This window comes from Streptomyces sp. NPDC058691 (assembly GCF_042714775.1).
Lineage (GTDB): Bacteria > Actinomycetota > Actinomycetes > Streptomycetales > Streptomycetaceae > Actinacidiphila.
This window is the reverse complement of the sequence record NZ_JBHXSO010000019.1, coordinates 71,384-127,160: the sequence shown is the minus strand read 5'-3', so window position 1 is coordinate 127,160 and position 55,777 is coordinate 71,384. Positions and strand designations below refer to the sequence as shown.

Below are 55,777 nucleotides of genomic sequence, written 5' to 3'. Positions count from 1 at the left end.
CGCGACTCGGCGAGCTATCGCCATTTCGGGACGAAACGCCTCCTCGCCGCCGCCGTCCAGGTCGCCGCCGACCTCCCGAAAGCCGCCTACCAGCAGGCCCGTCTGATCCAAGTGCGCTCCTGGGACGACATCTCGGTGGAGTTGGCGGGCGGACGCACCGTGGTGTGGGGGAGTGTGGAGCGGGGCGAGGAAAAGGCGTTCGCGCTCGCCGCGCTCATGAAAGTCGAAGAGGGTGCTGTCTTCTACGACGTGAGTGCCCCAACAGCCCCTGCGGCATCGGACGGTTGACGTCTCAGCCTTCAGTTCGACACCCTGGTTGGTCCGGCACCTGCGTGATCACATAGGGTCAAAAGAAAAACGGGAGGTTCGGCGTGTTCGTTGAACGCGAACCGCTTGTCGATTTAGTGTCCTGTCCCAAAGAACGTGCGGGACAGACATACTGGTAACCCTAAACCTGAGGGTTAGGGTTCGGGTCGGCCGGCACCTCCCGACCGTCCCACAGGTATACGTAACTCGAGGCGAGAGGCCTTCGACGTGGCAGCACCGCAGAACTACCTCGCAGTCATCAAGGTCGTCGGCATCGGCGGCGGTGGCGTCAACGCCATCAACCGGATGATCGAGGTCGGTCTCAAGGGCGTCGAGTTCATCGCGATCAACACCGATGCACAGGCCCTGCTGATGAGCGACGCCGACGTGAAACTCGACGTCGGCCGCGAACTCACGCGCGGCCTCGGTGCCGGCGCCAACCCGGATGTCGGCCGCAAGGCCGCCGAGGACCACCGCGAGGAGATCGAAGAGGTGCTCAAGGGCGCCGACATGGTCTTCGTCACCGCGGGTGAGGGCGGCGGCACCGGCACCGGTGGCGCGCCTGTGGTCGCCAACATCGCCCGCACGCTGGGCGCCCTCACGATCGGGGTGGTCACCCGCCCGTTCACCTTCGAGGGCCGCCGCCGCGCCAACCAGGCCGAGGACGGCATCGCCCAGCTGCGCGACGAGGTCGACACCCTCATCGTGATCCCCAACGACCGGCTGCTGTCCATCTCGGACCGCCAGGTGAGCGTGCTGGACGCCTTCCGGTCCGCGGACCAGGTGCTGCTCTCCGGTGTCCAGGGCATCACCGATCTGATCACCACACCGGGCCTTATCAACCTCGACTTCGCCGATGTGAAGTCCGTGATGTCCGAGGCGGGTTCCGCTCTCATGGGCATCGGCTCGGCCCGCGGCGACGACCGCGCGGTCGCCGCCGCGGAGATGGCGATCTCGTCCCCGCTGCTGGAGGCGTCCATCGACGGAGCGCGCGGCGTGCTGCTCTCCATCTCCGGCGGCTCCGACCTCGGCCTGTTCGAGATCAACGAGTCGGCCCAGCTGGTCAGCGAGGCCGCGCACCCCGAGGCCAACATCATCTTCGGTGCCGTCATCGACGACGCCCTGGGCGACGAGGTCCGGGTCACCGTCATCGCGGCCGGGTTCGACGGCGGCCAGCCCCCGACCCGCAGCAACCGGGACAAGGTGCTCGGCGCGTACGGCAGCTCGCGTGACGACAGCAGCACGACGGCGGCCTCCCCGGTCCGCCCGGCCACCCCGCCGGCCGAGCCCGCGCGTCCGGCCTTCGCGGGTCTGGGCAGTGTCACCCAGCGCGACGAGGAGCCGGCCCAGCCCGAGCCGGTGGCCGAGGTCCCGGCCCAGCCGGCCGCCCCGCAGGTTCCCCCGGCGCGTCCCTACCAGGACACCAGCGCCGAGGAACTCGACGTACCCGACTTCCTCAAGTAAGCACTCCCTCACGTGATAACGCACAACCACGCACGTCCGGGCGGCGCCCATTTCGCCTTCACCGACAGGTGGGGCGGGGTGAGCGCCGCTCCGTACGACAGCCTCAATCTCGGCGGTGCGGTCGGCGACGACCCCGCCGCCGTACTCTCCAACCGTGGCCTCGCCGCCGCTGAACTGGGCCTGGACCCGGCGCACGTGGTGTGGATGAAGCAGGTGCACGGCAACGACGTGGCCGTGGTCGCCGCCCCATGGGGTGAGCACCGGGTACCGGAGGTGGACGCGATCGTCACCACCCGGCCCGGTCTCGCGCTCGCGGTGCTGACCGCCGACTGCGTCCCCGTCCTGCTGGCCGACACCGAAGCCGGAGTCGTCGCCGCGGCCCACGCCGGCCGGCCGGGACTGGTCGCCGGAGTCGTCCCCGCGACGGTCGAGGCGATGGTCGGGCTCGGCGCCCGGCCGGAGCGGATCATCGCCGTCACCGGGCCCTCGGTCTGCGGCGCCTGCTACGAAGTGCCCGAGCAGATGCGGGCGGACGTCGCGTCGGCCGTCCCCGAGGCGCGGGCCACCACCAGCTGGGGCACCCCCTCCGTCGATGTCGCCGCCGGGGTCCACGCCCAACTGGCCCGTCTCGGCGTTCCCGCAGGTGAGAAATCACATATCTGCACCATGGAGTCGGGCGACCACTTCTCCTACCGCCGCGAGCGCACCACCGGACGGCTCGCCGGATATGTCTGGCTGGACGGCGACCAGTGAGCGACGCACGATGACCGGCCGAACGGACGAGCGGCGGGCCGAACTCGCGGCGAATCTGGCCCGCGTGGAGCAGCGCATCGCCGCGGCGTGCGAGGCCGCCGGCCGGGCCCGGGACGAGGTGACCCTGATCGTGGTCACCAAGACCTATCCCGCCAGTGACGTCCGGATCCTGTCGGAACTCGGCGTCCGCGAGGTCGCCGAGAACCGCGACCAGGATGCCGCGCCCAAGGCCGAGGCCTGTGCGGATCTGCTGCTCAGCTGGCACTTCGTCGGCCAGTTGCAGACCAACAAGGTGCGCTCGGTGGTGGGTTACGCCGACGTCGTGCACTCGGTGGACCGGGTCCGGCTGGTCGAGGCGCTGTCCGCCGCGGTCATGAAGTCGGACCGGGCCGGACGTGAACTGGGCTGCCTCGTCCAGGTGGCGCTGGACGCGGAGTCGGGGGCCCAGGGTGCCCGTGGCGGAATCGCACCCGATGCCGTCGAAGGGATCGCCGAAGCGGTGACTGCCGCTCCGGGCTTGCGACTTGACGGCCTCATGACGGTCGCGCCGCTGGCCGGCGCCTACGCGGGTCAATCCCGCGCCGCGTTCGGCCGGCTGGCGGAAATCTCATCCTGCCTGCGCGAGATGCATCCTGCTGCGAACATGGTCTCGGCAGGGATGAGCGCGGATCTCGAAGAGGCCGTTGCCGCAGGTGCGACACACGTACGCATCGGTAGCGCGGTACTCGGAGTCCGGACCGGGCTCCGGTAACGTCACCAACCAAGTCGGACCACACAAAAAATATGGTCTTTCCCCGCTGAGAGGACGCAGAGCATGGCCGGCGCGATGCGCAAGATGGCGGTCTACCTCGGCCTCGTGGAGGACGACGGGTACGACGGCCCGGGATTCGACCCGGACGACGAGTTCGAGCCCGAGCCGGAGCCGGAGCGTCCCCGCCGGTCGCACCAGCCGCACCAGCCGCACCCGTCCCACCAGCCGCCGCACCAGACGCAACCGGAAGAGCCGGCACGCCTCGTGCACCCGCCGGTCCCTCGGGAACCACGGATCGCCCCAGTGGCATCCATCACACAAGAACGCCATAGCCTGGAGAAGAACGCACCGGTGATCATGCCCAAGGTCGTGTCCGAACGAGAGCCGTACCGGATCACGACACTCCACCCCCGGACGTACAACGAAGCCCGTACCATCGGGGAACACTTCCGCGAGGGCACCCCGGTGATCATGAATCTGACGGAGATGGACGACACGGACGCAAAGCGACTTGTCGACTTCGCCGCCGGTCTGGTCTTCGGGCTGCACGGGAGCATCGAGCGGGTGACGCAGAAGGTGTTTCTGCTGTCGCCTGCTAACGTCGATGTCACGGCGGAGGACAAGGCCCGCATCGCCGAGGGCGGGTTCTTCAATCAGAGCTGAGATACGCAACCGTATGAAACCGGCCGCGAGGCCCACGAACAGGCAGAGGAGAGGGACGCGCGATGGACATCGCACTCCAGGTGCTGTGGATCGCGTTGATGTGCTTCCTGCTTGTCCTGATCTTCCGGTTGGTGATGGACTATGTCTTCCAGTTCGCCCGATCGTGGCAGCCTGGGAAGCCCATGGTGGTCGTCCTGGAGACCACCTACACTGTCACCGATCCGCCACTCAAGCTTCTGCGGCGGTTCATTCCGCCGCTGCGTCTCGGGGGCGTGGCGCTCGACCTGTCCTTCTTCGTATTGATGATCATCGTGTACATCCTGCTCACCGTCGTGGGGGGCTTGAGATGACCGATGCGGGCTCCCGATATGTCGACGATCACGTTGAGGTGAAGAGATGCCACTGACCCCCGAGGACGTGCGGAACAAGCAGTTCACTACCGTCCGCCTCCGAGAAGGCTATGACGAGGACGAGGTGGACGCCTTCCTCGACGAGGTCGAGGCGGAACTGACCAGGCTGCTGCGCGAGAACGAGGACCTGCGGGCGAAGCTGGCGGCGGCCACCCGCGCCGCCGCGCAGAACCAGCAGCAGGGTATGCGCAAGCCCGAGCCGCAGGACGGCCGCGGCGGCCCCGGGGCCCCCGTGCCCGCCGCCATATCCGGACCGCAGCCGGTGCCGCCGCAGCAGATGGGCGGCCCCCAGGGACCCGGCAGTGGCCTCGCCCTGCCCGCCGGGCCCAGCGCTCAGCAGGGCCACATGGGCCAGCACCCCATGCAGCAGCAGGGCCCCATGCAGGGCCAGCACCCGATGCAGCAGCAGGGTCCCGGTCCGATGGGTCAGCACCCGATGCAGCAGCAGGGTCCCGGCCACATGGGCCAGCACCCTATGCAGCAGCAGGGTCCCGGTCCGATGGGCCAGCACCCCATGCAGCAGCAGGGCCCCGGCGGCGACAGCGCCGCCCGTGTGCTCTCGCTCGCCCAGCAGACGGCCGACCAGGCGATCGCCGAGGCCCGCGCCGAGGCCAACAAGATCGTCGGCGAGGCCCGCAGCCGCGCCGAGGGTCTGGAGCGGGACGCCCGCGCCAAGGCGGACGCGCTTGAGCGGGACGCGCAGGAGAAGCACCGCGTTGCCATGGGCTCCCTGGAGTCCGCCCGCGCGACGCTGGAGCGCAAGGTCGAGGACCTGCGTGGCTTCGAGCGCGAGTACCGCACCCGTCTGAAGTCCTACCTGGAGAGCCAGCTGCGCCAGCTGGAGAACCAGGCCGACGACTCGCTCGCCCCGCCGCGGACCTCCGCGGCCCCCTCCCTCTCCTCCGGTTCCGGCGGTATGGGCGGTGGCATGGGTGGCGGCACCATGGGCGGTGGCATGGCCACGGCCGGTGCCGGCACCATGGGCGGCGGCCAGAGCTACGGCGGTCAGGGCATGGGCGGTCACGGCGGCCCCAACCCGACCTACGGCGGCCAGCAGCAGATGTCGCCGGCCATGACCCAGCCGATGGCACCGGTGCGGCCGCAGGGGCCGGCGCCGCTGCAGCAGGCGCCCACGCCGATGCGCGGGTTCCTGATCGACGAGGACGACAACTAAGTCGCTTCGGCCGCTCACGCGGCGCGCACCACGGCACCACACAGGGCCGGGCCCCCAGGGAATCGCTTCCCTCGGGGGCCCGGCCCTTTTGTGCTTCCCGGGTCCTGGCAGGGGGACGCCGGCCGCGCAAAAAGCCGCCCCCGTCCACGGTGATGTGGACGGGGGCGGCTTGGGCGCGCGTGCACCCGGATGGGCTAAGCGCGGCGTACTCCGTTCACCGCCCGCCGCTTGCCGTTCAGCGCTTGCGGAGGTGGAAGGTGAGGCCCAGGGCCTCGTCGGTGAAGGCGGGTCCGTAGCCCTCCTCGGGGCCGCCGGAGGCGAAGTCCGTCGCGAGGACCTCGTCCGCGACGAGCCCCGCGTGCTCCTCCAGGGCCGAGGCCAGCTCCGCGTCCGCGGCGGCCCAGCGCAGCGCGATGCGGTCGGCGACGTCCAGGCCGCTGTTCTTGCGGGCCTCCTGGACGAGCCGGATCACATCACGGGCCAGACCCGCCCGCCGCAGCTGCGGGGTGACCTCCAGGTCGAGCGCGACGGTCGCGCCCGAGTCGGAGGCGACGGACCAGCCTTCACGCGGGGTCTCGGTGATGATCACTTCCTCCGCCGAGAGGGCGACCGGCTCGCCGTCCACCACGACGGAGGCCGTGCCCTCGCGCAGGCCGAGCGAGAGCGCCGCCGCCTCGCACTCGGCGATGGCCTTGGCGACGGCCTGGACTCCCTTGCCGAAGCGCTTGCCCAGCGCGCGGAAGTTGGCCTTGGCCGTGGTGTCGACCAGGGAGCCGCCGACCTCGCTGAGCGACGCCAGGGAGGCGACGTTCAGTTCCTCCGCGATCTGCGCCCGCAGTTCCTCGCCCAGCGACTCGAAGCCCGCCGCGGCCACCAGCGCCCGCGAGAGGGGCTGTCGGGTCTTGACCCCGGATTCCGCCCGCGTGGCCCGGCCCAGCTCCACCAGACGCCGTACGAGGGCCATCTGCTCGGACAGGACGGGGTCGACGAGCGCCTCGTCCACCGCCGGCCAGCTCGTCAGGTGCACGGACTCCGGTGCGCCCGGGGTGACCGGGACGACCAGGTCCTGCCAGACGCGCTCGGTGATGAACGGCACCAGGGGCGCCATCAGCCGGGTCACGGTCTCCACGACGTCGTGCAGGGTGCGCAGCGCCGCCCGGTCGCCCTGCCAGAAGCGGCGCCGGGAGCGGCGGACGTACCAGTTGGACAGGTCGTCCACGAAGGAGGAGAGCAGCTTGCCGGCCCGCTGGGTGTCGTAGGACTCCAGCGCGCCGGTGACATCGCGCACCAGGGCGCCGAGTTCACCGAGCAGCCAGCGGTCCAGCAGCGGGCGGTCAGCGGGCGCCGGGTCGGCGTCGCCGGGGGCCCAGCCGGAGGTGCGCGCGTACAGGGCCTGGAAGGCGACCGTGTTCCAGTAGGTCAGCAGCGTCTTGCGGACGACCTCCTGGATCGTGCCGTGGCCGACCCGCCGCGCGGCCCAGGGCGAGCCGCCGGCCGCCATGAACCAGCGCACGGCGTCGGCGCCGTGCTGGTCCATGAGCGGGATGGGATCCAGGGTGTTGCCCAGGTGCTTGGACATCTTCCGGCCGTCCTCGGCGAGGATGTGGCCGAGGCAGACCACGTTCTCGTAGGAGTTCCGGTCGAAGACCAGGGTGCCGACCGCCATCAGCGTGTAGAACCAGCCGCGGGTCTGGTCGATCGCCTCGGAGATGAACTGCGCGGGGTAGCTGCGCTCGAACACTTCCTTGTTGCGGTACGGGTAGCCCCACTGCGCGAACGGCATGGAGCCGGAGTCGTACCAGGCGTCGATGACCTCGGGCACCCGCTCGGAGGGGGCCGAGCACTGCGGGCACGCGAAAGTGACGTCGTCGATGAACGGGCGGTGCGGGTCCAGGCCGGACTGGTCGGTGCCGGCCAGCTCCGACAGCTCCGCCAGGGAGCCGACGCACGTGAGATGGCCCTCCCCGCAGCGCCAGATGGGCAGCGGGGTGCCCCAGTAGCGGTTCCGGGACAGCGCCCAGTCGATGTTGTTGTTCAGCCAGTCGCCGAAGCGGCCGTGCTTGACCGTCTCGGGGAACCAGTTGGTGCGCTCGTTCTCGCGCAGCAGCGCGTCCTTGACCGCGGTCGTCCTGATGTACCAGGACGGCTGCGCGTAGTAGAGCAGCGCGGTGTGGCAGCGCCAGCAGTGCGGGTAGCTGTGCTCGTAGGGCAGGTGCCGGAAGAGCCGGCCGCGCTCCTGGAGGTCGGCCACCAGGGCCTCGTCCGCCTTCTTGAAGAACTGGCCGCCGACGAGCTCCAGTTCCTCCTCGAAGGTGCCGTCGGGGCGCACCGGGTTGACCACGGGCAGGCCGTAGCCGCGGCAGGTCTTGAGGTCGTCCTCACCGAAGGCGGGCGCCTGGTGGACCAGGCCCGTGCCGTCCTCGGTCGTGACGTACTCGGCGTTGACGACGAAGTGGGCGTCCTCCATCTCCACCAGCTCGAAGGGCCGGTCGTACGTCCAGCGCTCCATCTCGCGGCCGGTGAACGACTGCCCGGTGGCCTCCCAGCCTTCGCCGAGCGCCTTGCCGAGCAGCGGCTCGGCGACGACCAGCCGCTCCTTGCCGTCGGTCGCGACGACGTAGGTGACGTCGGGGTGCGCGGCGACGGCGGTGTTGGAGACCAGCGTCCAGGGCGTGGTCGTCCACACCAGGAGCGCGGCCTCGCCTGCCAGCGGGCCGGACGTGAGCGGGAAACGCACGAAGACCGAGGGGTCGACCACGGTCTCGTAGCCCTGGGCGAGTTCGTGGTCGGACAGGCCGGTGCCGCAGCGCGGGCACCAGGGCGCGACGCGGTGGTCCTGGACGAGCAGGTCCTTGTCGAAGATCTGCTTCAGCGACCACCAGACGGACTCGATGTACTCGGGGTCCATCGTGCGGTAGGCCTCGTCCAGGTCGACCCAGTAGCCCATACGGGTCGTCAACTCGGCGAAGGCGTCGGTGTGGCGGGTCACCGACTCCCGGCACTTCGCGTTGAACTCGGCGATGCCGTAGGCCTCGATGTCCTTCTTGCCGGAGAAGCCGAGCTCCTTCTCGACGGCGAGCTCCACCGGGAGGCCGTGGCAGTCCCAGCCGGCCTTGCGGGTCACATGGTGTCCCTGCATGGTCTTGAAGCGCGGGAAGACGTCCTTGAAGACGCGGGCCTCGATGTGGTGCGCGCCGGGCATGCCGTTGGCGGTCGGGGGGCCCTCGTAGAAGACCCACTCCGGCTTGCCCTGGGTCTGCTCCAGTGAACGGGCGAAGACCTTGTTCTCCTGCCAGAACGCGAGCACTTCGTGCTCCAGCGCGGGCAGGTCGACCTGAGCGGGGACCTGGCGGTACTGCGTCATCGGATTCTGCCTCCGGCGGACACGTCATTGGTGCGTGCGTATTCCGTCGGAGGGACGAGAGCCGGCTGCTGCGCCGGTCCCGCGGTACCACCCTCCTTGGCGGCGGGCGGGCCCCTTGCGGGGTCGTTCCGCAGCCCCCTCATTGGGGTCGCGCTACCGGGTCTACTCGCCCACGCGGGCTTTCTTCCGGCGGCTCCGGGGTGATCTTCACGTCGCGCACACCCCCGGGCTTCCACCGTCCCCGGGTCGCTATGGGCTGCGTGCGGCGCTACTCGTCCCCTTCCACGCCTTTCGCTCCGCCCAGTGTAAGGGGACGGGGGGCACCCCGTCGGCCGGGTTTCCCACGGGGTGGGAGTGACCCGAATGGCCCGGTGCGCACCTCGCTACCGGTTGGTACCGGAATACCTGGCGAAGAGCTGGGCACAACGGATGCAGACCCGCCTCCCGGCCGGGCAAGGCGGGCGAATCCGGCGGCGTGCCCCGTTGCCGCGGGTCCGGAGGCGATTTATCGTTCCGGCACGATTCGCGAGCAAGATCACAATATGTGAAGGGGTCGCGACCATGGTGGGGAAGAAGACCACCGCCACGAAGAAGGCGACGGCGAAGAAGGCGACGCCCATGGCCGCCTCCGCGGACCGCGGGAAAGCCGCGCCCAGGGCCGCGGCCAAACGCCCCGCCCCTTCCGCGCCCGCACGCAGGAAAGCCGCCGCGGGCGGCGCCAAGGCGGCGAAGGCGGGGAAATCGGTATCCCGTGTCAAGGAGCCGGACCCGGACCCTGTGGAGGCGCCCGCGAAGGCCCCAGCGAAGACCCGCGCGAAGACCCCTGCCAAGACCGTTTCCAAGACCCCCGCGAAGAAAGTGGCGTCCTCAGGAAAAGCGAAATCCGTCACAAAGGCGGCATCCTCGAAGAGGGCGGCGTCCGTGAAGCCGCCCGCCAAGAAGGCGGCGGGTGCCGTGAAGCAGACCGCGGAAAGCACGCGGAAGACCGCGGCTCAGGCCGCAGGGAAGAGAGCGGCCGTGGCGGAGGCTGACAAGACCACGACGAAGGCGCCCGCACGCAGCACGGGCCAGTCGGGCAAGGCCGGTACGACGGCGGGACGCGCGGCGCGCAAGACCGCGCCCCCGGCGAAGAAGACCGCCCCCGCGGCGGAGAAGGCGCCGGCGGCCAAGAAGGCCGCCCAGCCGGGAAAGTCCGCGAAGGCCGGCCGGACGGCCGAGCCCGCCAAGGCGTCCGGGCCGGCGAAGGCCGGCACGACCGCGAAGGCGACGAAAAAGGGAGCCCAGAAGGTGGTAGCGAAGAAGACCGCGGCCGGTACGGCCGCAGCAGGGGGACCCGCCTCCGCGGTGCCCACGGCCCGTATCGCCCGGCCGACCGGCGTCGTGGCCCCGGGGGACCTGGCGGTCCGGCCCGACGAGGAGCCCTGGTCCGCCGAGGAGGTGGACGCGGCGCGCGCCGAGCTGCTGGCCGAGATGGACCGGCTGCGGACGGAGATCACGACCTCGGAGGACGCCATCACCGGCCTGCTGCGCGACTCCGGTGACGGCGCCGGTGACGACCAGGCCGACACCGGCACCAAGAACATCACCCGCGAGCACGAGATGGCGCTCACCGCCAACGCCCGCGAGATGCTCGCCCAGACCGAGCACGCGCTGGAACGGCTCGACTCCGGTACGTACGGGCTGTGCGAGTCCTGCGGCAAGCCCATCGGCAAGGCGCGCATGCAGGCCTTCCCGAGGGCCACGCTCTGCGTCGACTGCAAGCAGCGACAGGAGCGCCGCACTTGAGTTCTCGCGGGGGCCGCGCCCGGCCGCCCCCGCTGTATCGGACGTGTGTGCCGTAACCTCGTCTGCGTCAGGATCAGGCCTGGCCGGGACATCGGGGCTGAAGGACTCACATGGCGAAGGCACAGGAGACGGCGACGGACACGGCGGAAGAGCCGACCGGCGGCACGGAGGCGACCGTCCCCAAGGGGCCGCGGCGCATCGCCGTGCTGCTCGGCGTGGCGGCGCTGGCATATGCCCTGGACCTGCTGTCCAAGATCTGGGTGGTCACCCGCCTGGAGGGGCATGAGCCGATCGACGTGATCGGCAGCTACCTGCGCCTGGAGGCGGTCCGCAACGCGGGTGCGGCCTTCGGCTTCGGGCAGGGCATGACGATCGTCTTCACCGTGATCGCGGTCACGGTGATCGTGGTGATCGCCCGCATCGCGCGGAAGCTGCACAGCGTGCCGTGGGCGATCGCGCTCGGGCTGCTGCTCGGCGGCGCCTTCGGCAACCTCACCGACCGGGTGTTCCGGGCACCGGGCTTCCTCCAGGGGCACGTCGTCGACTTCGTCGCCCCCGCCCACTTCGCCGTCTTCAACCTCGCCGATTCGGCGATCGTCTGCGGCGGCATCCTGATCGTCCTGCTCTCCTTCAGGGGCCTCGACCCGGACGGCACCGTCCACAAGGACTGACGCCGCCGCCCGTCGCCGGCCCGTCGCGGCCGGGGCCCGGAAGGCTCGGCCGGGGCAACGACGGGAAAGCACGGGTCGCCCATCCGGCATACTCGACCAGGTGAGTATGTCTGCCGAAGTTCGGTCCCTCCCTGTTCCCGACGGTCTCGAAGGCGAGCGTGTCGACGCCGCCATCGCCCGGATGTTCGGATTTTCCCGGACCAAGGCCGCCGAGCTGGCGGCGGCGGGGAAGGTGACGATCGACGGCAGCACCGCCGGGAAGTCCGACCGCGTCTCGGGCGGCGCCTGGCTGGAGGTCGAGTTGCCCGCCCCGCCGCGGCCCGTGGAGATCGTCGCGGAGCCGGTGCCGGGAATGCGCATCGTCCACGACGACGAGCACGTGGTCGTCATCGACAAGCCGGTCGGCGTCGCCGCGCACCCCAGCCCCGGCTGGACCGGCACCACCGTCATCGGCGGCCTGGCCGCGGCCGGCTACCGGATCTCCACCTCCGGCGCCGCCGAGCGCCAGGGCGTCGTGCACCGGCTGGACGTCGGCACCTCCGGACTCATGGCCGTGGCCAAGTCGGAGATCGCCTACAGCGACCTCAAGCAGCAGTTCCGCGAGCGGACCGTCGACAAGCGCTACCACGCCCTCGTCCAGGGCCACCCCGACCCGCTCAGCGGCACCATTGACGCGCCGATCGGCCGCCATCCCACCCACGACTACAAGTGGGCCGTGACCGCGGACGGCAAGCCCAGCGTCACGCACTACGACCTGGTCGAGGCGTTCCGCGCGGCCTCGCTGCTGGACATCAAGCTGGAGACCGGCCGCACCCACCAGATCCGCGTGCACATGGCCGCTCACCGTCACCCTTGTGTCGGCGACCTCACCTACGGTGCCGATCCGACGCTCGCCAAGCGGCTGGAGCTCGGGCGCCAGTGGCTGCACGCCGTACGCCTGGGCTTCACGCACCCGGGGGACGGCACCTGGGTCGAGTTCGAGAGCGACTACCCCGAGGACCTGCAGCACGCCCTCGACATAGTGCGGGGCGACAGTGCCTGAGTCCTACACGATCCGGGTGCCCGAGGGCCCCGACGACCTGAAGGCGTACTTCGCCGTACGGCACGAGGTCTTCGTGCTGGAGCAGAAGGTGCCCGCCGAGCTGGAGTACGACGAACTCGACGCGACCGCCGTCCATGTGATGGCGATCGGCCCCGACGGCGCGCTGGGCGCCGGCCGGCTGCTCCCCGGCGCGGACGGCACCGGCGTGCTCGGCCGTCTCGCGGTGCTCTCCGCGGCCCGCGGGCTGGGCGTGGGGGCGGCGCTGGTGCGGGCCGTGGAGGAGCAGGCCCGGCAGCTCGGACTGCGCGTCGTCGAACTGCACGCGCAGGTCCACGCCCTCGGTTTCTACGAGCGCCTGGGCTACGAGTCCTTCGGCGCGGAGTACGAGGAGGCGGGCATCGCCCACCGCTCCATGAGGCGCGCGCTGTGACCGGCTGACCGGGGTCGGCTCCGCGGACATGTCACGCTAGGGGCGTGGATCAACTCGCGCTGTTCTTCGCCCTGATGCTCGCGGCCATCATCATGGTGCCGCTGGGCGACCGGCTGGGGCTGCCGTCGCCCGTTCTCATGACACTGCTCGGGGTCGTCCTGGCCCTGCTGCCGTTCGTGCCCAATGTGCAGATCAACCCGGCGCTCATCCTGCCGCTCGTGCTGCCACCACTGCTCTACGCCTCGGTGCAGCGCACCTCGTGGCGGCAGTTCGCCGCCAACAAGAGGGCGATCTTCCTGCTCGCCGTCGCCTTGGTGCTCATCACCACCGCGGCCGTGGGTGGCATCGCCAGCGCCGTCGTCCCCGGCATCTCGCTGGCCGGCGCCGTGGCGCTCGGCGCTCTCGTCGCCCCTCCGGACCCCGTGGCGGCCACCGCGGTGGCGGGGCGGCTCGGCCTGCCCCGGCGCATGATCTCCACGCTGGAGGGCGAGGGGCTGTTCAACGACGTCACCGCGATCGTGGTCTACAACGTGGCAGTCGCCGCGGCCGTCACCGGCTCCTTCTCCTGGCCGGAGGCGCTCGGCGAGCTGCTGCTGTCGGCGGTCGTCGCGGTCGTGGTCGGTGTCGCCCTGGGCTGGATGGCCTCCAAGCTGATGGGCGTCGTGGGCGACCCGACCCTCCAGATCGGGCTGTCCCTGCTCGTCCCCTTCGCGGCGTACGCCATCGCGGACGAGGCCCACGGCTCCGGCGTCCTCGCCGTGCTCACCACGGCGCTCTTCCTGGCCGAGCACGCCGTGGACGCCGACGACGTGACGGGACGACTGGTCGGCGCCACCTTCTGGGAGGTCGTCGACACCCTGGTCACCGGCGTCGCCTTCGGTCTCATCGGCCTGGAGCTGCACAACGTCTTCGGCGTCGGGGCCGGCCGCTGGGGGACGATGGTCGGTCACGCGGCGCTCGTCGTCGGCGCCGTGATCGTCGTACGGCTCGTGTACCTGCTGCCCGCCTCCTATGCGGCCAGGAAGCTGCACAAACGGCGCGACCTGGACGAGGACATCCCGATGAGCGGGCGCGAGACCGTCGTCATGTGGTGGTCCGGCATGCGCGGCGTGGCGTCCGTCGCCCTGGCCCTGGCCATCCCGCACACCATCGACAACGGCGACGCCTTCCCGGCCCGCGCCGAGATCCTCTTCATCGCGTTCGCCGTCGTCCTGACCACCCTGGTGCTGCAGGGACTCACCCTGCCGTGGGTCGTCAGACGGCTCGGGGTCAGCAGCGACACCCAGATCGAGCACGACATGGAGATGCTGCTCGCGCTGCGCGCCATGGCGGCGGCCAAGCAGCGGCTGAAGGAGGTCGAGGCGACCGAGAGCTTCCCCGAGGACGTCTCCGAACTCCTGCACCGGCGCGCCTTCGACGTCGGGGCACGGATCTGCCCCGACATCGTCGACGACGACAAGCGCGACCGGCACACCGCACGCGTGAGCCGCATCAAGACCCTCGAACGCGTGCAGCGGGACATGCTCTCCGCCGCCCGGCACGAGATCCTCGCGGCGCGCAGCGAACCCGGCTACGACCCGGAGATCGTCGACCGGGTGCTGCGCCAGCTCGACGTGCGCAGCCTGCGGGTGTCCCGCTAGGTCCTGAGGGCGTTCTCTGTGCCCCAGGGGCCCGCTACCGGGCTCCTGGGCCCGGTCCGATGTCGCTGGCGTCCGGGGTCGCCTGCTCCCGGTCCGGGGCCTCGGCCAGGCCCGGGGCCTGGGCGGTGTTGATGCGGGGCAGGGCGTACGGGTGCTCACGGCGCAGCCAGTCGATCATCTGCTCGCGCACCACGCAGCGCACCGTCCAGATGTCGTCCGCGTCCTTCGCCGTGGCGAGCGCCCGCACCTGGATCGTGGACGGGGTGGCGTCCGTCACCACCAGGCCCCAGGCCCGGCCGTCCCACTGCTCGCACTCCTTGAGGACCTGGAGCAGCCGCCCGCGCATCAGGTCCACGGGCGTGGTGTGGTCCAGATGGAAGTAGACGGTGCCGGTCATCCGGGTGTTGCCGCGCGACCAGTTCTCGAACGGCTTGCTGGTGAAGTACGACACCGGCATGGTGATCCGCCGCTCGTCCCAGGTGCGGACCACGAGGTAGGTGAGGGTGATCTCCTCGACCGTCCCCCACTCGCCCTCCACCACCACGGCGTCGCCGATCCGCACCATGTCGCCGAAGGCGATCTGCAGCCCGGCGAACAGGTTCCCCAGCGTCGACTGGGCGGCGATGCCGGCGACGATGCCGATCAGTCCCGCGGAGGCCAGCATGGACGCCCCGAAGCCGCGCATCGCCGGAAAGGTCAGCAGCATCGCCGCCAGCGCGACGACCCCGACCACCGCCGACACCACCCGCTGGATCAGCGACACCTGCGTGCGCACCCGGCGCACCCGTGCCGCGTCCTGCGCCCCGGAGGCGTACCGCGAGTACGAGGCCTCCACGATGGCGGCCGCGACCCGGACCACCAGCCAGGCACAGGCCCCGATCAGCACCAGCGTCAGCACCTGGCCGACCGCCCGGCTGTGACCCCGGGCGAGGTGTGCCTGCTCGTACGAACCCCGCAGCAGCGAGCTGCAGATGACCAGTTGGAGCGGCAGCCTGGCGCGGCGCAGAAGCTGCCACAGGGGGGTCTCGGGATGGCGGGCGTCGGCGCGGCGCAGCGCGTGGTCGACGGCCCAGCCCACGGCAAGAGTCAGGATGAGGGAGCCGCCTACCACTCCCAGCGGCCGTACGACGGAATCCATGGCTTCGACGGTAACGGGCATGATGGAGCCCGTACCCCGATCGTGCGGCCCTCATGGGATGTGAAATTGTGACCTCCGGCATGACCATCGTGCTCTTCCACTCCGCCTACGGACTCCGTCCCGCCGTGCACGCCGCCGCCGACCGGCTGCGCGCCGCCGGGCACGAGGTGCACGTGCCCGACCTGTACGAGGGCCGCACCGCCGAGACCGTCGAAGAGGGCATGGCCATCAAGGACGAGATCGGCCGCGACGAACTGCTGATGCGCGCCGTCACCGTCTCGGGACCGCTCTCCGAACGCGGCCTGGTGTACGCGGGCTTCTCGCTCGGCGGCTCCATCGCGCAGAACCTCGCCCTTGCCGACGACAAGGCCCGTGGCCTCCTGCTGCTGCACGGCACCTCCGACATCGCCGACGACGCCGCGACCGACATGCCCGTCCAGCTGCACGTCGCCGAGCCGGACCCCTTCGAGCCCGACGACTGGCTGAACGCCTGGTACCTGCGGATGCGCAAGGCGGGCGCCGACGTCGAGGTCCATCGCTACCGCGGCGCGGGGCACCTCTTCACCGACCCCGGCCTCGACGACTACGACGCGGAGGCCGCCGAGCGCGCGTGGGCGATCGCCCTGGACTTCCTCGCCGACATCGCGGCGGACGCGGCGGACGCGGAGTAGCGGAGCAATCCCCCTGCGCGCGGGGGGTGTTGTCAGTGCCGGATGCGATCATCCGGCCATGGGTGTTCTCTACGGTTACTACTCCGCCGCCGACGACCGGGACGCGGTCCGCGCCGTGGTCGACGCCGTGGTCCGCGACGACGGCGCGGCCCTCGCCGCCGGCTACGACCAGCGGGTCGTCAAGGGCATCGACCCGGTGGTCGAACTCCTCCCGGCCGAGGTGCTGATCACCGGCCGCGCGGCCGAGGACGTCCAGACCGACCCCCGCCGCGGCGCCCTCGTCGGCATGGCGGGGGACGGCGAGGTCGTCGCCGTCTCCCTCTCCGACACCTTCCGCGACGCCCTCGCCGCCTTCGATCCCCGCCTCCTCGACGACGTCGCCGTCGGCTGGGCCCGCACCTCGCGCGCTCCGGCCGTCTCCGGCGCTTCCCGCACCGAACTGGACCCCGACGCACTCGGCCGCTTCCTCAAGGACCTCGCCGCGCTCGCCGCCCGCGCCTGCTCCACGGGCCGCCGCCTCTACTGCTGGATCTGCCCCTGACACGGCAGGCCGTCCACGGCTACCATCCGGATGAGGTGGCCATTGACTCGGGGGAGAGCTGCTGTGGTCGATTTGTTGGTTTTTCTGGGCCTGCTGGCGCTTTTCGCGGCCTTTCTGATCGTCAAGCTCCTGCGCCGCGGCACCTCTCGTACGGAGAACGCCGACGGCCTCCTCATCGAACAGGCCCGCCGGGACCAGGCCCACGTGGACCGCATGTCGTACAACTCGTCCACGCTCCACAACATCCCGTACCCGTGGGGGGACTCGCCCCGCGGGTAAGCGTGGCCCTGCGTGATCCGGCCGGGGGCGTGAGAGAGTCGCCGCGTGCTGCTGACTCGCGACAAGACCCACTTCGCCCTGGGCCCCGTCCCGTTCCTCCTGCTGGCCGGAGCGCCGATCCACAGCAGCCTGCCCGCGCTGCACGCGCCTGAGGGCCGGATGCCGTCGTGCCCCGAGTGGCGCATCATGCCGAGGCTCACCATGTCGGTGGTCGACGGCCCCGGCGACGCGGGATGCCTCGTCCAGGGCGCCCGGTCGCAGGAGGAGGCGGAAGACATGGCCCAATGGTGCGGCGCCGTGGAACAGGCGGGCGGAGCGGTCGTGGTCTCCCTCGACGCGCTGCCCGAGGACATCGACTGGGACGAGCTCCTCACCAACGGCCGGTCCCGGGGTGGCTTCGTCGCCATGGCGTGAACGCGCGCCGGGCATCAGCTCCCCGGACGCCCGCGCACGCGGCGGGCCGCCGCCGCTGCCTCGTCGCCATGCGCGTTGGGGACGCTGCGGGGCGCTGAACCGCCGCGCGGCCCGGCGGACATCACGGGGTATGCGCCGGTTCGACGCCCGGTGGGAGGCCGTGTATGCCGGGGAGGGTGACTGAGTCGTCCGGGATGTCGAGGGGGCAGATGCCCCAGCTCCGGGCGATGCGCATGACGTGGCCTTCGTTGGGCATGGCGGCGAACCAGGCGTCCCAATCGGACTCCTGCCAGTCGTGCCGCCCCTCTTCGAGCCCGCGCTCCCCGACGCCGAGTTCCCTTTCGATGTCCGTGGGTTCGCCGAGTCGCAGCGGGACATCGCCTCGTTGCCCGAAGTAGCAGTAGGCGCGGGTCAGCTCGCCGGCGTCGACCCTGGCCCAGGCGTGGAATTCGCCGATGCGGTCGGTGGTGAAGAACTGGAGGTCGCCGAGCCGCGTACTCAGCGACCGGAGCCAGGCGGGAAAGTGCGGCTGGGTCGCGTCGGTTTCGGGAAGAAGATGGATGCGGCTGTGGGCGATCGTCCATTCGGCGACGGGCCTGGCCACGAAGACCCCGTTCCGGTAGGCGACCTCGGTGCCGCCCTGCCAGTCCATGCTCCGGCGGTGCCGCAACCCGAGGGCGTCCGCCACTTCCTCCGGCCCGGCATCCCGGACCGCGAGCCATGACGTCTTGTAGCCGATGCCCATGATTCCTCCCGTCGCGACGACCTGGAAAGCATCGCAGGGGGCACTGACAGGGCTGCAGTTCTCCTGCCGAGGGCCGAAGGACGAGTCAGCGCATGCTTCGCGTACCGTCCCAACCCGTCGGCCATCGGGGCAGCGTCCGCTACGACGGGCCGAGCCGGAATGATTGCAGACGCTGTCCTATGCTGTGCGCCCAAGAGATGGGATGGACCAAGACGTTCAGTTCGTGCGGGACTTTGTGGCTGGTGTGCCCGGCTTCGAGGATCTATATGACGCACATGTCTTCAACGAGGACGGCACCCTGCCGATCGTGTTCTTCTGGGGCGTTGTTCAGGAGACCGTCCCGTCGTTCCTTGGAGGAGATACAGAGTCCGATTGGCGCGCCACACTGAGGTTCTTGGAGAATCGGCTACAACGCGACGTCCCCGAGGTGACGCGGACAATCGCCTTGTTCCTCTACTACTTGCCATGGCCAGATCAGCCTGGATGCGGCCTCGTGGACCATCTCGGTCCGACCATGAGCGCGAAATTCGCCGTCATGCGGCCGTCGGGCTAATGGCCCAGGTGGGGCGTGGTCCGTAGCTTGCCCCTCCCGAACCGGCTACGCGATCGAACGGACACCTCGTGGTGGAGGCGACACGGCTCGCCGACGGCGGCAGAGTAGAGCGGACACAACCAGGCGAGTCACGTGGCGATCGACATTGGACGGGTGACCGATGAGCGCTCTTGCGTTGGGCCCCCTCGAATTCATCGCAGGCGAGTGGATCGTCGGCGACCCGACTGCCCGCGAGAGCAGGTACCTGAAGCTTGAGCAGGGGGGCCTCGGTTACTGGGTCCAGGGGGTCGAGGCCCAGGTCATCCCTTGGTCGCGGCTTATGGACCTCCGCCTCTCGGCCCAACCCAGCCGACTGGGGAACTCGCGGACGGTTGCCGTCCTTACCGACCTCGCCCTGGCCCTCACGGGAATTTCCCGGCACGGGGGAGGAGAGGCCTATCTTGCGGCCACGTTGCGAAATCCCTACGAGGACTGGGTCGCGCATTTCTCCCATGCATCCAGGAACTACCGTAAGCGGGAAATTCGCCAGGCCGAAGAGCTCTTCAGGCAAACAATCGGATGCGGCCGGGCGGCAAAACTCGGAGATCTGCATTGGGTCGCCGAGACGGTTGAGAAGATCGCGAGTCTTGCGGCGGGATCTCGAGACGTGAAAGCCCACATCGGGGGGATCGTCAGGAGCTGAATCCGATGGTGACGGCCCGCAAGTTCTCCGGGTTGTCCTTGATCCCGGGTGAACCCGGTCGTGCAGCAGGCAAGTACAGCAAGTTCCGATGCGCCAAAGGCTCCGCTCCTGCAGACTATGGGCATGACCATGCTGAGTGGGCGCTTCGACAGCGTGCCCCTGGCGACGCTGTTCCCTCACGCTGAGGCCGCAGACCACCTACGCATGCGACAAGCGGCCGCAGCCCTCGATGCCGAACGGCCAACCGGGGATGAGCTGAGGTGGGAGTGGTTTCCCCAACACGTCATCTGCCCCGGAGAGGACGCCGGCGGTGTACCCGAGATCCTGCTCACGGAGATCTCCCTGTACGTCAAGGACGCCGACTGGCTGGAGCTTGTGCTCGACATCGGATGGACTACCGAAGGCCTCCTGAACGTCTGCGCCGCTGTGAGCGTGGCTTGCTGGTGCACTGAGAATCACAACACCCACTACATCAATGAGCGCGATCTGATCATTGACGACCGCACGTCGCTGGGTGCCGCGTTCGAAGCAGGGGTTGGCCAACTGATCGAGTGGCTCGCAGAATCAAGGGACCCGGAGACCTGGAGAATCAACGCAGGGCTCCCACTGCGCTCGGCCCCTTGATCGCGACTTGACTGGATGCCCGCTCGAGTGTCCCACTGCCTACGCGACGGGGCTCGTCCCTGTTCGCCGTGACTCCGGACGATGGACCGGCAATCTGTACCGCCCCAAAGGCTATAGCCGCCGCTTGCGCCGGGTGCTCTACCTGTCCGCGCAGACCAGCATTAACCGCGAAGGGCCGAACCGGGACTTATCTTAAGATGCGCGATGAAGGGCTCAAGCACGTGCAAAGCGATCATCGCGCTGGCTCACCGACGCACGAGCGTCGTATGCGCACTCCTGCGTGACACCGGCCTTCACGCCAGCCCCGCCGAGGAGCCTCGGGACACTGCCCGCCGCCGGCCTGTGCGCGCGTGGGGGATAGGCTCCGGACGTGCATAAGTGGTGGACCAGCTGGGCTGTGATCGGGCCGTTCGCGGCGTGGTGGATCGTGTCCACTGTCTTGTTCTGGCTCATGAGCCGGACCATCGATGATGACCCAATGAGTTTCATGAGCTCCGCTTGCTTCGCACTATTGGCGATGGCCGCCGGCAACCTCGGACCTAAATATCGAAAGCGTCGGCAGGCTCGTAGAGTCAAGCGTTCGCGCTGAACAGCCCCGCAGGCACCAAACAGCCGGCCGCCGGGCGTAGCGTCTCCCGGCTGTTTGGGACGAAAAGCCAACCTGCCACGGGCGTGAGGTTGTGCTCTATGTGTACGCCCGGACGCCGATGCTCTCTTCAAGGTGATGGAACGGGCTCTGCGCGAGCTTCCGTTGCGGCCGGCGTACGTCGTCACCCGTCGCGGAGGTGTCGGGGACGCGGAGGCCATCGTGTCCCGGATCGACTTGTGAAGTGTTGCGTACCCGATACGTGCCAGAACGACCGCTGAACCAGTGCCACCGACGGTCGTTCCAAGGCCCGGCCACGACTCCTGCCCAGGACCATTGCCGCAGGTCAAAGAGCGGCGGGACGGACCAGGTCGGTGATTCCCAAGCTCAGGGTTTGACTGTCCGAGCTGGGTGCTAACTTCCGCAGTCCAAGGGAAGCGGGAAGGGGATGAAGACTGGTGGGCGCTTCGGAATGGGACTACTACGTGCCATACCAGGAAGACCTGAACGCGGCGCTGCAGCAACTACGGCGTGAGGTGTTCGAGACTGGCGACTACTACTGGGTCAACGGCGGCGACTGGCGACCGGAGGCGGAGCGGGAGCCTCGGCCGCAGTCGCTAGAGGCGCTGTGGGCCGATGAGCTGGTCCAGGAGGCCGGCACGCACTCGATCCTGGACATCTTCCGGGTCGTGGGACCTGAAGACACCTCGGACTACAACACCGTGGAACCCGTGACGGCCGAGGAGGCGCGCGAGTTGCTCGGCTCCGACAAGCTGACGCGTGCACATGTCAAAGATTTCGATGTCTTCCCCCGATCGCGATGGGTCGGACGATGCGCCGTGCTGCACGACGACGAGGGCAACCCCCAAGAGATCTATTTCTGGGGCCACTCGGGCGACTGAACTACGCGTCAAGAACGCCATGTCTGACAGCTACGTCTGACATCCCTGAAGCGGGTGTCGCCCCGTGAGCGAGCGCCGTCACGGGGTCGTCTCCCGGTTGGCGGTCAGGTGATGCCAGTGGTGGCTGCAGCTGTGGACGCGGCATCGTGCCCTACGTCTACCGTCCGCGACAGCCAGCTCCTGGGCGAGTTCGTTCAGGTACTCCCGGTGCCCGGTTTGTATCGCACGGCTTTCCCTCTCTCCTCGGATGTCCGCCCATCGTCATCGCCTGAGGCCACCACCGCATTCCCTTTTTGCGGACCCAGAGCCGGCAAGGACGACACGCCTTCTGGAGGGGCTGCCGCAGCTCAGCCGGGCGGCGGCTCAGTAGACCGATATGTGCACGTGGTCGAAGTGGTTCTGGGTGATCGAGCCACGGTCTTCCATGAGTTTCCAGCCCTGTTGGGGGAGGCGGCTGGACCATATGTGCTGTTCGTAGATCACGTACCATATGCCGTATTCGTCCGCGTGCTCGCGGACCCAGGCGACGATGTCCTCACCGAGGGCTTCGCGCTTGCCGGTGACCTTGTGGCCGGCGGGCATGAGCATGAAGTCGCAGGCGCGGCCCAGGGGGTGTTCGCCGCCGCCGGCGATGCCGCCGTCCTCGCGGTAGCAGCCGGGGGCGCCGCGGAGGCCGCGGGGGCCGAACTCCTTGATGACGGCGTCGCGGACGGCCGTCATGCGGGCGGTGATGTGGTCGGGGCCCTTGGGGGCCTCCTCGGGCCAGTTGGCCGCGCGGACCTGGGCGGAGACCGTGGGCCAGGCCATGGCGGCCAGTACGAGGGCGCCGAGTGTGAGCAGCCCGAAAACGGTGCGGCGGACGCTGCGGCCGCGTGTGGTGTCCCGCCCCCTGGTGGTGTTCATCGCACCCCCCAACGCCCGGCACGGGCCGGAAGTGCCCGGTTGAACGGGCGGAGTCGGTGACGCGAATATCACGCCCCGCCGAGGGCCGGGCCGGGTGACGCGGGCGTACGCTCCTGCGTTGACCCGTCGACCGGCCGCCCGGCCGACGGTGAGCCCACACACGTACAGCCAGGAGGCGCAGGACAGATGGCCACAGGTCTCACGAGCGACGAGCAGCGCGGGGAGCGGATCGTCGAGGTCTTCGGGACCGCGTTCGGCGAGTTGCTCGCGGCCGATCCGGCGGCCTTCCGCGTCAAGTTCCGCAAGATGGCCGCCTCGGCCTTCGCCTTCTACCGCGGCACGGCCTGCCTCTACTACGCAGACCTCGCCGACGAGAAGGATGGCAGCCCCTTCGTGGACGAGCGCACCTCCCGGGTGTGGATCCACGGGGACCTGCACGCCGAGAACTTCGGCACCTACCTGGACGCCAACGGCCGGCTGATCTTCAACGTCAACGACTTCGACGAGGCCTATGTCGGCCCCTTCACCTGGGACCTGCAGCGCTTCGCCGCCTCCATCGCGCTGATCGGCTACAGCAAGGCGCTGGCCGACGACGTGATCTCCGGCCTGGTGCGCACCTATGCCACCGCCTACCGCGAGCGCATCCGCGCCCTCGCCCAGGACGAGGCCGTGCCCCCGCTCACCCTGGACACCGCGCAGGGCACCCTGCTGGACGCGCTGCGCCATGCGCGCGCCCAGACCAGGGTGGGCCTGCTGGACTCGATGACCGAGATCCGCGAGTGGGACCGCCGCTTCACCCCCGACGGCGGTGCCGTCGAGCTGGACGAGGCCACCCGCACCAAGGTGCTGCGGGCCTTCGAGGCGTACCTGGAGACCCTGCCGGAGACCAGCCTGATCAACCCGGACAGCCACCGGGTCAAGGACGTGGTCGGCCGCCGCGGCGTCGGCATCGGCAGCGCGGGCCTGCCCTCGTACAACATCCTCCTCGAAGGGCACACCGACGCCCTGGAGAACGACGTCGTGATCTACATGAAGCAGGGCCAGACCCCCGCGGTCTCCCGGCACATCACCGACGAGGCGGTCCGCTCCTACTTCCGCCACGAGGGCCACCGCACGGTGATCTCGCAGCGCGCGCTGCAGGCGCACGCCGACCCCTACCTGGGCTGGACCGAGCTGGACGGCGTCGGTCAGCTGGTCGCCGAGGTGTCCCCGTACGCCGTGGACCTGGACTGGTCGGACATCGACGACCCCGCTCAGATCGAGGCGGTCGTGGCCGACCTCGGCCGGGCGACGGCCGCCATGCACGCGGCGGCGGACGACGAGAGCGGCCACTCCCTGGTGCCGTTCTCGACGGAGGACGCGATCGACGAGGCCATCGCGCGGGACGAGGAGGGCTTCCTCGCGGCGCTGGTGGACTTCGCCCACTCCTATGGGGCGCGGGCCCGCGCGGACCACCAGATCTTCGTGGACCTGTTCCGCAACGGCCGCTTCCCCGGGCTGTGATCCAGGGGCCCGCGTTCCTGGGGTTTTCCGGGGTTTAGGCATTGCTTACACACCGGCATGGCACACTCAGCGCCATGGAAGGGACCGGACCCCAGCTGAGGGCGCTGCGCGCGGCGTGTTTCGCCGCGCTGTGCGTCACGCTGTCCGCGACCGCCCACATCCTGCTCTCGCGGGAGCCCCTGCCTCTGGCGACCACGGCAGGGGCCGCCGTCGGCGTCTTCGGCGTCGCGTACGCCCTGTGTGGCCGGGAGCGCGGCTACTGGCCGATCGCCGGCCTCCTGGTCCCGCTCGAACTGGCCGTGGACACGCTGTACACGGCCGGTCAGCACACCTGCTACGGCCCCGCGGGCGGGCCTGTCACGGGCTCGTGGCGCTCGATCAACGAGGCGCTGGCCTGTCACGGCGGTGACGTCGGCGGCCCGCTCGCCGGTGCCGCTGGGGGCCCCGGCCACTCGGCCTCGCCCTGGCTGCTGCTCGTGGTGCACGTCGCCGTGGGCCTGACCGCGGCCTGGTGGCTGCGGCGCGGCGAGGCCGCGCTGCACGGCCTGCTGCGGACCGTCTTCCGGCCGCTGCTGGTCGCCGTCGCCGCCCTCCGCGGCACCGCCCGGCCGCGGACCGCCGCGCGCCGCTCCGTGCCGGCGGCCGCCGCCGCGCCCGCGCTGCCCCTGCTGCTCCACACCGTCGTACGCCGAGGGCCCCCGGTCGTCGCCGCCGCTCGCTGAGCCGAGCCGGCCGAGCACGACCTCTCCACCCCGCACATCCCCTCACGCACGTCACGACGACACGGAGAACTCACCACCATGAGCAAGAGGAACAGCCAGACCGCCAAGACCGCCGCCCGCGAGCGGCTGCGCGTGGAGCGGGAACGCCAGGCCAAGCGGGACAAGGTCCGCCGCCAGTTCGTCGTCGGCGGCGCCGTGGTCGGCGTCCTGGCGCTGGGCGCCGGCATAGCCGTGGCCGTGGTCAAGATGAACGCGCCTTCCTACTGGGAGAAGGCCGCGGACCAGAAGCTGGTGGCGCCGGCCAACTCCACGGGCAAGAACGGCACGTCCATCGAGATCGGTGACGCGAACGCCAAGCACACGCTCAAGGTGTACGAGGACCTGCGCTGCCCGGTCTGCGCGCAGTTCGAGCAGACCTCCGGCGAGGAGGTCCAGAAGGACGCCACGGCGGGCAAGTACAAGATCTCGTACACCATGGGCGCCTTCCTCGACGACGCACTCAAGCAGGGCCAGGGCTCGAAGAACGCGCTGAGCGCGCTGGGCGCGGCGCTGAACGTCAGCAAGGACGCCTTCGTCCAGTACCACGCGCTGCTCTACTCCAAGGACGTCCACCCCGAGGAGACCAAGGACGACTTCGGCAGCGACGCCAAGCTGATCGAGATCGCGCAGAAGGTCACCGCCCTGAAGGGCAACAAGACCTTCGAGAACGCCGTCCGCAACGGCACCTACGACAAGTGGGCGCTGACGATGGCCAAGCAGTTCGACACGGACGGCATCCAGGGCACGCCGACGGTGAAGCTGGACGGCAAGACGATCGAGAACGTGCAGACCATGACGCCGCAGCAGTTCACGGCGGCGGTGGACGCGCAGATCGGCGCCAAGCAGTAGGCAGAGCACGGCACTTGCTGAGCATCCGGCCCCCGGCGACCTGCCGGGGGCCGGTTGGCGAAGTCTTCGCCAACAGTTGCGAGCGGGGTGCCGGGAAGCGGTTACTGACGCGTAATCTGATCGGCCGTGACCGAGACCTCTGCATCCTCACAGACCTCTCCGAGAACACCGAGCCGCCGTTCGGTGGTCAAGGCCGGCGCCGTAGTGACGGGCGCCGCGCTCATACCGCTCGCCGCCACCGCCGGCCAGGCGGAGGCGGCGTCCGCGCCCGCCTTCCTGCACGGTGTGGCCTCCGGCGACCCGCTGCCCGACGGCATCCTGCTGTGGACCCGGGTGACTCCGGCCCCCGAGGCGGTCCCCGGCTCCGGGCTCGGCCCGGCGACCGAGGTGACCTGGACCGTCGCCACCGACAAGGCGCTCACCTCCGTCGTCGCGAGCGGCACGGCCACCACGACCGCGGCCTCCGACCACACCGTCAAGGCCGATGTGCGCGGCCTGCAGCCTGCGACGGACTACTGGTACGGCTTCACCGCGGGCGGCGTGAACTCGCCGGTCGCCCGGACCCGTACCGCCCCGGCCGACAACGCCACCGCCGCCCGCCTGCGCTTCGGCGTGGTGTCCTGCTCGAACTGGGAGGCCGGATACTTCGCCTCCTACCGGCACCTGGCCGCGCGCGGCGACCTGGACGCCTGGCTGCACCTGGGCGACTACATCTACGAGTACGCCAGCGGCGGCTACGGCGCGCGCGGCACCGTCGTCCGCCCGCACGCCCCCGCCCACGAGATCGTCACGCTGGCCGACTACCGCACCCGCCACGGCCGCTACAAGACCGACGCCGACCTGCAGGCGCTGCACGCCGTCGCCCCGGTCGTCGCGATCTGGGACGACCACGAGTTCGCCAACGACGCCTGGTCCGGCGGCGCCGAGAACCACACCGAGGGCGCCGAGGGCACCTGGACCGCCCGGGTGGCGGCCGCCAAGCAGGCCTACTTCGAGTGGATGCCGGTGCGCCCCTCGATCGCGGGCACGACCTACCGCCGTCTGCGCTTCGGCAAGCTCGCCGACCTGTCGCTGCTCGACCTGCGCTCCTTCCGCTCGCAGCAGGCCGGCGTCGGCAGCGGCTCGGTCGACGACCCCAATCGCTCGATCACCGGCCGGGCCCAGCTCGACTGGCTGAAGGCGGGGCTGAAGGCCTCGGACACCACCTGGCGGCTGATCGGCAACTCGGTGATGATCTCGCCGGTCGCCTTCGGCGCGCTGCCCGACTACCTGCTCGCGCCGCTGGCGAAGCTGCTGGGCCTGCCCGGCGAGGGCCTGGCGATCAACCCCGACCAGTGGGACGGCTACACCGACGACCGCCGCGAGATCCTGGCGCACCTGCGGGACAACGGCATCGGCAACACCGTCTTCCTGACCGGTGACATCCACATGGCGTGGGCCAACGACGTCCCGGTCAAGGCCGCCACCTACCCGCTGTCGGCGTCGGCGGCGACCGAGTTCGTGGTCACCTCCGTCACGTCGGACAACCTGGACGACATCCTCAAGGTCGCCCCGGGCACCGTCTCCCCGATCGCCGAGGCCGCCGTCAAGGTCGCCAACCGGCACGTGAAGTGGGTGGACATGGACTCGCACGGCTACGGCGTGCTCGACATCACCGGCGAGCGGGCGCAGATGGACTACTACGTCCTGTCCGACCGGACCGACGCCAACGCCGCCTCCACGTGGGAGCGTTCGTACCGCACGCTGTCCGGCACCCAGAAGGTGGAGCGGGTCAGCTCGCCGGTGCGGTGATCACCGCCTGAAGCGCCGTTTCCCGGCCGGCGTCGCGCGTCGCGCATCGCGCGGCGGCGGCACGGCGGGAGCGGCGTCCGGCAGCGACCCGGGTACGGCACGTGGCGCGGACCCGGGTCCGCGATCTTGTGGACGTCATCTACGACTCCCGGACGGCCGGCGGCGGAACCGGCGCGCCGGACGGTCCGGGCCGGGGCGGCTCACCCGCCCGGCCCGGCCGTCCGGACCGTGGTTGTCGGACCCCCGGCGTAGGATTCCCCTCGCCGCCAGATGACCACCGATGCCGGAGGTGTCGCTTCCCGTGACCACGCCCTTCACCCATCTGCATGTTCACACCCAGTACTCGCTGCTGGACGGCGCGGCGCGGCTGAAGGACATGTTCAAGGCCTGCGGTGAGATGGGCATGACGCACATCGCCATGACCGACCACGGCAACCTGCACGGGGCCTACGACTTCTTCCACCAGGCCAAGGGCGCCGGGATCACGCCGATCATCGGCATCGAGGCGTACGTCGCCCCCGAGTCGCGGCGGAACAAGCGCAAGATCACCTGGGGCCAGCCGCACCAGAAGCGGGACGACGTCTCGGCCTCCGGTTCGTATCTGCACAAGACGATCTGGGCGTCGAACCGGACGGGTCTGCACAACCTCTTCCGGCTCTCCTCCGACGCCTACGCCGAGGGCTGGCTGACGAAGTACCCCCGGATGGACAAGGAGACCATCGCCCAGTGGTCGGAGGGCCTGATGGCCTCCACTGGGTGCCCCTCGGGCGAGGTGCAGACCCGGCTGCGGCTCGGCCACTTCGACGAGGCGCTGAAGGCGGCGGCGGAGTACCAGGACATCTTCGGCAAGGAGCGCTACTTCCTGGAGCTGATGGACCACGGCATCGAGATCGAGCGCCGGGTCCGCGACGGACTGCTGGAGATCGGCAAGAAGCTCGGCATCCCGCCGGTCGTGACCAACGACTCGCACTACACGTACGCCAGCGAGGCCGACGCGCACGACGCCCTGCTGTGCATCCAGACCGGCAAGAACGTCTCCGACCCGGACCGCTTCCGCTTCGACGGCACGGGCTACTACCTGAAGACGACCGACGAGATGCTCGCCATCGACTCGTCCGACGCCTGGCAGGAGGGCTGCCGCAACACCACGCTGCTGGTCGCCGAGCAGGTCGACACCGAGGGCTGGTTCCAGGAGAAGAACCTGATGCCCCGCTTCGACGTGCCCGAGGGGTACACCGAGGTCACCTGGTTCCGCGAGGAGACGCTGCGCGGCATGCACCGCCGCTACCCCGGCGGGATCCCGGACGACCGGATGAAGCAGGCCGAGTACGAGATGGACACCATCATCCAGATGGGGTTCCCCGGCTACTTCCTCGTCGTCGCCGACTTCATCATGTGGGCCAAGAACAACGGCATCGCCGTCGGCCCCGGCCGCGGCTCCGCGGCCGGCTCGATCGTCGCGTACGCCATGGGCATCACCGACCTCGACCCCATCGAGCACGGCCTGATCTTCGAGCGCTTCCTCAACCCCGAGCGCGTCTCCATGCCCGATGTCGACATCGACTTCGACGAGCGCCGGCGCGCCGAGGTGATCCGCTACGTCACCGAGAAGTACGGCGCCGACAAGGTCGCCATGATCGGCACCTACGGCACCATCAAGGCCAAGAACGCGATCAAGGACTCGGCCCGCGTGCTGGGCTACCCGTACGCGGTCGGCGACCGGCTCACCAAGGCGATGCCCGCCGACGTCCTCGGCAAGGGCATCCCGCTCAACGGCATCACCGACCCGACGCACCCGCGCTACAGCGAGGCCGGCGAGATCCGCGGGATGTACGAGAACGAGCCGGACGCCAAGAAGGTCATCGACCTCGCCCGCGGCGTCGAGGGCCTGGTCCGGCAGATGGGCGTGCACGCCGCCGGTGTGATCATGTCCAGCGAGACGATCACCGACCACGTGCCGGTCTGGGTCCGGCACTCCGACGGCGTCACCATCACGCAGTGGGACTACCCGAGCTGCGAGTCGCTCGGCCTGCTGAAGATGGACTTCCTCGGCCTGCGCAACCTCACGATCATGGACGACGCCGTCAAGTTGGTGAAGACCAACAAGGGCATCGACATCGAGCTGCTGGCGCTGCCGCTGGACGACCCCAAGACCTTCGAACTGCTCGGCCGCGGCGACACCCTCGGCGTCTTCCAGTTCGACGGCGGCCCCATGCGCTCCCTGCTGCGCATGATGAAGCCCGACAACTTCGAGGACATCTCCGCCGTCTCGGCCCTCTACCGGCCGGGCCCGATGGGCATGAACTCGCACATCAACTACGCCCTGCGCAAGAACAAGCAGCAGGAGATCACCCCGATCCACCCGGAGCTGGAGGAGCCGCTCAGGGAGGTCCTCGACATCACCTACGGCCTGATCGTGTACCAGGAGCAGGTGCAGAAGGCCGCCCAGGTGCTCGCCGGGTACTCGCTCGGCCAGGCCGACCTGCTGCGCCGCGCGATGGGCAAGAAGAAGCAGGAGGTCCTCGACAAGGAGTTCATCCCCTTCCAGAAGGGCGCGCGCGAGCGCGGCTACTCCGACGAGGCCATCCAGGCGGTGTGGGACGTGCTGGTCCCCTTCGCCGGCTACGCGTTCAACAAGGCGCACTCCTCCGCCTACGGCCTGGTCTCCTACTGGACCGCCTACCTCAAGGCCAACTACCCGGCCGAGTACATGGCCGCGCTGCTCACCTCGGTGCGCGACGACAAGGACAAGTCGGCGATCTACCTCAACGAGTGCCGCCGCATGGGCATCAAGGTGCTCCCGCCGAATGTGAACGAGTCGGACGCCAACTTCACCGCGCAGGGCGACGACGTGATCCTCTTCGGCCTGACCGCCGTCCGCAACGTCGGCCAGAACGTGGTGGACTCGATCATCCGCTGCCGCAAGGCCAAGGGGAAGTACACCGCATTCCCCGACTTCCTCGACAAGGTCGAGGCGGTCGTCTGCAACAAGCGCACCGTCGAATCGCTGATCAAGGCCGGCGCCTTCGACGAGATGGGCCACACCCGCAAGGGCCTGACCGAGCACTACGAACCGATGATCGACAACGTGGTCGCGGTGAAGCGCAAGGAGGCCGAGGGGCAGTTCGACCTCTTCGGCGGCATGGGCGACGACGCCGCGGCCGACGAGCCGGGCTTCGGGCTCGACGTCACCTTCTCCGACATCGAGTGGGACAAGACGTATCTGCTCGCGCAGGAGCGGGAGATGCTCGGCCTCTACGTCTCCGACCACCCGCTCTTCGGTATCGAGCACGTCCTCAACGACAAAGCGGACGCGGCCATCGCCGCCCTTGCCGGCGACTACTCCGACGGCGCGATCGTCACCATCGGCGGCATCATCTCCGGCCTCCAGCGCAAGATGACCAAGCAGGGCAACGCCTGGGCGATCGCCACCGTCGAGGACCTCGGCGGCTCCATCGACTGCATGTTCTTCCCGGCCACCTACCAGCTGGTCTCCACGCAGCTGATCGAGGACGCCGTGGTCTTCGTCAAGGGCCGCCTCGACAAGCGCGAGGACATCCCGCGGCTGGTCGCGATGGAGCTGATGGTCCCCGACCTCAGTGACGCCGGCACCAACGCCCCCGTGACGATCTCCATTCCGACGGTCAAGGTGACCCCGCCGCTGGTCGCCCGGCTCGGCGAGGTGCTGGCCAGCCACAAGGGCAGCACCGAGGTGCGGGTGCGGCTGCAGGGCGCCCGCTCCACCACCGTGCTGCGGCTGGACCGGCATCGGGTCACTCCCGACCCGGCACTATTCGGCGACCTCAAGGCCCTCCTGGGCCCCGCCTGTCTCGGCGCGGCCCAGCAGGCGAGCTGACCGCCCGCCCCTGCCCTCTCTCCCTCCCGATCACCCTCCGTGCACAGGGGAGATACGCATCAAGGGTGGCACCCCCGAGCGGGATGCCACCCTTGATCGCTGCCGTCCGGCGCTAGTTGTGGCCGAACTTCTTCTGCCTCTTCTGCGACACGTGCGGTTCGGCCCCCGGGGCCGTCATGATGTGCTCGCGTCCGGCGCTCTTCGCGTGCTCTTCGGTGGTCGCGGAGGTGCCGCGCTCGGATCGCTGGCCGGTGCGCTCGCCCCGGTTCTTGTTCTTGCCCACGATGTTCCTCCTTGGGGGAAATCTCGGAATGGGCCGAACTCAGGCTTGCACGGGAGTACGAAGGTCGCATTTCGGGCAGTTGCCCAGTGTGGCGCGCCGGTGATCGCCCAACAGGTCACAACGAGCCGGTGTTCGGGCAGACTCGGGGAAACGTCGGGGGGACGGACGACAGGACTCCGGAAAAGAGGGTGAGACCGATGGACCGCTGCGTCGTCCTGGTGGACGCCGGTTATCTGCTCGGCGCCGCCGCGAGCCTGCTGGCCGGAGAGCCCTCGCGCTCCCGGATCCTGGTCGATCACGCGGAGATCGTCGCGGGGTTGCGCGAACGGGCGGAGAAGGAGACCGGGCAGCCGCTGTTGCGGATCTACTGGTTCGACGGCGCCCCCGACCGCGTACCGCAGCCCGAACACCGGCGGTTGCGGGTCATGCCGCGCGTCACCGTGCGGCTCGGCGCGCTCACCCGCACCGACGGACGCTGGGCGCAAAAGGGCGTGGACGCCGCCATGCACGCCGAGCTGTCCGAACTCGCCCGCAACGGGGCCTGCGCCGACGTGGTGCTCGTCACCGGTGACGGTGATCTGCTGCCCGGCATGATGTCGGCGAAGGAGCACGGCGTCGCCGTCCATCTGTGGGCCGTCCAGGCCGCCGACGGGGACTTCAACCAGTCCGAGGACCTGGTCGCCGAGGCCGACGAACGCCGTGTGCTGGACCGCGAGTGGATCACCCGGGCGATCCGGGTCCGTGAGCCCGCGGGGGTGTGCGCACCGCCCACCCCGCGCCCCGAGATCGCCGCCATCCTCTCCGCCCCGCTCCCCGAACCCACCCCTGCCGAGCCGCAGCCCGCCGCGCCCGAGGAGCCGCCCGCGGCCGAGCCCGCCGTGGCCGCCGCCGTGCAGAACGGCTCCCGCATCCTCGCCGACCCTCCCGTGGCCACCGGCAAGGGCTTCGTGCCCACCCCCAAGGACCTCGCCGGGATCGTGCACCGCGGCCACACCACCCCGCACCCCGCCTCCGCCCCGGCCGGTGCCACGCTGCGCTGGTCCTCCGACCGCGGCATGGTCGGCGGCAGCGACGCCGCCGACGCCGGGCTGCCCACCCTCGCCCAGCTCACCAGCGCCGAGCAGCGCTGGGCCGACCGCGAGGAGGACATCACCGCCGTCAGCGGCGACCCGTACGAGGTCGGACAGGTCTTCGCCCGGCGCTGGATCGGCCGTCTCACCGAGGGCCTCCACCTGCATCTGCTCTCCGCCGAGTACCCGCGCGTCCCGCACCGCATCGACGGCGAGCTGCTGCGCTACGCCGCCCGCTTCGGGCTGCTCGCCCACAAGGACGATCAGATCGACGAGCACGACCGTTACGCCATCCGGGCGGGCTTCTGGCGCGAGGTGGACGCCCGCGCGGTCGTCGCGCGGCCCTCCGCGGCGGAGTGAAGGGGCTCCGGGCCGACCCTGAGGCGCATACCGGCCGGGATGGAGCGTAGTCTCGACCCTCGTGAGTACGGGCACGGGACAGGACACCGCCGCGCGCACGGCGGTGGTGGTGACCGTGCGCGGGCTCGTCAAGACGTATCCGGCCGGACGCGGACGCCGCGCGGCCGCGAAACCGGCCGTGCGGGCCAACGACGGCATCGACCTCGACGTCCACGGCGGCGAGATCTTCGGGCTGCTCGGCCCCAACGGCGCCGGGAAGACCACCCTGGTGCGGCAGTTGACCGGCCTGCTGCGGCCGGACTCCGGGAGCGTCGACCTCCTCGGCCACGACCTCGTACGCCACCCCGAGCGCGCCTCCCGCCTCGTCGGCTATCTCGGGCAGGAGTCGAGCGCCCTCGACGAGCTGACCGTCGCCCTCGCGGCCGAGACCACCGGGCGGCTGCGCGGACTGGACGCGCGGTCGGCGCGCGCCGAACGGGACGCCGTCCTGGAGGAACTGGGGCTGACCCCGCTCGCCTCCCGCCCGCTGCGCAAGCTCTCCGGCGGCCAGCGCCGGCTGGCCTGCGTGGCCACCGCGCTGGTGGGGGAGCGGCCGCTGCTGGTCCTGGACGAGCCGACGACCTCCATGGACCCGGTCGCCCGGCGCGCCGTGTGGGCGGCGATCGACCGGCGGCGCGCCGAGCGCGGCGTCACGGTCCTGCTCGTCACCCACAACGTGCTGGAGGCGGAGACCGTCCTGGACCGCGTCGCGGTCGTCGACGAGGGCCGAGTCATCGCGTGCGACACCCCGGCCGGCCTCAAGGCGCTCGTCGCCGACGAGGTCCGGCTGGACCTGGTCTGGCGCGACGAGCCCCCGCTGTCCGTGCCCGGCGTCGCCAGGCTGCGCGAAGGCGCGCGGATCACCGGGCGCCGCTGGACGCTGCGGTTGCCGCAGGAGCGCGCCCGCGCGGTCGTCGCCGAGGTGACCGGCGGCCCGGCCTTCGCCGCGCTCGACGACTTCACGCTGGCGACGCCGAGCCTGGAGGATGTCTATCTGTCCCTCGGCGGCCGCCGGAAGGGACTGGTCAAGGCGTGAACACCGGCGATGGAGCCAAGAGGGGAACGACCGTGGCCCGGAACGTGAACGAGAGCCCGGTCGGACTCGCGGGGGAAGGGGGCGGCGCCGCGTGACGATCATCTCCGCGGGAGCGGACACCACCGCGGCGGCGGCCCTCTCGACGGCCCCTGCCGGACCCCTCCCGGGCGCGGCCGCGCCGCTCGCCCCCCGTACCCGGCTGTTCCCGGCGCTGATCGCGGTCTACCGGGCGCAGCTGTCGCGGGCCCGGGTCGCGCGCATCCCGCTGCTGTTCGTCGCGACCTTCCAGTCGGTCGGGATCATGGTGCTCATGCGCGGCGTCGTGCACGGCGGCGCGGCCGCCCGCGCGGTGGTCGCCGGCTCCAGCGTCCTCGTCGTCGCCTTCGTGGCGCTCAACCTGCTCGCCCAGTACTTCGGCCAGTTGCGTGCCTCCGGCGGCCTCGACCACTACGCGACGCTCCCTGTGCCGCCCGCGGCGGTGGTGCTGGGCGCGGCGGGCGCGTACGCGTCCTTCACGGTGCCCGGCACGCTGGTGACCGCCGCCATCGGCTGCGGCCTCTTCCAGCTCCCGTTCACCCATCTGTGGGTACTGGCCGCCGTCATCCCGCTGGCCGGTGCGGCGCTGTCGGGTCTCGGGGCCGCCCTCGGGCTGCTCGCCCCGCGCCAGGAGCTGGCCACGCTCGCCGGGCAGCTCGGCATGTCGGCCGCGCTGCTGCTGGGCGTCCTCCCGGCGGGCAACCTGCCCGCGCCGATCGGGTACGTGCGCGATCTGCTGCCGTCCACGTACGGGGTCGAGGCGTTCATCCGCAGCTTCGACGCCCACCCGGACTGGCTGGCGGTGGTCGGGGACCTCTCGGTGTGCGCCGCCGTCGGCCTGGTCTCGCTGGCCGTGGCCACGTGGGCGTACCGCCGGGCGGCGTGCCGGTGAGGGACGGGTGTGAGGTGCCGGTGGGGCGTCCCACGGGCGGACCTGGCACGATGGCAGGGTGACTGCACCCTTGACGCCGCATGATCACTGGCCCTCCACGCCGCTGCCGCCGCCCCCGGACGACGACGCGCGCATGGCCCCCGCCCAGGAGCTCAAGAAGGGCGCCCTGACCGCCGTGCTCGTGGCGGTGGCGGGAGTGCTGCTCGGAGCGCTGTGGCTCTGGCTGGCGCCGCGGGTGCCGCTGATCTCCGACGGCAAGGCGGTCTACCTCAAGGACACCGAGGGCGAGCAGGCCGTCGGCGGCGACGGCACCTTTGTGCTGCTCGGGCTCGGCATGGGCGTCCTGACCGGCGCCGTGGCCTTCTGGCGGGTGCGGCGCGGGGGCGTGGGCGTGGTGCTCGGTCTCGCCGTGGGCGCGGTGCTCGGCTCCCTGCTCGCCTGGCGGATGGGGGTCTGGCTCGGCCCCACCTCGGACCTGATAGCGCACGCCAAGGCCGTCGGCCCGAAGAAGGTCTTCGACGGCCCTCTCCAGCTCCAGGCCAAGGGCGCGCTGCTGGCCTGGCCCGTGGGCGCCGTCCTCACGCACCTGCTGCTGACCGTGGGCCTCGGCCCGCGCGACCCCGAGCCCGCGCTGCCGTCGTACTGGGACGACCACGGGCCGCACCTGCCCCCGAAGGGCTGACGCGCCGGCCGCTCAGCCGCGGCCGATCGGCGCCGTGACCGCGTCCGTGAGCCCGATCAGGTCCTGCGGGGCCAGCTCGACCTCCAGGCCGCGCTTGCCCGCGGAGACGAAGACGGTGGCGTGCTCCAGCGCGGAGGCGTCCACGACGGTGCGCAGCCGTTTGCGCTGCCCCAGCGGGGAGATCCCGCCTCGTACGTAGCCGGTCGTGCGCTCGGCGGCCGCCGGGTCGGCCATCGCCGCCCGTTTGCCGCCCGCCGCGGTGGCCAGCGCCTTCAGGTCCAGCGAACCGGCGACCGGGACGACGGCGACGGTCAGCGCGCCGTCCACGTCGGCGACGAGGGTCTTGAACACCCGGTCGGGAGAGGTGCCGAGCGCCTGTGCCGCCTCCTCGCCGTAACCGAGTTCCGAGGCGGGGTCGTGCGCGTAGGCGTGCACGGTGAAGGCGGCGCCGGCCTTCTCCAGGGCGACGGTGGCGGGCGTACCGCCGGACGGCGACTGCTTCTTCTTGGCCATAGTGGAATTGACGATCCGTCAGTTGAGGCTCGGAGCCTGGCGGGTGAGGTCCACGGCGGGCAGGGTGCCCAGCTTGTCGATGACGGCGGCCTCCCGGCGCAGCAGCCGCAGCTCCTGCTCCAGCCGGGTCGCGGTGTCCGCGGCCTCCAGAAGCCGCTGCTTGGCGGGGGTGTCGACGACGGCCGCCGCGGCCACGAGGTACGACAGCACGGTCGGGTCGTCCGGGAGTTCCTGGGCGCCCGCGATGCTGGACTCGCGTGACCCGGCCAGCCGTTTCTGGTACGTACGGAAGGCCCGCGCGACGCCCGCCGCGAGCGCGCCGGAGCCGCTGCCGCTCTCCTCCGGCACGTCCTCGACCTCGCCGACGAGGTACGGGCCCGTGGTGTCCACCGACACCAGCCGGAAGCGGGTCGTGCCAGTCGCCACGACCTTGAAGCCGCCGCCCTCGCGCTCCCCGATCGTGGCCGCCTCCGCGGTGCAGCCCATCGTGAACAGCGACGCCGCCAGGTCCGGGGCGAGCCCCGCCGCCGCGCCGTCCTCCTCACCCGCGGGCGCCACCTCGTGACCGTCCCGGATCGCCACGACCCCGAACCGGCGCGGCGCGTCCTCGGGCAGCTCCAGCAGATCCCGGAAGAGGGCGCGGTACCGCTCCTCGAAGACGTTCAGCGGGAGCACGAGCCCTGGGAAGAGCACGGAGCTCAGCGGGAACAGCGGAAGGGGAGCGGTCACGTCGAGCAAGCCTAAGGCCTCCCGGCGGGCTTGCCGTCCTGGGTTTTTTCCCCGCCCGCCCTCCCGTGTGCCCTGTGAAGTCACGCACCCCGGCGCGCGTGTGTTCCTGGGCCGGGGTCGGGGCCTCCGGGGCTGGCCATTCTGGACAGCACATTTACGTGCGTTTCCAGCACCCTCCATTGATCACTCCGGGTGCCGCACACAAATATGCTCCACAGTCCAGAACACCCACCCTCCCCCAGCCTTCGGCCGGGGGTGCCCCCACCACCCCCGCCCCCTCCGTCTCGTCATGCGCCTGATCCCCAGTGGGGGGTATGGAGGCGGACCGGGGTGACCGCGGTTGCCTGGATACGGCCCCGTCGGTGTGGGCGGTGACGGCTGGGCGGCTGATGTGCTGCCGCACAAACCGCGGGCTTGTGCCATGGCCGCCTTCCACCCCCAACTGGGGATCAGGCGCGAACACTGCGGAGGGGGCGGGGTCGTAGGGGTGGGCGTTCTGGACTGTGGAGCATATTTGGGTGCACAACCCGGAGTGACCAACGCAGAGTGCCCGAGGCACCAAAATGTGCTGTCCAGAATGGCCAGCCCCGGAGGCCCCGACCCCGGCACCCAACGAAACGCGCGCCGGGGTGCCAGACCGCGCCGGGCACACGGGCGGGAGGGCGGGGGAAAAAACGGGTCAGCCGCGGCGCAGAAGCCGCGACGCCCCCGCCGCGACCGTCGTCGCCAGGATCCACCCCAGCATCGTCAGGATCGCCGCGGCCCATTGGGCCGCCCCCGTCAGGCGCCACGCGTTGTCCTGCCCGAGGTTGATGACCGGGAGCAGCAGGTCGAGAGCGAACAAGGGCGCTTCCCAGTTCGGGAAGGCGCCGCTGTCGGCGGGATCCGGCCGGCCGTGGGCCCGGAAGAAGACGGCCCCGACCGCCCAGAGCAGGGCCATCCAGATCGCCGCGCGGCCGGGCCGGTAGCCGTAGCCGACGGTGATGTCCTGGAGGTAGCCCCAGAGCTTTCCGGCGAGGGGAAGGGTCTCGCGGCGCCGCCGCTGCTTGGCCAGCTGGACCTCGCGGGCGTCGGCGTCCTCGCCGCTCGCGCGCAGGGCGGCGGACAGGTGCTCATAGGGCTCGGGGCTGTACTCCGGGGTGGCCGCCGCGAGCCAGGCGATGCGGGCGCGGAGCGGGAAGGAGCCCTCGGGGTTGAGCGAGCCGTAGCTGAACCCGGTCAGGTCCATGCTGCCGGTGCCGGGCCAGCAGGTGCGGCTGTCGGTGAGGTTGCCGACCCGCGCGCCGGCCAGCGAGATCGTGCCGTTCGGCGGCTGGTCGAGGGTGAGCCGCAGTTCCGGGGTCTGGACGCGGCGCAGGGACAGCTGCTGGCCCTCCGAGAGCCGGAACCGGGCCCGGTGGATGATCACGCCGTTGCCGAAGCGCCCGTCGTCCAGCCGGACCCCGCCGTCGCTGCTGAAGGGCCGGGTCCCGCCGGCGCTGAGGTAGAGGGTGTGCTCGACGGTCACCCGGGCGGCGTTGAGCGCGTAGCGCCCGTCCGGATTGCGCAGCCGGCTGCCGCGCAGGCTCAGGCGGCCGCCGATGCGGGCGCTGCGCAGGCTGATCTCGCCGGTCGCCTCCATCAGTTCGGCCTCGACGTCCTGGGCGACGCTGAGCCCGTCGGCGGCGAGCGCGCGGCCGTGCCGGTCCTTGCGCAGGGTGATCTGGTTGAGCAGCAGGTCCGTGCCGATGTGGGCGTCGGTGAGCCGGACGCCGCCCTCGATCGTGCACTGGGGCAGGTGCAGGTCGCCGGAGGTGTGCAGCCGGGCGGCCTCCAGTCGCGGTATGGCGCAGCGCACCATGCGCAGCGTGGTGAAACTGCACTCCGCGAGCAGCACCTGCTCCTCGAAGCGGCAGTCGTGCAGCTCGACGTACGGCACCACCGCGCCGCCGGAGAGGTTGAGCTGCCCGCTGATCTGCGCGCCGGACAGCTTCACGCACGAGACACGCCCGGAAGCGGCCTGCGGTCCGTCCAGCAGCAGACGGGCGATCGTCTCGGCGCGCACGGTGCGGTCCGGGCCCCAGAAGAGGTCGGCGGCCGGGTCGTCCCGCTCGGGTATCCCGGTGCGCAGGTCGTACAGCTCGCCGAGGCGGAAGGCCCGCCACAGGCCCTGTTCGACCGGGGTCCAGTCGTGCGGCGGCGCGATGTCCGGCGGCTCGGTCACCGAGATCCCTCCCCTGGCTGGCGACGACGACGGAAACGCTAGCGGGGATGATCAGTGCTGGGGAACCGTGGGCGTATCAGGGACTGATACTCGGCGAAGCCGCCGTGGGCGGTTCTCTACACTTGGGAGGGTGATCTCCCGAATCGATCTGCGCGGTGACGCCTTCCCCGAGGACGGCATCGACCGCGATCTGCTGCCCCGTGCCGAGCTGGACGTCGAGGCCGCCCTGGAGAAGGTGCGCCCGATCTGCGAGGACGTGAAGCATCGCGGCACGGCGGCACTGATCGACTACGCGGAGAAGTTCGACGGCGTCACCATCGACCGGGTGCGCGTCCCCGCCGAGGCGCTGACCCGGGCACTGGCGGAACTCGACCCGAAGGTGCGGGCCGCGCTGGAGGAGTCGGTCCGCCGCGCCCGGCTCGTCCACGGCGAGCAGCGCCGCATGGACCACACCACGCAGGTCGTGCCGGGCGGCACGGTCACCGAGCGCTGGGTGCCGGTGGAGCGCGTGGGCCTGTACGTGCCCGGCGGCCGCTCGGTCTACCCGTCGTCCGTGGTGATGAACGTGGTGCCCGCGCAGGAGGCCAACGTGGGCTCGATGGCCGTCGCCTCGCCGCCGCAGAAGGACTTCGGCGGGCTCCCGCACCCCACGATCCTCGCCGCGTGCGCCCTGCTCGGCGTGGACGAGGTGTACGCCGCGGGCGGCGCCCAGGCCGTCGCGATGTTCGCGTACGGCACCGAGGAGTGCCGTCCGGTGAACATGGTCACCGGCCCCGGCAACATCTGGGTCGCCGCGGCCAAGCGCCTGCTCAAGGGCCGTATCGGCATCGACGCGGAGGCCGGCCCCACGGAGATCGCGATCCTCGCGGACGCCACCGCCGACCCGGTGCACGTCGCCGCCGACCTGATCAGCCAGGCCGAGCACGACCCGCTGGCCGCGGCCGTCCTGGTCACCGACTCCGTCGACCTCGCCGAGGCCGTGGAGAAGGAGCTCCAGACGCAGGTGGCGGCCACCAGGCACGTCGAGGACCGGATCGTGCCGGCTCTGTCCGGCCGCCAGTCCGGCATCGTGCTGGTCGACGGGATCGAGCAGGGCCTGCGGGTCGTGGACGCTTACGCGGCCGAGCACCTGGAGATCCAGACCGTGAACGCGCGCGCCGTCGCCGCCCGGGTGCGCAACGCGGGCGCGATCTTCGTCGGGGCCTATGCCCCCGTCTCGCTGGGCGACTACGCGGCCGGATCCAACCACGTGCTGCCCACCGGCGGCTGCGCCTGCCACTCCTCGGGCCTGTCCGTGCAGTCGTTCCTGCGCGGCGTGCACGTCGTCGACTACACCCGCGAGGCGCTGGCGGAGGTCGCCGGCCACGTGGTGACCCTCGCCGACGCCGAGGACCTGCCGGCGCACGGTGCCGCGGTGCGGGCCCGATTCGATTGGACGGTACCGGGTTCGTGACCGGCATCGACGACCTGCCCATCCGGGACGAGCTGCGCGGCAAGTCCCCGTACGGAGCGCCCCAACTCGACGTCCCCGTACGCCTGAACACCAACGAGAACCCGTATCCGCTGCCCGAGGAGCTGGTCGACCGGATCGCCGAACGGGTCCGCGAGGCCGCCCGCGACCTCAACCGCTACCCCGACCGGGACGCGGTGGAGTTGCGCACCGAGCTGGCCAAGTACCTCTCCCGCACCGCGGGCCACGAGGTGGGCCTGGCCAACGTGTGGGCCGCCAACGGCTCCAACGAGGTCATCCAGCAACTGCTGCAGACCTTCGGCGGCCCCGGCCGTACCGCGCTCGGCTTCGAGCCCTCGTACTCGATGCACGGCCTGATCTCCCGCGGCACCGGCACCGGCTGGCTCTCCGGTCCGCGCGAGGACGACTTCACCATCGACGTGGCCGCGGCCCGGCGGGCCATCGCCGAGCACCGGCCGCACGTGGTCTTCATCACCTCGCCGAACAACCCCACCGGCACCGCGGTCGCGGCCGACACCGTCCTCGCGCTGTACGAGGCCGCGCAGGCCGCCCGGCCCTCGCTGGTGGTGATCGACGAGGCGTACGGCGAGTTCAGCCACTCGCCCTCGCTGCTGCCGCTCATCGAGGGCCGCCCCAACATGGTGGTCAGCCGCACCATGTCCAAGGCCTTCGGCGCCGCCGGCCTGCGGCTGGGCTACCTCGCCGCGCACCCCGCGGTCGTCGACGCCGTGCAGCTGGTGCGTCTGCCGTACCACCTGTCGGCCGTCACCCAGGCCACCGCGCTCGCCGCCCTGGAGCACACCGATACGCTGCTCGGGTACGTCGAACAGCTGAAGGCCGAGCGGGATCGACTGGTCGGGGAGCTGCGCGGGATCGGGTACGAGGTCACCGACTCGGACGCCAACTTCGTGCAGTTCGGCCGCTTCGAGGACAGCCACCGCACATGGCAGGCGATCCTCGACCGCGGCGTCCTCGTCCGCGACAACGGCGTACCGGGCTGGCTGCGGGTCACCGCGGGCACCCCGGCCGAGAACGACGCGTTCCTCGAAGCGGTTCGCGAGCTGAAGAAGGAGCGATAGGCACATGACACGCGTCGGCCGCGTGGAGCGCACGACCAAGGAGACGTCCGTCGTCGTCGAACTCGACCTCGACGGCACCGGCACGACCGAGATCTCCACCGGAGTCGGCTTCTACGACCACATGCTCGACCAGCTCGGCCGCCACGGCCTCTTCGACCTCACGGTCAAGACCGAGGGCGACCTGCACATCGACACCCACCACACCATCGAGGACACCGCCCTCGCGCTCGGTGCCGCCTTCAAGCAGGCGCTCGGCGACAAGGTGGGCATCTACCGCTTCGGCAACTGCACGGTGCCGCTGGACGAGTCCCTCGCCCAGGTCACCGTGGACCTCTCCGGCCGCCCCTACCTGGTGCACACCGAGCCGGAGAACATGGCGCCGATGATCGGCTCCTACGACACGACGATGACCCGGCACATCCTGGAGTCCTTCGTCGCCCAGGCGCAGATCGCGCTGCACGTCCACGTACCGTACGGGCGCAACGCCCACCACATCGTGGAGTGCCAGTTCAAGGCGCTGGCCCGAGCCCTGCGCTACGCCTCCGAGCGCGACCCGCGCGCGGCGGGCATCCTCCCGTCGACGAAGGGCGCGCTGTGACCAAGCCGGCCATCCTGTTCATCCTGCTGGGCCTCTTCCTGGCCGGCGGCGTCTACTCGTTCTGGAAGCAGAAGATGCCCAAGGGCGTCATCGTGCTGCTCGGCATCGGCTCGGCCATGTCCCTGGTGTCCGGCCTGATGCGGCTGTAGGGGGTTCGCGGACATGAGCAAGGCCGCCAGGAAGGTCGTGGTCCTCGACTACGGCTTCGGCAACGTCCGTTCCGCGGAGCGCGCGCTGGCCCGGGTGGGCGCGGACGTCGAGATCACCGCCGACTTCGACAAGGCCCTGAAGGCCGACGGGCTGCTCGTGCCCGGCGTCGGTGCCTTCGCCGCCTGCATGGCCGGGCTGAAGTCGGTGCGCGGCGAATGGGCCATCGGCCGCCGGCTCGCCGGCGGCCGCCCGGTGATGGGCATCTGCGTCGGCATGCAGATCCTCTTCGCGCAGGGCGTCGAGCACGGCGTGACCACCGAGGGCTGCGACGAGTGGCCCGGCACGGTGGAGCCGCTGCAGGCGCCGATCGTGCCGCACATGGGCTGGAACACCGTCAAGGCACCCGAGGACTCACGGCTGTTCGCCGGACTCGACGCCGACGCGCGCTACTACTTCGTGCACTCCTACGCCGTGCGCTCCTGGGAGCTGGAGACCGGCAACCCCGCCATCCGGCCCCCTCAGGTCACCTGGGCGACGCACGGCGAGCCCTTCGTCGCCGCTGTCGAGAACGGCCCGCTGTGGGCCACCCAGTTCCACCCCGAGAAGTCCGGCGACGCCGGCGCCCAGCTGCTGGCCAACTGGCTCGACACCTTCAAGGACTAGGACCCCACGCCGCCATGAGCACGACGCACCGCCTCGAACTCCTCCCCGCCGTCGACGTCCGCGACGGCCAGGCAGTCCGCCTCGTCCACGGCGAGTCGGGCTCCGAGACGTCCTACGGCGACCCCATGGCCGCCGCGCTCGCCTGGCAGCGGGCCGGCGCCGAGTGGCTGCACCTGGTCGACCTGGACGCCGCCTTCGGCACCGGCGACAACCGTGCGCGGATCGCCGAGGTCGCGCGCTCGATGGACATCAGGGTCGAGCTCTCCGGCGGCATCCGCGACGACGACACGCTGGCCGCGGCGCTCGCCACCGGCTGCACGCGGGTCAACCTGGGCACCGCCGCGCTGGAGACCCCGGAGTGGGTCGCCAAGGTCATCGCCGAGCACGGTGACAAGATCGCGGTCGGCCTCGACGTCCGCGGCACCACCCTGCGCGGCCGCGGCTGGACCCGCGACGGCGGCGACCTCTACGAGACGCTGGCCCGTCTGGACTCCGAGGGCTGCGCCCGGTACGTCGTCACCGACATCAACAAGGACGGCACCTTGCAGGGCCCCAACCTGGAGCTGCTGAAGAACGTGTGCGCGGCCACCGACCGCCCGGTCGTCGCCTCCGGCGGCGTCTCCTCCCTGGACGACCTGCGGGCCATCGCCTCCCTGGTGCCCCAGGGGGTTGAAGGGGCCATCGTCGGAAAGGCGCTCTATGCCGAGGCGTTCACCCTGGAAGAGGCCCTGGAGGCGGTGTCCCGATGACGCAGACCCCCGACGTACGGCGAGTGCACAGCGACAGCCCCTGGGAGGAGCAGTTCGGTTTCGCACGCGCCGTCGCGGCGGGGGACCGTGTCCACGTCGCGGGCACGATGCCGTTCGAGGGCACCGTGCTCTACGGCGAGGGCGATCCCTACGAACAGGCGAAGTTCGCGTTCACCAAGGCCCTCGCCGCGCTGGACGCGTTCGGCCTGGACGCCGATTCCGTCGTCCGCACCCGCATGTACCTCACCCACACCCATGACGTGGAGGAGGTCGGCCGGGCGCACAAGGATTTCTTCGACCGCGCCCGCCCCGCCGCGACGTTCGTCGTGGTCTCGGGCTTCATGGACCCGCGGGTCCTGGTCGAAGTGGAACTCGAAGCATTCCGAGCATCCCGAGGAGCCTGAGCGCAATGACCCTGGCGGTCCGAGTCATCCCCTGCCTGGACGTGGACAACGGCCGGGTCGTCAAGGGCGTCAACTTCCGCGACCTCCGGGACGCCGGCGACCCCGTCGAGATGGCCAGGCTGTACGACGCCGAGGGCGCCGACGAGCTGACCTTCCTCGACATCACCGCCTCCTCCGGCAACCGCGAGACCACCTACGACGTGGTGCGGCGCACCGCCGAGCAGGTCTTCATCCCGCTCACCGTCGGCGGGGGCGTGCGGTCCGCCGAGGACGTCGACAAGCTGCTGCGCGCCGGCGCCGACAAGGTGGGCGTCAACACCGCCGCCATCGCCCGGCCCGAGCTGATCCGCGAGATCGCCGAACGCTTCGGCCGGCAGGTCCTCGTACTGTCCGTCGACGCCCGCCGCACGGACGCCGGCACCCCGTCCGGCTTCGAGGTCACCACGCACGGCGGCCGCCAGGGCACCGGCATCGACGCGGTGGAGTGGGCCCACCGCGCGGCCGAACTCGGCGCCGGTGAGATCCTGCTCAACTCCATGGACGCCGACGGCACCAAGGACGGCTACGACACGGAGATGATCGCCGCCGTCCGCAAGCTCGTCACCGTCCCCGTCATCGCCTCCGGCGGCGCCGGCGCCCTTGACCACTTCCCTCCGGCCGTCACCGCCGGCGCGGACGCGGTCCTGGCCGCCTCCGTCTTCCACTTCGGCGACCTGCGCATCGGCGAGGTCAAGCAGACGCTGCGCGAGGCCGGCCACCCGGTGCGCTGACGGCGCACCGGGCCGCGCTGCGGCGGGCCGGACTCGCGAGCGGGAGCGGGCCTAGCCCGAGATGCCGAGGCGGGCCTCGTACAGCCTGCCCACGGCTTCCTTGTCACCCTCGGTCTCCACCCGGGCCGCCTCCTGCCGCCCGAAGGCGAACATCAGCAACTCCGCCGGCTCGCCGGTGACCGTGACGACCGGCGTGCCGCGGTGGGCCACCGCGGTCTGCCCGTCCGGCCGGCGCAGCACGACGCCGACCGGGGCCTTGCGGCCCAGCAGCCGGGCGGAACGCTCCAGACGGGACCAGAGCAGGTCGGCGAAGACCGGGTCCAGCTGGCGGGGCGCCCAGTCGTGCTGGGCACGGCGCACGTCCTCGGAATGGACATAGAACTCGACGGTGTTGGCGGCCTCGTCGATCTGCTTGAGGGCGAACGGCGACAGCCGCGGTGGCCCGGTGCGGATGAGCTGGATGAGTTCGTCGTACGGCTTCGCCACGAACTCCTTGCGGATCCGCTCCGACCGGGCCGCGAGCTGCGGGATGACCAGGCCGGCCGAAGCGTCGCTGCGCCGCTCGCGGACGACGATGTGGGCGGCCAGATCCCGGGCGGTCCAGCCCTTGCAGAGGGTGGGCGCGTCGGAGCCGGTGCTCTCCAGCAGGTCGGCGAGGAGCAGACGTTCACGCTGGGCATGAGTCGACATGCCGTCAGCCTACGTCGGCTCCTCGCCCACCGGCAGCACCTACGAGAGCGGTTTGGTCAGCTTCTCGCCATCGGGCTTGTTGCTGAGCGTCAGGGAGCAGGAGACCGTGTCCTTGCCCTGCACCTGGTACCCGGCCAGCTTCGGGTAGAGCGCGTAGTAGTAGAAGGTGCGGTGGTCCGTGATGCGGTCCAGGCGCTTGGCGGCGTCCGCCTCGCAGAGCTGGAGCACCTTCTTCTTCAGCGCGGCCTCGGTGGCGAAGGTGCCGGTGATCTTCTCGTGGGCGATGACCTCGGCGTCGTGCGGGCCGGTGCAGGAGACCGGCGTGACCTCGGTGACGCTGCTGTCCAGACCGGGGTCGTTGAAGCACTGGCCCACATCGAGCACGACGTACTTGCGGAACGTCTCCGCGGGCGACGGTGTGGCGTCCACGTCGTCCGTGGGCTCCGACGACGTCGGCGCCGACGTCGCCGGGCTGCTGGACGAGGACGCCGCGTCCTTGCCGTCGTCGTCCGAGCCGCCGCCGAGCGCGACCGCGAGACCGCCGACGACGACTGCTATCAGCACGACCACGCCGATGATGATTGCCGCGATCTTCGCACCGCCGCCGCTGCGCGGGGGAGGCTGCGGGGGCGGGTAACCGCCGTAACCACCCGGCTGCGGCTGCTGCTGATACGGCGCCTGCGGGGGCTGGTACGGCTGCGGCTGGTACGGCTGAGGCTGGTACTGCGGCGGACCGAAGCCCCCGGGAGGCGGCCCGAAACCGCCGCCCTGGCCGGAGTGCGGGTCGTCAGGAGGGGGCTGCGGAGGAAAACTCATGGACGAAGCATGCCCCATACGGGTGATCGCCGTGCGTGCGGGAGTCGAAGTCCGGCCCTCCCGGACCCGGCAGAATGGGGGTATGGAATCCCCGCTCGACCCAGCCCTCGCCGCCCGCCTCAAGCGCACCGCGGACGGGCTCGTCCCCGCCGTCGCCCAGCAGTACGACACCGGCGAAGTCCTCATGCTCGGATGGATGGACGACGAGGCGCTGCACCGCACCCTGACCACCGGCCGCTGCACCTACTGGAGCCGCAGCCGCCAGGAGTACTGGGTCAAGGGCGACACCTCCGGGCACGTCCAGCACGTCAAGTCCGTGGCCCTGGACTGCGACGGGGACACGATCCTCGTGAAGGTCGACCAGATCGGCGCGGCGTGCCACACGGGGGACCGCACGTGCTTCGACGCCGACGTGTTGCCCCTTTCTTAGGGGGCTCGGTTCGCCTCCGGGTCGCTTGAGCCGCTGTCGACGGTCGACCGTGCTCGGTCGCTCGTTCCTCGCGACCTCCGCGCTCCCCCAGCTACCGCTGGGAGGGGCCCCCACTCCTTTCGACAGCGGCGCTCCCCTTCGGCTCACTCGCCCAGGGCGGACGCGGGGGGTGCGGATGGGCCGGGCCGAGGGGCGGTGGGCACTAGGCTGCGGGGCATGACCACGGGCACGGTGACTCCCGATCTCGAGACGTTCCGCAAGCTGGCGCTGGACCGCCGGGTGATTCCGGTCAGCAGGAAACTGCTGGCCGACGGGGACACGCCGGTCGGGTTGTACAGGAAGCTGGCGGGGGAGCGGTCGGGGACGTTTCTGCTGGAGTCGGCGGAGAACGGGCGTTCGTGGTCGCGGTATTCGTTCGTGGGCGTGCGGAGCGCGGCGACGCTGACGGAGCGGGACGGGCAGGCGCACTGGCTGGGGACGCCGCCGGTGGCGGTGCCGCGGAGCGGCGATCCGCTGGAGGCGCTGCGGGTGACGCTGGAGGCGCTGCACACGCCTCGGGATCTGCATGACGACGCGGGGCTGCCGCCGTTCACCGGCGGGATGGTCGGGTACCTGGGGTACGACGTCGTGCGCCGTCTGGAGCGCATCGGGGACGACGCACAGGACGACCTGGGGCTGCCCGAGCTCACGATGCTGCTGACGTCGGATCTGGCGGTGCTGGACCACTGGGACGGCTCGGTGCTGCTGATCGCCAACGCGATCAACCACAACGACCTGGACACCGGTGTGGACGAGGCGTACGCGGACGCCGTGGCGCGGCTCGACGCGATGGCCGCGGACCTGGCCCGGCCGCTGGACTCGGCGCCCACGGAACTGCCGCCGTCGCGGCTGCCGGAGGAGATCACGGCGCGCTACGGCGGCGCCGCGTACCACGGGGCGGTGGAGCGGGCGAAGGAGTACATCCGGGCCGGGGACGCGTTCCAGGTGGTGCCGTCGCAGCGGTTCGAGACGCCGTGCCCGGCGAGCGCGCTGGACGTGTACCGGGTGCTGCGGGCCACCAATCCGTCCCCGTACATGTACCTGCTCCGGTTCGAGGGTTTCGACGTGGTGGGGTCGAGCCCCGAGGCGCTGGTGAAGGTGGAGGACGGCCGCGCGATGGTGCACCCGATCGCGGGCACGCGGCCGCGCGGCGCCACGCCGCGGGAAGACCAGGCGCTCGCCGACGAGTTGCTGGCCGACCCCAAGGAGCGGGCGGAGCACCTGATGCTGGTGGACCTGGGCCGCAACGACCTGGGCCGGGTGTGCGAGCCGGGCACGGTGGAGGTCGTCGACTTCATGTCGGTCGAGCGCTACAGCCACGTGATGCACATCGTCTCGACCGTCACCGGCACCCTGGGGGCCGGCCGCACCGCGTTCGACGTGCTGACGGCCTGCTTCCCGGCGGGGACGCTGTCGGGTGCGCCGAAGCCCCGGGCGATGCAGATCATCGACGAACTGGAGCCGACCCGGCGCGGGCTGTACGGCGGTTGCGTGGGCTATCTGGACTTCGCGGGCGACTCGGACACGGCCATCGCCATCCGCACCGCGCTGCTCCGCGACGGCACGGCGTACGTCCAGGCGGGTGCCGGGATCGTCGCCGACTCCGATCCGGTCTCGGAGGACACCGAGTGCCGCAACAAGGCGGCGGCGGTGCTGCGCGCCGTCGCTACGGCGAACCGGATGGGCGCGGGGGCGTAGCCCCGCGTACGCGGGCCGCGGGGCGAGGGGGGATAGTGGTCGGATGACCAGCGCCGTACCCCAGCCCCGTGCCGCCGCCGATGCCGACGGGACGGCGGTGCCCCCCGGGCCACGCCGCGCGGGCGGCCGTCGCAGCATGGCCGTCGCCCTGTCGGGCGGAGTGCTCGGTGCCGCGCTGGTGCTGCTGGCCGCGGGCAAGACGTGGCGGCACGGCTCCGCCGGGATGGCCGGTGGCGGCGTGGCGGTGCACGTCAGCGGCGGCCAGGTGACCGCGGTGCCGGGCGCGCTGGCGCTGGTGGGGCTGGCCGCGCTGGTCGCGGTCTTCGCCGTGCGCGGCGTGGCCCGGAGGATCGTGGCCGGGCTGCTGGCGCTGTGCGGGGCGGGCGCCCTGATCGCCGCGCTGCTCGCCACCGGGGACGGTTCCGCCCTGGACGCCGCCGCGGCCGCCGCCAGCGGGCTGACCCGGGCCACGGCGACGGACACCGCCACCACCGGCTGGCCGGCCGTGTCGGCCGTGGGCGGGGCGCTGCTGCTGCTCGCCGGAGTGGTGGCCGTCCTGCGCGCCGCGGTCTGGCCCGGCATGTCCGGCCGTTACGAGCGGGACACCACCGCCACGGCCCGTCCCTCCACCGCCCGTTCCGCTCCCGTCGGCGACCACGAGGAGCGTCCGGAGGACCTGTGGAAGGCACTTGACCGCGGCGAGGACCCCACCGACGCACTCTGACGCGCCGGGCCACCCCCCGCGCGCGGAGCGTGAGCAGAACAGGGGACAATGGGCCCCGACGCGCGCCATCGCGCGGCGAACGACCAAACGAACCTTTTGTAGAACGACTTGGGAGCACTCATGGCGGGCAACAGCCACGGACACACCCCTGCCGCCTGGACCGGCGTGATCATCGCCTTCATCGGCTTCTGCGTCGCGGGTGCTTTCGTCGTCCTGGCGGAGCCGATCGGCATGTTCGCGGGCCTGGCTGTGGCCGCGCTGGGCGGTCTCATCGGCGTGGGCATGCGCGCCGCCGGTCTGGGCAAGCCGGTGGCGGAGAAGGCCGCGCGCGGCTGACCTGCCGCGCAACGGACACCGGAGCCGCCCCGGCAGTGCGCCGCGGGCGGCTCCGCCGTATCCATGGCGACCCCGGGTGTCGCCCGGCGGCGGGGCGCGGGACAATCGGCGGGTGACCGAGACCGCCATCGCGCCGAAGGCGAGCGCCCTCGCCGCCCCGCTGGGCCTGCTGGGCGGCGTCGTCGCCGCCTTCGCCTACGTCGGCACCGTCGACCCCAACCAGGCCGGGCACTACCCCGTCTGCCCTCTCCTGCACTACACGGGCGTGTACTGCCCCGGCTGCGGCGGGCTGCGCAGCGCGTACGCGGTGGCGCACGGCGACTTCGGGGCCGCGTTGGGCCTCAACGCCCTCGCCGTCGCGGTGTACCTCCTCTTCGCCGTCGCGATGGTCGTCTGGGTGGTCCGGGCGCTGCGGGGACGGCCGTTCTCGGTGAACCTGCGGCCGGCGCACTGGTGGGCCGTGGGGGCGGTCGTGGTGGTCTTCACCGTTGTCCGGAACCTGCCGTTCGGGGCCGCGCTGGCCCCCTGACGACGCCTGCCGGGGGTGCCCGGTCCGTCCACCTGGTGGTCGTCGGTTCGGCCGGATGCGGGTCCGGCGGCCCCCGGCGGTTACCATCGCAGTGCTGGTGGAACATCTCACTGGCTTGATCGTTTCGCTTTCGGAAGGGGTCCTCTCGCGTGAGTGTGCTCGACGAGATCATCGACGGCGTCCGCGAAGACCTCGCCGAGCGGCAGGCCCGGGTCTCGCTCGACGAGCTCAAGCAACGTGCCGCGAAGGCGCGCGACGCGAAGGACGGCGTGGCCGCCCTGCGCGGCGAGGGCGTCACCGTCATCTGCGAGGTCAAGCGGTCCAGCCCCTCCAAGGGCGCCCTCGCGGCCATCGCCGACCCGGCGGGACTCGCCGCGGACTACGAGGCGGGCGGCGCGGCCGTCATCTCCGTGCTGACCGAGCAGCGCCGCTTCGGCGGCTCGCTGGCCGACCTGGACGCCGTCCGGGCCAAGGTCGACATCCCCGTGCTGCGCAAGGACTTCATCGTCACCGCGTACCAGCTCTGGGAGGCGCGCGCCTACGGTGCCGACCTCGCGCTGCTGATCGTCTCCGCGCTGGAGCAGGACGCCCTGGTCTCCCTGATCGAGCGGGCCGAGTCCATCGGGCTCACCCCCCTGGTCGAGGTCCACGACGAGGACGAGGTCGCCCGCGCCGTCGACGCCGGCGCCCGGATCATCGGCGTCAACGCGCGGAACCTGAAGACGCTCGAGGTCGACCGGGGCACCTTCGCCCGGGTCGCGCCGGAGATCCCCGACCACATCGTCAAGGTCGCCGAGTCCGGCGTCCGCGGCCCGCACGACCTCATCGCCTACGCCAACGACGGCGCCGACGCCGTGCTGGTCGGCGAGTCCCTGGTCACCGGCCGCGACCCGAGGACCGCCGTCGCCGACCTCGTCGCCGCCGGGGCCCACCCCGCGCTGCGCCACGGACGGGGCTGAACCCCGCCATGCACACCTACGCGCGACTGGCCCGGGGCTGCCGTCCCCGTGGCTGCCGCGCGCCCGCGCGGCGCATTCTCGGGCGCCGGGTGCGGTACCACATCGGCTGCGAGCCGGGGCAGATCAACGGGCGCCGATGGCGCTAGCCGTCGCGCGCGCCGCCCGGACGGGGTCCCGTCCCGGCTTGTGACGCGCGCGGCCGGCAGACGCGAACGGCGCCCCGGGCGCCGTAGCGTGACCATTGGCACGCCCAGACTCTGGGGGCGCGAAGGCGTCCCCGAAGGAGCCGAGAACGTCATGTCCGTTGACTTCTTCATTCCCGACCCCGAGGGCCGGGTGCCCAGCGCCGAGGGCTACTTCGGCCGGTTCGGCGGCAAGTTCATCCCGGAGGCGCTCGTCGCCGCCGTGGACGAGGTCGCCGTCGAGTACGACAAGGCCAAGGCCGACCCCGCCTTCGCCGCGGAGCTGAACGACCTGCTGGTGCACTACACCGGCCGCCCGAGCCCGCTCACCGAGGTGGCGCGGTTCGCCGAGCACGCCGGCGGGGCGCGGATCTTCCTCAAGCGCGAGGACCTCAACCACACCGGCTCGCACAAGATCAACAACGTGCTGGGGCAGGCGCTGCTCACCAGGCGCATGGGCAAGACCCGGGTGATCGCGGAGACCGGCGCTGGCCAGCACGGCGTGGCCACGGCGACGGCGTGCGCCCTGTTCGGCCTGGAGTGCGTGATCTACATGGGCGAGATCGACACCGAGCGCCAGGCGCTCAACGTCGCCCGCATGCGCATGCTCGGCGCCGAGGTCATCTCCGTGAAGTCCGGCAGCCGCACGCTGAAGGACGCGATCAACGAGGCGTTCCGCGACTGGGTCGCCAACGTGGACCGCACGCACTACCTGTTCGGCACCGTCGCCGGCCCGCACCCCTTCCCGGCGATGGTGCGCGACTTCCACCGCGTCATCGGCGTCGAGGCGCGCCGCCAGATCCTGGAGCGGACCGGGCGGCTGCCCGACGCGGTCGCCGCGTGCGTCGGCGGCGGGTCCAACGCCATCGGCCTGTTCCACGCCTTCATCCCGGACGAGTCCGTGCGCCTGGTGGGCCTGGAGGCGGCCGGCCACGGCGTGGACTCCGGCGAGCACGCCGCGACGCTCACCGTGGGCGAGCCGGGCATCCTGCACGGCTCCCGCTCCTACGTCCTCCAGGACGACGAGGGCCAGATCACCGAGCCGTACTCGATCTCGGCGGGCCTGGACTACCCCGGCATCGGCCCCGAGCACGCCTATCTGAAGGAGACCGGGCGCGCGGAGTACCGCCCGGTCACCGACGACGAGGCGATGCAGGCGCTGCGCCTGCTGTCGCAGACCGAGGGCATCATCCCGGCCATCGAGAGCGCCCACGCGCTCGCCGGCGTGCTGCGGCTCGGCCAGGAGGTCGGCGAGGACGGACTGCTCCTGGTGAACCTCTCCGGGCGCGGCGACAAGGACATGGACACCGCGGCCCGCTACTTCGGGCTGTACGACGGGGCCGGGACCGAGGGGGACGCGAAGTGAGCGGGCAGATCGAACTCCTGGACCGGACCCTGGCCGCCGCGAAGGCCGAGGGACGGGCCGCCCTGGTCGCCTACCTCCCGGCGGGCTTCCCGACCGTCGACGGCGGCATCGAGGCCGTCAAGGCGGCCCTGGACGGCGGCGCCGACATCGTCGAGGTCGGCCTGCCGCACAGCGACCCCGTGCTGGACGGCCCGGTCATCCAGACCGCCGACGACATCGCGCTGCGTGGCGGCGTGCGGATCAAGGACGTGCTGCGCACGGTGCGCGAGGCGCACACGGCGACCGGCAAGCCGGTCCTGGTCATGACGTACTGGAACCCGGTCGACCGGTACGGCGCCGAGCGCTTCGCCGCGGAACTCGCCGAGGCGGGCGGCGCGGGCTGCATCCTGCCGGACCTGCCCGTGGAGGAGTCCGAGGGCTGGCGCAAGGCCGCCGAGCAGCACGGGCTGGCCACCGTGTTCGTGGTCGCGCCGAGCAGCCGGGACGAGCGGCTGGCGAAGATCACGGCGGCGGGCACCGGCTTCGTCTACGCGGCCTCGCTGATGGGCGTCACCGGCACCCGTGCGAGCGTCGGCGCCGAGGCGGCCGACCTGGTGCGGCGCACCCGCGCGCAGACCGCGCTGCCGGTCTGCGTCGGCCTCGGCGTCTCCAACGCGGAGCAGGCGGCCGAGGTCGCCGGCTTCGCCGACGGTGTGATCGTCGGCTCGGCCTTCGTCAAGAAGCTGCTGGACGCTCCGGACCTGGAGCAGGGCCTCACGGCGGTGCGCGAGCTCGCCGCGGACCTGGCCAAGGGCGTCCGCCGCTGAGCGTCGGCGTCGCCCGAACGGGCGAATTACGGCCGGGGGCGCGCGCAGGTGCGTCCCCGGTTCGTTGTCCCGGGGTGTGAGCGAGAAGAACCGTGAAGGAAAGCGCACCGCCCGCGAGCGGCTGCAGGAGCAGCGTGTGCAGGACCAACGCCGCCAGAAGCGCAAGAGGACGATGATCGTCGCCGGGTCCGTCGTCGGGGTCCTGGTGATCGGCGCCGTCATCGGGATCCTGGTGGCCAACAGCGGCGGCGATTCCGAGGGGGCCGCCGCGGCCTCCCCGGCGGGCGCGACGGGCGAGAACAAGCTGGTGATCCCCACCGGCGCGAGCGACGCCCCGTCCACGCTGACCGTGTACGAGGACTTCCGCTGCCCGGCCTGCGGCGCCTTCGAGCAGGGCTACCGGGACACCGTCCACGCCCTGGAGGACAAGGGCCAGCTGAAGGTGGACTACCACCTTGTCCGGATCATCGACGGCAACCTGGGCGGTACCGGATCGCTCAACGCGGCCAATGCCGCGGCCTGCGCGCAGGACCAGAACAAGTTCCGCGCGTATCACGACGTGCTCTACCGGAACCAGCCGCCGGAGCAGGACGACAAGTTCGCGAGCAAGCCCTATCTGCTGCAGCTCGCCGGCCAGGTGCCGGGGCTGACGACCCCGGCGTTCACCGCCTGTGTGAACAAGGGCACGTACGACGACTGGGTGAACAAGAACAACAGTGCCTTCAACGCGTCGGGCTTCAACTCCACCCCGACCGTGCTGCTCAACGGGAAGAACATCTACGGCGCCCAGGCGGCGCCGCTGACCCCCCAGAAGCTGCAGCAGATGGTCGCCGACGCCAACAAGGGCAAGAAGCCGGGCACCGTCACCCCGAGCGTGACCCCGCCCAGCGCTCCGGCGAGCGGCTCGGCGACCGCCTCCGCGCCGGCCTCCACCCCCGCCTCGGCGCAGGCCTCGGCTCCGGCGAGTCCGCCCGCGAGCCCGCCGGCGTCCCCTTCGGTGACCGGCTGAGGCACCTCCGGGAGAGCGGCCCGTTATTCAGCCGTTGCCGGGCGGGTGCCCGCCGTACCCGCCCGGCACGGTAGCGTCGTCAGTGCCATGGAAATCGCATTCATCCCCAGCCCGTCGCGCGGTGTGATCCACCTCGGACCCGTGCCGCTGCGCGGCTATGCCTTCTGCATCATCATCGGTGTCTTCGTAGCCGTCTGGCTCGGTGGCAGGCGATGGGCCGCTCGCGGCGGACAGCGGACCACGGTCGCGGACATCGCCGTCTGGGCGGTGCCGTTCGGCCTGGTCGGTGGCCGTCTCTACCACGTGATCACCAGTTACGAGCTCTACTTCGGTGAGGGCAAGCACTGGGTGAACGCGTTCAAGATCTGGGAGGGCGGCCTCGGTATCTGGGGCGCGATCGCCCTCGGCGCCCTGGGTGCGTGGATCGGATGCCGGCGCCGCGGCATCTCGCTGCCCGCGTACGCCGACGCCGTCGCCCCCGGCATCGCCCTCGCCCAGGCCATCGGCCGCTGGGGCAACTGGTTCAACCAGGAGCTCTACGGCCGGCCGACCGATCTGCCGTGGGCGCTGAAGATCGACGCCGCCCACCGGCCGGCGAACAGCCTGGACGCCGCCACGTACCACCCGACGTTCCTGTACGAGTCCCTGTGGTGCGTCGGCGTGGCCGTGCTGGTGATCTGGGCCGACCGCCGCTTCAAGCTCGGCCACGGCCGCGCCTTCGCGCTGTACGTCGCCACGTACACCGTCGGCCGCTTCTGGATCGAGTACCTGCGCGTCGACGACGCCCACCACATCCTGGGGCTGCGGCTCAACGACTGGACGTCGATCATCGTCTTCGTCGGGGCCGTCGTCTACATGATCGTCTCCGCTCGGCTGCGTCCGGGCCGCGAGGAGAACGTCGAACCGGCGCCCGTCGCCGCCGCGGCGGCCGAGCCGGAGGGCAAGGCCGGCAAGGCGGACCTGACCAAGGCCGAGGCCAAGGACGGGGCGGAGGCCAAGGACGGCGCCAAGACCCCTGCCGACAAGAGCGAAGAGACGGACGAGGCAGACGGGGCAGACGAGTCAGAAGAGGCCGGGGCCACCGCCCGGGCCGAGTCCGCCAAGAACGGCTGATCCCGGCAGATTCCGAGCCGGGCCGCGGGGGGGCCCGGGGGGGAGCGGCGGGCGCGGGCGGCGCCCCGACCACCCGAAGGGACACGGGGATTTGGTGGGAGA

58 protein-coding genes and 1 pseudogene (1 of these 59 only partly in view) are annotated in these 55,777 nt (G+C 71.1%); 48 read left to right on the top strand and 11 right to left on the bottom strand.

Translation table 11 applies throughout. The annotated features are described in order from the left end of the window. From ACFWVC_RS16165 to ACFWVC_RS16135, 7 genes are all read left to right on the top strand, one after another. A protein-coding gene (locus ACFWVC_RS16165) for a cell division protein FtsQ/DivIB (RefSeq protein ID WP_384285056.1) crosses the window boundary here: on the top strand, window positions 1-288 show its 3' end. The gene continues 495 nt to the left of window position 1, outside the view; 288 of the gene's 783 nt are visible here — the last part of the coding sequence; the start codon falls outside the window, past its left edge; it ends in the stop codon at window positions 286-288. Between the two features lie 246 nt (window positions 289-534). Then, on the top strand, window positions 535-1,770 hold the full coding sequence (gene ftsZ / locus ACFWVC_RS16160) for a cell division protein FtsZ (RefSeq protein ID WP_384285054.1): 1,236 nt from the start codon (window positions 535-537) through the stop codon (window positions 1,768-1,770). 15 nt (window positions 1,771-1,785) lie between these two features. Further along, the gene (gene pgeF, locus ACFWVC_RS16155) at window positions 1,786-2,523 is read left to right on the top strand and encodes a peptidoglycan editing factor PgeF (RefSeq protein ID WP_384285083.1); all 738 of its coding nucleotides are present in this window, start codon (window positions 1,786-1,788) and stop codon (window positions 2,521-2,523) included. A 10-nt stretch (window positions 2,524-2,533) separates the two neighbouring features. After that, the gene (locus ACFWVC_RS16150; protein WP_384285051.1) at window positions 2,534-3,274 is read left to right on the top strand and encodes a YggS family pyridoxal phosphate-dependent enzyme; all 741 of its coding nucleotides are present in this window, start codon (window positions 2,534-2,536) and stop codon (window positions 3,272-3,274) included. Window positions 3,275-3,337: 63 nt separating this feature from the next. Beyond that, complete coding sequence (locus ACFWVC_RS16145) at window positions 3,338-3,937, top strand: cell division protein SepF (RefSeq protein WP_360911931.1); 600 nt, start codon at window positions 3,338-3,340, stop codon at window positions 3,935-3,937. Between the two features lie 62 nt (window positions 3,938-3,999). Then, the gene (locus tag ACFWVC_RS16140) at window positions 4,000-4,287 is read left to right on the top strand and encodes a YggT family protein (protein WP_319661048.1); all 288 of its coding nucleotides are present in this window, start codon (window positions 4,000-4,002) and stop codon (window positions 4,285-4,287) included. Between the two features lie 46 nt (window positions 4,288-4,333). Further along, a complete protein-coding gene (locus ACFWVC_RS16135) occupies window positions 4,334-5,521 on the top strand; it encodes a DivIVA domain-containing protein (RefSeq protein WP_384285048.1) in 1,188 nt (395 codons plus the stop codon). A gap of 235 nt (window positions 5,522-5,756) precedes the next feature. On the opposite strand, the gene ileS is transcribed toward ACFWVC_RS16135, so the two are convergent. Next, a complete protein-coding gene (gene ileS, locus ACFWVC_RS16130) occupies window positions 5,757-8,885 on the bottom strand; it encodes an isoleucine--tRNA ligase (protein WP_384285046.1) in 3,129 nt (1,042 codons plus the stop codon). 383 nt (window positions 8,886-9,268) lie between these two features. Further along, window positions 9,269-9,862, bottom strand: a complete 594-nt coding sequence (locus ACFWVC_RS16125) for a hypothetical protein (protein ID WP_384285044.1) — start codon at window positions 9,860-9,862, stop codon at window positions 9,269-9,271. A 40-nt stretch (window positions 9,863-9,902) separates the two neighbouring features. Here ACFWVC_RS16125 and ACFWVC_RS16120 point away from each other — a divergent pair, with 40 nt between their 5' ends. From ACFWVC_RS16120 to ACFWVC_RS16100, 5 genes are all read left to right on the top strand, one after another. Further along, the gene (locus tag ACFWVC_RS16120; protein ID WP_384285042.1) at window positions 9,903-10,670 is read left to right on the top strand and encodes a TraR/DksA C4-type zinc finger protein; all 768 of its coding nucleotides are present in this window, start codon (window positions 9,903-9,905) and stop codon (window positions 10,668-10,670) included. A 110-nt stretch (window positions 10,671-10,780) separates the two neighbouring features. Beyond that, complete coding sequence (gene lspA / locus ACFWVC_RS16115; RefSeq protein WP_384285040.1) at window positions 10,781-11,341, top strand: signal peptidase II; 561 nt, start codon at window positions 10,781-10,783, stop codon at window positions 11,339-11,341. A 106-nt stretch (window positions 11,342-11,447) separates the two neighbouring features. Next, window positions 11,448-12,383 carry an RluA family pseudouridine synthase gene (locus tag ACFWVC_RS16110; protein WP_384285038.1) on the top strand — a complete coding sequence of 312 codons (936 nt, stop codon included), beginning with the start codon at window positions 11,448-11,450 and terminating at the stop codon, window positions 12,381-12,383. Next, window positions 12,376-12,813 carry a GNAT family N-acetyltransferase gene (locus ACFWVC_RS16105; RefSeq protein ID WP_384285035.1) on the top strand — a complete coding sequence of 146 codons (438 nt, stop codon included), beginning with the start codon at window positions 12,376-12,378 and terminating at the stop codon, window positions 12,811-12,813. Before ACFWVC_RS16110 ends, ACFWVC_RS16105 begins: the two co-directional genes overlap by 8 nt. A 44-nt stretch (window positions 12,814-12,857) precedes the next feature. Then, window positions 12,858-14,453: a Na+/H+ antiporter gene (locus ACFWVC_RS16100; protein WP_384285031.1), complete on the top strand. Its 1,596-nt coding sequence runs from the start codon at window positions 12,858-12,860 to the stop codon at window positions 14,451-14,453. Between the two features lie 34 nt (window positions 14,454-14,487). Here ACFWVC_RS16100 and ACFWVC_RS16095 read toward each other — a convergent pair whose 3' ends face one another. Then, window positions 14,488-15,591 carry a mechanosensitive ion channel family protein gene (locus ACFWVC_RS16095; RefSeq protein ID WP_384285028.1) on the bottom strand — a complete coding sequence of 368 codons (1,104 nt, stop codon included), beginning with the start codon at window positions 15,589-15,591 and terminating at the stop codon, window positions 14,488-14,490. Window positions 15,592-15,671: 80 nt separating this feature from the next. Between ACFWVC_RS16095 and ACFWVC_RS16090 the strand changes: the two genes are divergently transcribed. The 4 genes from ACFWVC_RS16090 to ACFWVC_RS16075 all read left to right on the top strand — a co-directional run bounded on the left by ACFWVC_RS16090 (window position 15,672) and on the right by ACFWVC_RS16075 (window position 17,496). Continuing rightward, window positions 15,672-16,262, top strand: a complete 591-nt coding sequence (locus ACFWVC_RS16090) for a dienelactone hydrolase family protein (RefSeq protein ID WP_384285023.1) — start codon at window positions 15,672-15,674, stop codon at window positions 16,260-16,262. A 58-nt stretch (window positions 16,263-16,320) separates the two neighbouring features. Continuing rightward, a complete protein-coding gene (locus tag ACFWVC_RS16085; protein ID WP_384285019.1) occupies window positions 16,321-16,803 on the top strand; it encodes a hypothetical protein in 483 nt (160 codons plus the stop codon). Between the two features lie 63 nt (window positions 16,804-16,866). Beyond that, the gene (locus tag ACFWVC_RS16080; protein ID WP_384285015.1) at window positions 16,867-17,082 is read left to right on the top strand and encodes a hypothetical protein; all 216 of its coding nucleotides are present in this window, start codon (window positions 16,867-16,869) and stop codon (window positions 17,080-17,082) included. A 45-nt stretch (window positions 17,083-17,127) separates the two neighbouring features. Continuing rightward, entirely contained in the window at window positions 17,128-17,496 is a 369-nt protein-coding gene (locus tag ACFWVC_RS16075) for a hypothetical protein (protein ID WP_384285012.1), read from the top strand. 121 nt (window positions 17,497-17,617) lie between these two features. Here the strand turns inward: ACFWVC_RS16075 and ACFWVC_RS16070 are convergent, their stop codons facing one another. Next, a complete protein-coding gene (locus tag ACFWVC_RS16070; protein WP_384285010.1) occupies window positions 17,618-18,241 on the bottom strand; it encodes a hypothetical protein in 624 nt (207 codons plus the stop codon). 202 nt (window positions 18,242-18,443) lie between these two features. Here ACFWVC_RS16070 and ACFWVC_RS16065 point away from each other — a divergent pair, with 202 nt between their 5' ends. The 5 genes and pseudogenes from ACFWVC_RS16065 to ACFWVC_RS16045 all read left to right on the top strand — a co-directional run bounded on the left by ACFWVC_RS16065 (window position 18,444) and on the right by ACFWVC_RS16045 (window position 21,588). Next, window positions 18,444-18,794, top strand: a complete 351-nt coding sequence (locus ACFWVC_RS16065) for a hypothetical protein (protein ID WP_384285008.1) — start codon at window positions 18,444-18,446, stop codon at window positions 18,792-18,794. Window positions 18,795-18,954: 160 nt separating this feature from the next. Further along, window positions 18,955-19,476: a hypothetical protein gene (locus tag ACFWVC_RS16060; protein ID WP_384285006.1), complete on the top strand. Its 522-nt coding sequence runs from the start codon at window positions 18,955-18,957 to the stop codon at window positions 19,474-19,476. Window positions 19,477-19,599: 123 nt separating this feature from the next. After that, window positions 19,600-20,100 carry a hypothetical protein gene (locus ACFWVC_RS16055; protein ID WP_384285004.1) on the top strand — a complete coding sequence of 167 codons (501 nt, stop codon included), beginning with the start codon at window positions 19,600-19,602 and terminating at the stop codon, window positions 20,098-20,100. Window positions 20,101-20,137: 37 nt separating this feature from the next. Next, a pseudogene (locus ACFWVC_RS16050) lies at window positions 20,138-20,478 on the top strand (transposase); the annotation flags it as partial. Window positions 20,479-21,144: 666 nt separating this feature from the next. Then, entirely contained in the window at window positions 21,145-21,588 is a 444-nt protein-coding gene (locus ACFWVC_RS16045) for a hypothetical protein (protein ID WP_384285002.1), read from the top strand. A gap of 363 nt (window positions 21,589-21,951) precedes the next feature. Here ACFWVC_RS16045 and ACFWVC_RS16040 read toward each other — a convergent pair whose 3' ends face one another. After that, complete coding sequence (locus ACFWVC_RS16040) at window positions 21,952-22,491, bottom strand: hypothetical protein (RefSeq protein WP_384285000.1); 540 nt, start codon at window positions 22,489-22,491, stop codon at window positions 21,952-21,954. Window positions 22,492-22,677: 186 nt separating this feature from the next. Here ACFWVC_RS16040 and ACFWVC_RS16035 point away from each other — a divergent pair, with 186 nt between their 5' ends. From ACFWVC_RS16035 to dnaE, 5 genes are all read left to right on the top strand, one after another. Beyond that, entirely contained in the window at window positions 22,678-23,994 is a 1,317-nt protein-coding gene (locus tag ACFWVC_RS16035) for a DUF2252 domain-containing protein (RefSeq protein WP_384284999.1), read from the top strand. Window positions 23,995-24,068: 74 nt separating this feature from the next. Beyond that, complete coding sequence (locus ACFWVC_RS16030; protein WP_384284997.1) at window positions 24,069-24,716, top strand: hypothetical protein; 648 nt, start codon at window positions 24,069-24,071, stop codon at window positions 24,714-24,716. 78 nt (window positions 24,717-24,794) lie between these two features. Beyond that, window positions 24,795-25,604, top strand: coding sequence for a thioredoxin domain-containing protein (locus ACFWVC_RS16025; protein ID WP_384284995.1), 810 nt, complete (start codon window positions 24,795-24,797; stop codon window positions 25,602-25,604). A gap of 126 nt (window positions 25,605-25,730) precedes the next feature. Continuing rightward, complete coding sequence (locus tag ACFWVC_RS16020; RefSeq protein ID WP_384284993.1) at window positions 25,731-27,395, top strand: alkaline phosphatase D family protein; 1,665 nt, start codon at window positions 25,731-25,733, stop codon at window positions 27,393-27,395. Between the two features lie 280 nt (window positions 27,396-27,675). Continuing rightward, the gene (gene dnaE, locus ACFWVC_RS16015) at window positions 27,676-31,251 is read left to right on the top strand and encodes a DNA polymerase III subunit alpha (protein ID WP_384284991.1); all 3,576 of its coding nucleotides are present in this window, start codon (window positions 27,676-27,678) and stop codon (window positions 31,249-31,251) included. Window positions 31,252-31,363: 112 nt separating this feature from the next. On the opposite strand, the gene ACFWVC_RS16010 is transcribed toward dnaE, so the two are convergent. After that, window positions 31,364-31,534 (bottom strand): hypothetical protein, encoded by a 171-nt coding sequence (locus ACFWVC_RS16010; protein WP_319661079.1) that lies wholly within the window; start codon window positions 31,532-31,534, stop codon window positions 31,364-31,366. A gap of 197 nt (window positions 31,535-31,731) precedes the next feature. On the opposite strand from ACFWVC_RS16010, the gene ACFWVC_RS16005 reads away from it, so the two are divergent. The 4 genes from ACFWVC_RS16005 (at window position 31,732) to ACFWVC_RS15990 (ending at window position 35,649) form a co-directional block, all read left to right on the top strand. After that, entirely contained in the window at window positions 31,732-32,964 is a 1,233-nt protein-coding gene (locus tag ACFWVC_RS16005) for an NYN domain-containing protein (protein ID WP_384284989.1), read from the top strand. A gap of 61 nt (window positions 32,965-33,025) precedes the next feature. After that, on the top strand, window positions 33,026-34,039 hold the full coding sequence (locus ACFWVC_RS16000; protein ID WP_384284986.1) for an ABC transporter ATP-binding protein: 1,014 nt from the start codon (window positions 33,026-33,028) through the stop codon (window positions 34,037-34,039). A 97-nt stretch (window positions 34,040-34,136) separates the two neighbouring features. After that, the gene (locus ACFWVC_RS15995) at window positions 34,137-34,967 is read left to right on the top strand and encodes an ABC transporter permease (RefSeq protein ID WP_384285078.1); all 831 of its coding nucleotides are present in this window, start codon (window positions 34,137-34,139) and stop codon (window positions 34,965-34,967) included. Window positions 34,968-35,025: 58 nt separating this feature from the next. Further along, a complete protein-coding gene (locus tag ACFWVC_RS15990; protein ID WP_384284983.1) occupies window positions 35,026-35,649 on the top strand; it encodes an ABC transporter permease in 624 nt (207 codons plus the stop codon). A 12-nt stretch (window positions 35,650-35,661) separates the two neighbouring features. Here the strand turns inward: ACFWVC_RS15990 and ybaK are convergent, their stop codons facing one another. The 3 genes from ybaK to ACFWVC_RS15975 all read right to left on the bottom strand — a co-directional run bounded on the left by ybaK (window position 35,662) and on the right by ACFWVC_RS15975 (window position 39,094). Then, complete coding sequence (gene ybaK / locus ACFWVC_RS15985; protein WP_384284980.1) at window positions 35,662-36,162, bottom strand: Cys-tRNA(Pro) deacylase; 501 nt, start codon at window positions 36,160-36,162, stop codon at window positions 35,662-35,664. 18 nt (window positions 36,163-36,180) lie between these two features. Next, window positions 36,181-36,891, bottom strand: a complete 711-nt coding sequence (locus ACFWVC_RS15980) for an LON peptidase substrate-binding domain-containing protein (protein ID WP_384284976.1) — start codon at window positions 36,889-36,891, stop codon at window positions 36,181-36,183. 679 nt (window positions 36,892-37,570) lie between these two features. Next, on the bottom strand, window positions 37,571-39,094 hold the full coding sequence (locus ACFWVC_RS15975) for an oxidoreductase (protein WP_384284973.1): 1,524 nt from the start codon (window positions 39,092-39,094) through the stop codon (window positions 37,571-37,573). 130 nt (window positions 39,095-39,224) lie between these two features. Between ACFWVC_RS15975 and hisD the strand changes: the two genes are divergently transcribed. The 8 genes from hisD to hisF are packed head-to-tail and all read left to right on the top strand — an operon-like array spanning window position 39,225 to window position 44,978. After that, on the top strand, window positions 39,225-40,547 hold the full coding sequence (hisD, locus tag ACFWVC_RS15970) for a histidinol dehydrogenase (RefSeq protein WP_384284969.1): 1,323 nt from the start codon (window positions 39,225-39,227) through the stop codon (window positions 40,545-40,547). Continuing rightward, a complete protein-coding gene (locus ACFWVC_RS15965) occupies window positions 40,544-41,644 on the top strand; it encodes a histidinol-phosphate transaminase (RefSeq protein ID WP_384284964.1) in 1,101 nt (366 codons plus the stop codon). Before hisD ends, ACFWVC_RS15965 begins: the two co-directional genes overlap by 4 nt. A 4-nt stretch (window positions 41,645-41,648) precedes the next feature. Further along, the gene (gene hisB, locus ACFWVC_RS15960) at window positions 41,649-42,242 is read left to right on the top strand and encodes an imidazoleglycerol-phosphate dehydratase HisB (protein ID WP_384284960.1); all 594 of its coding nucleotides are present in this window, start codon (window positions 41,649-41,651) and stop codon (window positions 42,240-42,242) included. Then, on the top strand, window positions 42,239-42,391 hold the full coding sequence (locus ACFWVC_RS15955; protein WP_384284957.1) for a hypothetical protein: 153 nt from the start codon (window positions 42,239-42,241) through the stop codon (window positions 42,389-42,391). Before hisB ends, ACFWVC_RS15955 begins: the two co-directional genes overlap by 4 nt. 13 nt (window positions 42,392-42,404) lie before the next feature. After that, window positions 42,405-43,055 (top strand): imidazole glycerol phosphate synthase subunit HisH, encoded by a 651-nt coding sequence (gene hisH, locus ACFWVC_RS15950; RefSeq protein WP_384284954.1) that lies wholly within the window; start codon window positions 42,405-42,407, stop codon window positions 43,053-43,055. Window positions 43,056-43,069: 14 nt separating this feature from the next. Continuing rightward, on the top strand, window positions 43,070-43,804 hold the full coding sequence (gene priA / locus ACFWVC_RS15945; protein ID WP_384284950.1) for a bifunctional 1-(5-phosphoribosyl)-5-((5-phosphoribosylamino)methylideneamino)imidazole-4-carboxamide isomerase/phosphoribosylanthranilate isomerase PriA: 735 nt from the start codon (window positions 43,070-43,072) through the stop codon (window positions 43,802-43,804). Beyond that, on the top strand, window positions 43,801-44,208 hold the full coding sequence (locus ACFWVC_RS15940; protein WP_384284945.1) for a RidA family protein: 408 nt from the start codon (window positions 43,801-43,803) through the stop codon (window positions 44,206-44,208). The genes priA and ACFWVC_RS15940 overlap by 4 nt, the downstream gene beginning before the upstream one ends. A gap of 5 nt (window positions 44,209-44,213) precedes the next feature. After that, complete coding sequence (gene hisF / locus ACFWVC_RS15935; RefSeq protein WP_384284942.1) at window positions 44,214-44,978, top strand: imidazole glycerol phosphate synthase subunit HisF; 765 nt, start codon at window positions 44,214-44,216, stop codon at window positions 44,976-44,978. A 51-nt stretch (window positions 44,979-45,029) separates the two neighbouring features. Here the strand turns inward: hisF and ACFWVC_RS15930 are convergent, their stop codons facing one another. Beyond that, window positions 45,030-45,668 carry a TIGR03085 family metal-binding protein gene (locus tag ACFWVC_RS15930; protein ID WP_384284939.1) on the bottom strand — a complete coding sequence of 213 codons (639 nt, stop codon included), beginning with the start codon at window positions 45,666-45,668 and terminating at the stop codon, window positions 45,030-45,032. A gap of 39 nt (window positions 45,669-45,707) precedes the next feature. Further along, window positions 45,708-46,484, bottom strand: a complete 777-nt coding sequence (locus ACFWVC_RS15925) for a hypothetical protein (RefSeq protein WP_384284936.1) — start codon at window positions 46,482-46,484, stop codon at window positions 45,708-45,710. 82 nt (window positions 46,485-46,566) lie between these two features. Here ACFWVC_RS15925 and hisI point away from each other — a divergent pair, with 82 nt between their 5' ends. From hisI to lgt, 10 genes are all read left to right on the top strand, one after another. Beyond that, window positions 46,567-46,914 (top strand): phosphoribosyl-AMP cyclohydrolase, encoded by a 348-nt coding sequence (gene hisI, locus ACFWVC_RS15920; RefSeq protein ID WP_384284933.1) that lies wholly within the window; start codon window positions 46,567-46,569, stop codon window positions 46,912-46,914. A 216-nt stretch (window positions 46,915-47,130) separates the two neighbouring features. Then, complete coding sequence (locus ACFWVC_RS15915; protein ID WP_384284930.1) at window positions 47,131-48,651, top strand: anthranilate synthase component I; 1,521 nt, start codon at window positions 47,131-47,133, stop codon at window positions 48,649-48,651. Window positions 48,652-48,694: 43 nt separating this feature from the next. Next, a complete protein-coding gene (locus tag ACFWVC_RS15910) occupies window positions 48,695-49,375 on the top strand; it encodes a TIGR02234 family membrane protein (RefSeq protein ID WP_384284927.1) in 681 nt (226 codons plus the stop codon). 120 nt (window positions 49,376-49,495) lie between these two features. Continuing rightward, window positions 49,496-49,711 (top strand): HGxxPAAW family protein, encoded by a 216-nt coding sequence (locus ACFWVC_RS15905; RefSeq protein ID WP_384284923.1) that lies wholly within the window; start codon window positions 49,496-49,498, stop codon window positions 49,709-49,711. 112 nt (window positions 49,712-49,823) lie between these two features. Continuing rightward, window positions 49,824-50,240 (top strand): DUF2752 domain-containing protein, encoded by a 417-nt coding sequence (locus tag ACFWVC_RS15900; protein ID WP_384284919.1) that lies wholly within the window; start codon window positions 49,824-49,826, stop codon window positions 50,238-50,240. Window positions 50,241-50,389: 149 nt separating this feature from the next. Next, entirely contained in the window at window positions 50,390-51,199 is an 810-nt protein-coding gene (trpC, locus tag ACFWVC_RS15895) for an indole-3-glycerol phosphate synthase TrpC (protein WP_384284917.1), read from the top strand. A gap of 297 nt (window positions 51,200-51,496) precedes the next feature. Then, complete coding sequence (trpB, locus tag ACFWVC_RS15890) at window positions 51,497-52,747, top strand: tryptophan synthase subunit beta (RefSeq protein WP_384284915.1); 1,251 nt, start codon at window positions 51,497-51,499, stop codon at window positions 52,745-52,747. Then, entirely contained in the window at window positions 52,744-53,553 is an 810-nt protein-coding gene (trpA, locus tag ACFWVC_RS15885) for a tryptophan synthase subunit alpha (RefSeq protein WP_384284913.1), read from the top strand. Before trpB ends, trpA begins: the two co-directional genes overlap by 4 nt. 76 nt (window positions 53,554-53,629) lie before the next feature. Then, window positions 53,630-54,562 (top strand): DsbA family protein, encoded by a 933-nt coding sequence (locus ACFWVC_RS15880; RefSeq protein ID WP_384284911.1) that lies wholly within the window; start codon window positions 53,630-53,632, stop codon window positions 54,560-54,562. Window positions 54,563-54,649: 87 nt separating this feature from the next. Then, window positions 54,650-55,675, top strand: coding sequence for a prolipoprotein diacylglyceryl transferase (gene lgt / locus ACFWVC_RS15875; protein ID WP_384284909.1), 1,026 nt, complete (start codon window positions 54,650-54,652; stop codon window positions 55,673-55,675). The last annotated feature ends 102 nt before the right edge of the window (window positions 55,676-55,777 follow it).

What these genes read in the sequence shown, in the direction of transcription:
- ACFWVC_RS16150 (WP_384285051.1), top strand. Translation starts at nt 2,534, where the DNA reads ATGACCGGCCGAACGGACGAGCGGCGGGCCGAACTCGCGGCGAATCTG.
- ACFWVC_RS16145 (WP_360911931.1), top strand. Translation starts at nt 3,338, where the DNA reads ATGGCCGGCGCGATGCGCAAGATGGCGGTCTACCTCGGCCTCGTGGAG.
- ACFWVC_RS16140 (WP_319661048.1), top strand. Translation starts at nt 4,000, where the DNA reads ATGGACATCGCACTCCAGGTGCTGTGGATCGCGTTGATGTGCTTCCTG.
- ACFWVC_RS16135 (WP_384285048.1), top strand. Translation starts at nt 4,334, where the DNA reads ATGCCACTGACCCCCGAGGACGTGCGGAACAAGCAGTTCACTACCGTC.
- ileS (WP_384285046.1), bottom strand. Translation starts at nt 8,885, where the DNA reads ATGACGCAGTACCGCCAGGTCCCCGCTCAGGTCGACCTGCCCGCGCTG.
- lspA (WP_384285040.1), top strand. Translation starts at nt 10,781, where the DNA reads ATGGCGAAGGCACAGGAGACGGCGACGGACACGGCGGAAGAGCCGACC.
- ACFWVC_RS16110 (WP_384285038.1), top strand. Translation starts at nt 11,448, where the DNA reads ATGTCTGCCGAAGTTCGGTCCCTCCCTGTTCCCGACGGTCTCGAAGGC.
- ACFWVC_RS16095 (WP_384285028.1), bottom strand. Translation starts at nt 15,591, where the DNA reads ATGGATTCCGTCGTACGGCCGCTGGGAGTGGTAGGCGGCTCCCTCATC.
- ACFWVC_RS16090 (WP_384285023.1), top strand. Translation starts at nt 15,672, where the DNA reads ATGACCATCGTGCTCTTCCACTCCGCCTACGGACTCCGTCCCGCCGTG.
- ACFWVC_RS16085 (WP_384285019.1), top strand. Translation starts at nt 16,321, where the DNA reads ATGGGTGTTCTCTACGGTTACTACTCCGCCGCCGACGACCGGGACGCG.
- ACFWVC_RS16070 (WP_384285010.1), bottom strand. Translation starts at nt 18,241, where the DNA reads ATGGGCATCGGCTACAAGACGTCATGGCTCGCGGTCCGGGATGCCGGG.
- ACFWVC_RS16065 (WP_384285008.1), top strand. Translation starts at nt 18,444, where the DNA reads ATGGACCAAGACGTTCAGTTCGTGCGGGACTTTGTGGCTGGTGTGCCC.
- ACFWVC_RS16060 (WP_384285006.1), top strand. Translation starts at nt 18,955, where the DNA reads ATGAGCGCTCTTGCGTTGGGCCCCCTCGAATTCATCGCAGGCGAGTGG.
- ACFWVC_RS16055 (WP_384285004.1), top strand. Translation starts at nt 19,600, where the DNA reads ATGACCATGCTGAGTGGGCGCTTCGACAGCGTGCCCCTGGCGACGCTG.
- ACFWVC_RS16040 (WP_384285000.1), bottom strand. Translation starts at nt 22,491, where the DNA reads ATGAACACCACCAGGGGGCGGGACACCACACGCGGCCGCAGCGTCCGC.
- ACFWVC_RS16035 (WP_384284999.1), top strand. Translation starts at nt 22,678, where the DNA reads ATGGCCACAGGTCTCACGAGCGACGAGCAGCGCGGGGAGCGGATCGTC.
- ACFWVC_RS16030 (WP_384284997.1), top strand. Translation starts at nt 24,069, where the DNA reads ATGGAAGGGACCGGACCCCAGCTGAGGGCGCTGCGCGCGGCGTGTTTC.
- ACFWVC_RS16025 (WP_384284995.1), top strand. Translation starts at nt 24,795, where the DNA reads ATGAGCAAGAGGAACAGCCAGACCGCCAAGACCGCCGCCCGCGAGCGG.
- dnaE (WP_384284991.1), top strand. Translation starts at nt 27,676, where the DNA reads ATGCCGGAGGTGTCGCTTCCCGTGACCACGCCCTTCACCCATCTGCAT.
- ACFWVC_RS16005 (WP_384284989.1), top strand. Translation starts at nt 31,732, where the DNA reads ATGGACCGCTGCGTCGTCCTGGTGGACGCCGGTTATCTGCTCGGCGCC.
- ybaK (WP_384284980.1), bottom strand. Translation starts at nt 36,162, where the DNA reads ATGGCCAAGAAGAAGCAGTCGCCGTCCGGCGGTACGCCCGCCACCGTC.
- hisB (WP_384284960.1), top strand. Translation starts at nt 41,649, where the DNA reads ATGACACGCGTCGGCCGCGTGGAGCGCACGACCAAGGAGACGTCCGTC.
- hisH (WP_384284954.1), top strand. Translation starts at nt 42,405, where the DNA reads ATGAGCAAGGCCGCCAGGAAGGTCGTGGTCCTCGACTACGGCTTCGGC.
- priA (WP_384284950.1), top strand. Translation starts at nt 43,070, where the DNA reads ATGAGCACGACGCACCGCCTCGAACTCCTCCCCGCCGTCGACGTCCGC.
- ACFWVC_RS15940 (WP_384284945.1), top strand. Translation starts at nt 43,801, where the DNA reads ATGACGCAGACCCCCGACGTACGGCGAGTGCACAGCGACAGCCCCTGG.
- hisF (WP_384284942.1), top strand. Translation starts at nt 44,214, where the DNA reads ATGACCCTGGCGGTCCGAGTCATCCCCTGCCTGGACGTGGACAACGGC.
- ACFWVC_RS15930 (WP_384284939.1), bottom strand. Translation starts at nt 45,668, where the DNA reads ATGTCGACTCATGCCCAGCGTGAACGTCTGCTCCTCGCCGACCTGCTG.
- ACFWVC_RS15925 (WP_384284936.1), bottom strand. Translation starts at nt 46,484, where the DNA reads ATGAGTTTTCCTCCGCAGCCCCCTCCTGACGACCCGCACTCCGGCCAG.
- hisI (WP_384284933.1), top strand. Translation starts at nt 46,567, where the DNA reads ATGGAATCCCCGCTCGACCCAGCCCTCGCCGCCCGCCTCAAGCGCACC.
- ACFWVC_RS15915 (WP_384284930.1), top strand. Translation starts at nt 47,131, where the DNA reads ATGACCACGGGCACGGTGACTCCCGATCTCGAGACGTTCCGCAAGCTG.
- ACFWVC_RS15910 (WP_384284927.1), top strand. Translation starts at nt 48,695, where the DNA reads ATGACCAGCGCCGTACCCCAGCCCCGTGCCGCCGCCGATGCCGACGGG.
- ACFWVC_RS15905 (WP_384284923.1), top strand. Translation starts at nt 49,496, where the DNA reads ATGGCGGGCAACAGCCACGGACACACCCCTGCCGCCTGGACCGGCGTG.
- trpB (WP_384284915.1), top strand. Translation starts at nt 51,497, where the DNA reads ATGTCCGTTGACTTCTTCATTCCCGACCCCGAGGGCCGGGTGCCCAGC.
- lgt (WP_384284909.1), top strand. Translation starts at nt 54,650, where the DNA reads ATGGAAATCGCATTCATCCCCAGCCCGTCGCGCGGTGTGATCCACCTC.